Source organism: Rhodococcus sp. NCIMB 12038, assembly GCF_002165735.1.
GTDB lineage: Bacteria > Actinomycetota > Actinomycetes > Mycobacteriales > Mycobacteriaceae > Rhodococcus_F.
The window spans coordinates 226676-282115 of record NZ_NHML01000003.1 but is presented as its reverse complement, the minus strand read 5'-3'; the positions used below and the strand labels follow the sequence as shown (position 1 = coordinate 282115).

General features: G+C 68.7%; 62 protein-coding genes and 1 pseudogene (1 of these 63 running past the window's edge). 21 read left to right on the top strand and 42 right to left on the bottom strand.

Going from position 1 to position 55440, the window contains the following annotated elements:
• Positions 1-984 carry the 5' portion of a phosphoenolpyruvate--protein phosphotransferase gene (gene ptsP / locus CA951_RS05085; RefSeq protein ID WP_087555808.1) on the bottom strand. It extends 687 nt beyond the left edge of the window, so 984 of the gene's 1671 nt are visible here — the first part of the coding sequence; it begins with the start codon at positions 982-984; the stop codon falls past the left edge of the window.
• 197 nt (positions 985-1181) lie between these two features.
• Between ptsP and CA951_RS05080 the strand changes: the two genes are divergently transcribed.
• From CA951_RS05080 to CA951_RS05065, 4 genes are read left to right on the top strand one after another with little or no spacing between them, the layout of a single operon-like run.
• A complete protein-coding gene (locus CA951_RS05080) occupies positions 1182-1949 on the top strand; it encodes a DeoR/GlpR family DNA-binding transcription regulator (RefSeq protein ID WP_087555994.1) in 768 nt (255 codons plus the stop codon).
• Positions 1946-2926, top strand: a complete 981-nt coding sequence (pfkB, locus tag CA951_RS05075; RefSeq protein ID WP_087555807.1) for a 1-phosphofructokinase — start codon at positions 1946-1948, stop codon at positions 2924-2926. The genes CA951_RS05080 and pfkB overlap by 4 nt, the downstream gene beginning before the upstream one ends.
• 16 nt (positions 2927-2942) lie before the next feature.
• Positions 2943-5039: a fructose-specific PTS transporter subunit EIIC gene (locus CA951_RS05070; RefSeq protein ID WP_087555806.1), complete on the top strand. Its 2097-nt coding sequence runs from the start codon at positions 2943-2945 to the stop codon at positions 5037-5039.
• 57 nt (positions 5040-5096) lie between these two features.
• Positions 5097-5354 (top strand): HPr family phosphocarrier protein, encoded by a 258-nt coding sequence (locus tag CA951_RS05065; protein ID WP_005240765.1) that lies wholly within the window; start codon positions 5097-5099, stop codon positions 5352-5354.
• A gap of 14 nt (positions 5355-5368) precedes the next feature.
• Here the strand turns inward: CA951_RS05065 and CA951_RS05060 are convergent, their stop codons facing one another.
• The 7 genes from CA951_RS05060 to CA951_RS05030 all read right to left on the bottom strand — a co-directional run bounded on the left by CA951_RS05060 (position 5369) and on the right by CA951_RS05030 (position 12799).
• Positions 5369-6691, bottom strand: coding sequence for an esterase family protein (locus CA951_RS05060; protein ID WP_087555805.1), 1323 nt, complete (start codon positions 6689-6691; stop codon positions 5369-5371).
• Between the two features lie 69 nt (positions 6692-6760).
• Positions 6761-7876: a hypothetical protein gene (locus CA951_RS05055; RefSeq protein WP_087555804.1), complete on the bottom strand. Its 1116-nt coding sequence runs from the start codon at positions 7874-7876 to the stop codon at positions 6761-6763.
• Positions 7869-9323 carry a GTPase HflX gene (gene hflX / locus CA951_RS05050; RefSeq protein WP_087555803.1) on the bottom strand — a complete coding sequence of 485 codons (1455 nt, stop codon included), beginning with the start codon at positions 9321-9323 and terminating at the stop codon, positions 7869-7871. The genes CA951_RS05055 and hflX overlap by 8 nt, the downstream gene beginning before the upstream one ends.
• Positions 9324-9381: 58 nt before the next feature.
• The gene (gene dapF, locus CA951_RS05045; RefSeq protein WP_087555802.1) at positions 9382-10251 is read right to left on the bottom strand and encodes a diaminopimelate epimerase; all 870 of its coding nucleotides are present in this window, start codon (positions 10249-10251) and stop codon (positions 9382-9384) included.
• 60 nt (positions 10252-10311) lie between these two features.
• A complete protein-coding gene (locus tag CA951_RS05040; protein ID WP_087555801.1) occupies positions 10312-11160 on the bottom strand; it encodes an RNA methyltransferase in 849 nt (282 codons plus the stop codon).
• A complete protein-coding gene (gene miaA, locus CA951_RS05035; protein WP_179220115.1) occupies positions 11157-12086 on the bottom strand; it encodes a tRNA (adenosine(37)-N6)-dimethylallyltransferase MiaA in 930 nt (309 codons plus the stop codon). Before miaA ends, CA951_RS05040 begins: the two co-directional genes overlap by 4 nt.
• Positions 12083-12799: a class III extradiol dioxygenase subunit B-like domain-containing protein gene (locus tag CA951_RS05030; protein WP_087555799.1), complete on the bottom strand. Its 717-nt coding sequence runs from the start codon at positions 12797-12799 to the stop codon at positions 12083-12085. The genes miaA and CA951_RS05030 overlap by 4 nt, the downstream gene beginning before the upstream one ends.
• A gap of 203 nt (positions 12800-13002) precedes the next feature.
• On the opposite strand from CA951_RS05030, the gene CA951_RS05025 reads away from it, so the two are divergent.
• Complete coding sequence (locus CA951_RS05025; RefSeq protein ID WP_087555798.1) at positions 13003-14388, top strand: DUF349 domain-containing protein; 1386 nt, start codon at positions 13003-13005, stop codon at positions 14386-14388.
• Positions 14389-14394: 6 nt separating this feature from the next.
• On the opposite strand, the gene CA951_RS05020 is transcribed toward CA951_RS05025, so the two are convergent.
• Together CA951_RS05020 and miaB are read right to left on the bottom strand one after the other, a co-directional pair.
• Positions 14395-14994, bottom strand: a complete 600-nt coding sequence (locus tag CA951_RS05020; protein WP_087555797.1) for a hypothetical protein — start codon at positions 14992-14994, stop codon at positions 14395-14397.
• A complete protein-coding gene (gene miaB, locus CA951_RS05015; RefSeq protein WP_087555796.1) occupies positions 14991-16508 on the bottom strand; it encodes a tRNA (N6-isopentenyl adenosine(37)-C2)-methylthiotransferase MiaB in 1518 nt (505 codons plus the stop codon). The genes CA951_RS05020 and miaB overlap by 4 nt, the downstream gene beginning before the upstream one ends.
• Before the next feature lie 210 nt (positions 16509-16718).
• Between miaB and gluA the strand changes: the two genes are divergently transcribed.
• The 4 genes from gluA to CA951_RS04995 all read left to right on the top strand — a co-directional run bounded on the left by gluA (position 16719) and on the right by CA951_RS04995 (position 20032).
• Positions 16719-17447 (top strand): glutamate ABC transporter ATP-binding protein GluA, encoded by a 729-nt coding sequence (gene gluA / locus CA951_RS05010; RefSeq protein WP_087555993.1) that lies wholly within the window; start codon positions 16719-16721, stop codon positions 17445-17447.
• An 82-nt stretch (positions 17448-17529) separates the two neighbouring features.
• A complete protein-coding gene (locus tag CA951_RS05005) occupies positions 17530-18363 on the top strand; it encodes a glutamate ABC transporter substrate-binding protein (protein WP_087555795.1) in 834 nt (277 codons plus the stop codon).
• Positions 18364-18455: 92 nt separating this feature from the next.
• A complete protein-coding gene (locus tag CA951_RS05000) occupies positions 18456-19136 on the top strand; it encodes an amino acid ABC transporter permease (RefSeq protein ID WP_072942416.1) in 681 nt (226 codons plus the stop codon).
• Entirely contained in the window at positions 19133-20032 is a 900-nt protein-coding gene (locus CA951_RS04995) for an amino acid ABC transporter permease (protein WP_087555794.1), read from the top strand. The genes CA951_RS05000 and CA951_RS04995 overlap by 4 nt, the downstream gene beginning before the upstream one ends.
• A 141-nt stretch (positions 20033-20173) precedes the next feature.
• On the opposite strand, the gene recX is transcribed toward CA951_RS04995, so the two are convergent.
• The 13 genes from recX to pgsA all read right to left on the bottom strand — a co-directional run bounded on the left by recX (position 20174) and on the right by pgsA (position 30153).
• Positions 20174-20689: a recombination regulator RecX gene (gene recX, locus CA951_RS04990; protein WP_087555793.1), complete on the bottom strand. Its 516-nt coding sequence runs from the start codon at positions 20687-20689 to the stop codon at positions 20174-20176.
• An 8-nt stretch (positions 20690-20697) separates the two neighbouring features.
• Positions 20698-21744: a recombinase RecA gene (gene recA, locus CA951_RS04985; RefSeq protein WP_087555792.1), complete on the bottom strand. Its 1047-nt coding sequence runs from the start codon at positions 21742-21744 to the stop codon at positions 20698-20700.
• A gap of 144 nt (positions 21745-21888) precedes the next feature.
• Positions 21889-22083, bottom strand: coding sequence for a DUF3046 domain-containing protein (locus tag CA951_RS04980; RefSeq protein ID WP_015890433.1), 195 nt, complete (start codon positions 22081-22083; stop codon positions 21889-21891).
• A 33-nt stretch (positions 22084-22116) separates the two neighbouring features.
• The gene (locus CA951_RS04975; RefSeq protein ID WP_087555791.1) at positions 22117-23265 is read right to left on the bottom strand and encodes a glycosyltransferase; all 1149 of its coding nucleotides are present in this window, start codon (positions 23263-23265) and stop codon (positions 22117-22119) included.
• 27 nt (positions 23266-23292) lie between these two features.
• Positions 23293-24837 carry a glycerol-3-phosphate dehydrogenase/oxidase gene (locus CA951_RS04970; protein ID WP_087555790.1) on the bottom strand — a complete coding sequence of 515 codons (1545 nt, stop codon included), beginning with the start codon at positions 24835-24837 and terminating at the stop codon, positions 23293-23295.
• Positions 24834-25466, bottom strand: coding sequence for a TetR/AcrR family transcriptional regulator (locus tag CA951_RS04965; RefSeq protein WP_087555789.1), 633 nt, complete (start codon positions 25464-25466; stop codon positions 24834-24836). The genes CA951_RS04970 and CA951_RS04965 overlap by 4 nt, the downstream gene beginning before the upstream one ends.
• Before the next feature lie 139 nt (positions 25467-25605).
• A complete protein-coding gene (locus tag CA951_RS04960; RefSeq protein WP_087555788.1) occupies positions 25606-26322 on the bottom strand; it encodes a PIG-L deacetylase family protein in 717 nt (238 codons plus the stop codon).
• A gap of 16 nt (positions 26323-26338) precedes the next feature.
• Complete coding sequence (locus CA951_RS43300) at positions 26339-26515, bottom strand: hypothetical protein (protein WP_179220114.1); 177 nt, start codon at positions 26513-26515, stop codon at positions 26339-26341.
• Between the two features lie 187 nt (positions 26516-26702).
• Positions 26703-27533, bottom strand: a complete 831-nt coding sequence (locus CA951_RS04950) for a hypothetical protein (protein ID WP_256973334.1) — start codon at positions 27531-27533, stop codon at positions 26703-26705.
• 17 nt (positions 27534-27550) lie between these two features.
• Entirely contained in the window at positions 27551-28381 is an 831-nt protein-coding gene (locus CA951_RS04945) for a PspA/IM30 family protein (RefSeq protein WP_087555785.1), read from the bottom strand.
• A gap of 154 nt (positions 28382-28535) precedes the next feature.
• Entirely contained in the window at positions 28536-28922 is a 387-nt protein-coding gene (locus CA951_RS04940) for a helix-turn-helix domain-containing protein (RefSeq protein WP_087555784.1), read from the bottom strand.
• A 71-nt stretch (positions 28923-28993) separates the two neighbouring features.
• Positions 28994-29494: a CinA family protein gene (locus CA951_RS04935; RefSeq protein ID WP_087555783.1), complete on the bottom strand. Its 501-nt coding sequence runs from the start codon at positions 29492-29494 to the stop codon at positions 28994-28996.
• Positions 29491-30153: a CDP-diacylglycerol--glycerol-3-phosphate 3-phosphatidyltransferase gene (pgsA, locus tag CA951_RS04930; protein WP_087555782.1), complete on the bottom strand. Its 663-nt coding sequence runs from the start codon at positions 30151-30153 to the stop codon at positions 29491-29493. The genes CA951_RS04935 and pgsA overlap by 4 nt, the downstream gene beginning before the upstream one ends.
• 117 nt (positions 30154-30270) lie before the next feature.
• On the opposite strand from pgsA, the gene CA951_RS04925 reads away from it, so the two are divergent.
• A complete protein-coding gene (locus CA951_RS04925) occupies positions 30271-30795 on the top strand; it encodes an amino-acid N-acetyltransferase (protein WP_087555781.1) in 525 nt (174 codons plus the stop codon).
• A gap of 74 nt (positions 30796-30869) precedes the next feature.
• A complete protein-coding gene (locus CA951_RS04920; protein WP_087555780.1) occupies positions 30870-31154 on the top strand; it encodes a YciI family protein in 285 nt (94 codons plus the stop codon).
• Between the two features lie 43 nt (positions 31155-31197).
• Here CA951_RS04920 and CA951_RS04915 read toward each other — a convergent pair whose 3' ends face one another.
• The 6 genes from CA951_RS04915 to thyX all read right to left on the bottom strand — a co-directional run bounded on the left by CA951_RS04915 (position 31198) and on the right by thyX (position 39428).
• The gene (locus tag CA951_RS04915; RefSeq protein ID WP_072942466.1) at positions 31198-32181 is read right to left on the bottom strand and encodes a TerC family protein; all 984 of its coding nucleotides are present in this window, start codon (positions 32179-32181) and stop codon (positions 31198-31200) included.
• Positions 32182-32390: 209 nt separating this feature from the next.
• Positions 32391-35021, bottom strand: coding sequence for a DNA translocase FtsK (locus CA951_RS04910; protein ID WP_087555779.1), 2631 nt, complete (start codon positions 35019-35021; stop codon positions 32391-32393).
• Between the two features lie 80 nt (positions 35022-35101).
• Positions 35102-35725, bottom strand: a complete 624-nt coding sequence (locus CA951_RS04905) for a TIGR03085 family metal-binding protein (RefSeq protein WP_087555778.1) — start codon at positions 35723-35725, stop codon at positions 35102-35104.
• Positions 35726-35750: 25 nt separating this feature from the next.
• Positions 35751-37727: a ribonuclease J gene (locus tag CA951_RS04900; RefSeq protein WP_087555777.1), complete on the bottom strand. Its 1977-nt coding sequence runs from the start codon at positions 37725-37727 to the stop codon at positions 35751-35753.
• On the bottom strand, positions 37724-38632 hold the full coding sequence (gene dapA, locus CA951_RS04895; RefSeq protein WP_087555776.1) for a 4-hydroxy-tetrahydrodipicolinate synthase: 909 nt from the start codon (positions 38630-38632) through the stop codon (positions 37724-37726). The genes CA951_RS04900 and dapA overlap by 4 nt, the downstream gene beginning before the upstream one ends.
• A 43-nt stretch (positions 38633-38675) precedes the next feature.
• On the bottom strand, positions 38676-39428 hold the full coding sequence (thyX, locus tag CA951_RS04890) for an FAD-dependent thymidylate synthase (RefSeq protein WP_087555775.1): 753 nt from the start codon (positions 39426-39428) through the stop codon (positions 38676-38678).
• A 150-nt stretch (positions 39429-39578) separates the two neighbouring features.
• On the opposite strand from thyX, the gene CA951_RS04885 reads away from it, so the two are divergent.
• The 3 genes from CA951_RS04885 (at position 39579) to CA951_RS04875 (ending at position 40991) form a co-directional block, all read left to right on the top strand.
• Positions 39579-39950: a tyrosine-protein phosphatase gene (locus tag CA951_RS04885; protein ID WP_256973332.1), complete on the top strand. Its 372-nt coding sequence runs from the start codon at positions 39579-39581 to the stop codon at positions 39948-39950.
• Between the two features lie 27 nt (positions 39951-39977).
• Positions 39978-40454, top strand: coding sequence for a toxin-antitoxin system HicB family antitoxin (locus CA951_RS04880; RefSeq protein ID WP_087555774.1), 477 nt, complete (start codon positions 39978-39980; stop codon positions 40452-40454).
• A 102-nt stretch (positions 40455-40556) separates the two neighbouring features.
• Entirely contained in the window at positions 40557-40991 is a 435-nt protein-coding gene (locus CA951_RS04875) for an SRPBCC family protein (RefSeq protein WP_015890414.1), read from the top strand.
• 5 nt (positions 40992-40996) lie between these two features.
• On the opposite strand, the gene CA951_RS04870 is transcribed toward CA951_RS04875, so the two are convergent.
• From CA951_RS04870 to CA951_RS04850, 5 genes are all read right to left on the bottom strand, one after another.
• Positions 40997-42229 carry a winged helix-turn-helix domain-containing protein gene (locus tag CA951_RS04870; RefSeq protein WP_087555773.1) on the bottom strand — a complete coding sequence of 411 codons (1233 nt, stop codon included), beginning with the start codon at positions 42227-42229 and terminating at the stop codon, positions 40997-40999.
• 46 nt (positions 42230-42275) lie between these two features.
• Positions 42276-42734, bottom strand: coding sequence for a flavodoxin family protein (locus CA951_RS04865; RefSeq protein WP_087555772.1), 459 nt, complete (start codon positions 42732-42734; stop codon positions 42276-42278).
• A gap of 24 nt (positions 42735-42758) precedes the next feature.
• Positions 42759-43238, bottom strand: coding sequence for a hypothetical protein (locus tag CA951_RS04860; RefSeq protein ID WP_087555771.1), 480 nt, complete (start codon positions 43236-43238; stop codon positions 42759-42761).
• Positions 43235-43993, bottom strand: a complete 759-nt coding sequence (dapB, locus tag CA951_RS04855; RefSeq protein WP_087555770.1) for a 4-hydroxy-tetrahydrodipicolinate reductase — start codon at positions 43991-43993, stop codon at positions 43235-43237. Before dapB ends, CA951_RS04860 begins: the two co-directional genes overlap by 4 nt.
• Before the next feature lie 103 nt (positions 43994-44096).
• A complete protein-coding gene (locus CA951_RS04850; protein ID WP_087555769.1) occupies positions 44097-44714 on the bottom strand; it encodes a TIGR03086 family metal-binding protein in 618 nt (205 codons plus the stop codon).
• A gap of 92 nt (positions 44715-44806) precedes the next feature.
• Between CA951_RS04850 and CA951_RS04845 the strand changes: the two genes are divergently transcribed.
• Positions 44807-45292, top strand: a complete 486-nt coding sequence (locus CA951_RS04845) for a MarR family winged helix-turn-helix transcriptional regulator (protein ID WP_087555768.1) — start codon at positions 44807-44809, stop codon at positions 45290-45292.
• A 21-nt stretch (positions 45293-45313) separates the two neighbouring features.
• Here CA951_RS04845 and CA951_RS04840 read toward each other — a convergent pair whose 3' ends face one another.
• The 4 genes from CA951_RS04840 to CA951_RS04825 form a co-directional block, all read right to left on the bottom strand.
• Positions 45314-45754, bottom strand: a complete 441-nt coding sequence (locus CA951_RS04840; protein WP_087555767.1) for a YdeI/OmpD-associated family protein — start codon at positions 45752-45754, stop codon at positions 45314-45316.
• 32 nt (positions 45755-45786) lie between these two features.
• Positions 45787-46893, bottom strand: coding sequence for an alcohol dehydrogenase catalytic domain-containing protein (locus CA951_RS04835; RefSeq protein ID WP_087555766.1), 1107 nt, complete (start codon positions 46891-46893; stop codon positions 45787-45789).
• A gap of 36 nt (positions 46894-46929) precedes the next feature.
• Positions 46930-48276, bottom strand: coding sequence for a pitrilysin family protein (locus CA951_RS04830; RefSeq protein WP_087555765.1), 1347 nt, complete (start codon positions 48274-48276; stop codon positions 46930-46932).
• A 133-nt stretch (positions 48277-48409) separates the two neighbouring features.
• A complete protein-coding gene (locus CA951_RS04825; protein ID WP_087555764.1) occupies positions 48410-49096 on the bottom strand; it encodes a HemK2/MTQ2 family protein methyltransferase in 687 nt (228 codons plus the stop codon).
• A 144-nt stretch (positions 49097-49240) separates the two neighbouring features.
• Between CA951_RS04825 and CA951_RS04820 the strand changes: the two genes are divergently transcribed.
• Positions 49241-49636 carry an SRPBCC family protein gene (locus CA951_RS04820; RefSeq protein WP_087555763.1) on the top strand — a complete coding sequence of 132 codons (396 nt, stop codon included), beginning with the start codon at positions 49241-49243 and terminating at the stop codon, positions 49634-49636.
• On the opposite strand, the gene CA951_RS04815 is transcribed toward CA951_RS04820, so the two are convergent.
• Positions 49633-50187, bottom strand: a complete 555-nt coding sequence (locus tag CA951_RS04815) for a DinB family protein (RefSeq protein WP_087555762.1) — start codon at positions 50185-50187, stop codon at positions 49633-49635. The genes CA951_RS04820 and CA951_RS04815 overlap by 4 nt on opposite strands.
• A 145-nt stretch (positions 50188-50332) precedes the next feature.
• On the opposite strand from CA951_RS04815, the pseudogene CA951_RS42705 reads away from it, so the two are divergent.
• Positions 50333-50488, top strand: a pseudogene (locus tag CA951_RS42705) (WYL domain-containing protein); the annotation flags it as partial.
• Here CA951_RS42705 and CA951_RS04810 read toward each other — a convergent pair.
• The 3 genes from CA951_RS04810 to CA951_RS04800 form a co-directional block, all read right to left on the bottom strand.
• On the bottom strand, positions 50473-50769 hold the full coding sequence (locus CA951_RS04810; RefSeq protein WP_087555761.1) for an MTH1187 family thiamine-binding protein: 297 nt from the start codon (positions 50767-50769) through the stop codon (positions 50473-50475). The pseudogene CA951_RS42705 and the gene CA951_RS04810 sit on opposite strands and share 16 nt — an antisense overlap.
• A 407-nt stretch (positions 50770-51176) precedes the next feature.
• Positions 51177-52367, bottom strand: coding sequence for a hemerythrin domain-containing protein (locus CA951_RS04805; protein WP_087555760.1), 1191 nt, complete (start codon positions 52365-52367; stop codon positions 51177-51179).
• Positions 52368-52396: 29 nt separating this feature from the next.
• The gene (locus CA951_RS04800) at positions 52397-53056 is read right to left on the bottom strand and encodes a TetR/AcrR family transcriptional regulator (protein ID WP_087555759.1); all 660 of its coding nucleotides are present in this window, start codon (positions 53054-53056) and stop codon (positions 52397-52399) included.
• A gap of 109 nt (positions 53057-53165) precedes the next feature.
• Between CA951_RS04800 and CA951_RS44035 the strand changes: the two genes are divergently transcribed.
• The 4 genes from CA951_RS44035 to CA951_RS44030 all read left to right on the top strand — a co-directional run bounded on the left by CA951_RS44035 (position 53166) and on the right by CA951_RS44030 (position 55406).
• Positions 53166-53288, top strand: coding sequence for a hypothetical protein (locus CA951_RS44035; RefSeq protein WP_256973330.1), 123 nt, complete (start codon positions 53166-53168; stop codon positions 53286-53288).
• A gap of 61 nt (positions 53289-53349) precedes the next feature.
• A complete protein-coding gene (locus CA951_RS04795; RefSeq protein ID WP_179220112.1) occupies positions 53350-53487 on the top strand; it encodes a hypothetical protein in 138 nt (45 codons plus the stop codon).
• A gap of 327 nt (positions 53488-53814) precedes the next feature.
• Positions 53815-55236: a wax ester/triacylglycerol synthase family O-acyltransferase gene (locus CA951_RS04790; protein WP_087555757.1), complete on the top strand. Its 1422-nt coding sequence runs from the start codon at positions 53815-53817 to the stop codon at positions 55234-55236.
• 47 nt (positions 55237-55283) lie between these two features.
• Complete coding sequence (locus CA951_RS44030; RefSeq protein WP_256973329.1) at positions 55284-55406, top strand: hypothetical protein; 123 nt, start codon at positions 55284-55286, stop codon at positions 55404-55406.
• Positions 55407-55440: the final 34 nt, after the last annotated feature.

Here is a 55440-nt window from a genome sequence, read left to right as displayed (position 1 = left end):
CCGGATCACCACTTTCCGGCCCGCGAACGCGTCGAGCACCTCGCCGTAGATCTCGGCCTGCTCGTCGACTCCGGGCTCGGAATCGCGGTCCAGGAAGCACAACTCGGTGCGGAACAGTCCGACGCCCTCGGCGGCGGTCCCGGACGCCGACCGCGCGCCGGCCCCGTCCTGCACGTTGGCGAGGATCGACACGGCGTGTCCGTCGCTGGTGCGGCCGGGCCCCTCCCACGACTGGATGCGGAGCCGTTCGGCGCGGCCGTGTTCGACGGCGGCGCGGGCCTCGACCGGGTCCGGTTCCATCACGAGTTCACCCGCCGAGCCGTCGAGGAGGACCGGGGTGCCCGAGACGACGGATTCGAGATCGCGCACCGCGACGACGCACGGGATGCCCAACTGCCGCGAGATGATCGCGGTGTGGCTCGTGGGGCCGCCGAGAACGGTTACGAGGCCGACGATCAGTTCGGGATCGAGACCGGCGGTGTCGGCAGGCGCAAGATCCTGGGCGCAGAGGATCGACGGGGTCGTGGGCACAGGGATGCCGGGCTCGGGCAGACCGAGGAGTTCGGAGACGACGCGGTCGCGGATGTCGCGCAGGTCGGTCACGCGTTCGGCCATCAGCCCACCCATCTTGGTGAACAGGGTGGCGAACTGCTCGGTGGCCTCCGCTGCCGCCTCCCCGGCCGGGGTTCCGCCGGCGATCAGCTTCTGCGCGGCACCGAGCCAGCCGCGGTCGGCGGCCATCGCCGCGTTCGCCTGCAGCACCTCTGCCGCGGCGCCGGAGACGCTCGCCGCGCGGTCGCGGAGTCGCTGCGACACCACGGCGGCCGCTTCCTCGAAGCGGACCTTCTCCGCGTCGCGCGACGCCTCGTCGATCCGGGCGGATCCGGGTGCGACCTCCGGTCGCGGGGCCGGCCAGATCACCGGCGCGTAGGCAATGCCCGGTACCACCGGCGTACCTCGCACGATTTCACGGTCTTCGGTCATCGGGTCCTCCTGGCCGGCTCGTTCTGTCGTCACGCAGTCGGAAATGCGAATCGACTATGTGACGGAGATTACTCTCAACTCTTGACATGTCAACACAGTCGGGCGTAAAACAACATGACACAACATTTCGTGTGATGCAGACCATAACGGATCACGTCACCGAACACTTCATCGACGAGAACAGGAACGGGGTCACGGTGTATCCGGAAGAACGCCAGCAAGCGGTCACCACGCTGATCTCGCAGCGGGGGCGCATGTCCGTCGCCGACCTCTCCGACACCTTCGGCGTCACCACCGAGACCGTGCGCCGCGACCTCGCGCTGCTCGAACGCCTCGGCCACGTCCGCCGCGTGCACGGCGGCGCGGTGCCCGCGGGTTCCCTCACCGTCACCGAGCCCGGCATGACGGAGCGCGATCACACCCGCGCCGAGCAGAAGGACCGGATCGCCAAGCGCGCCGCCGCCTACCTGCCGCCGTCCGGTGGCAGCGTGCTGTTCGACGCGGGAACCACCACCGGGCGCATCATCCCGGAACTCCCGTCCGATCTGGACCTCACCGTGATCACCAACTCGGTGCCGATCGCAGCCCGGCTCGCGGGACTCAACTCGGTGACCCTGCACATGCTCGGCGGCCGGGTGCGCGGAATCACGCAGGCCGCCGTCGGCGAAGAGGCGCTGCGCATCCTCGACGTGCTTCGCGTCGACGTCGCGTTCATCGGCACCAATGCGCTCAGCGTCGGCCACGGCCTGTCCACACCGGACACCGAGGAGGCCGCGGTCAAGCGCGCGATGGTCCGGTGCGCCAACCACGTCGTCGTGGTCGCCGACTCGTCGAAGGTCGGCCGGGAGCACCTCGTCAGCTTCGCCCCCATCCACAGCGTCGACATCCTCGTCACCGACGCCGAAATCAGTTCCGCAGACCGAGCCCATTTCCACGACCAGGGAATCGAGGTGGTGATCGCATGATCGTCACGCTGACCGCCAATCCGAGCATCGACCGCACCGTCAACCTGCTCGGGCGCCTCGAACGGGGCACCGTCCTGCGCGCAGCCGCGACCCACAGCGACCCCGGAGGCAAGGGCGTCAACGTCGCCCGCGCGCTCACGTCCGCCGGTGTCGACGCTGTGGCGGTGCTGCCCGGCAACGCCGGCGACCCCCTGCTCACCGCGTTGTCCGAGCACGGGATCGAGCACGTGACCGTGGCGACGTCCGGGTCGGCACGCACCAACATCACCATCACCGAACCCGACGGCACCACCACCAAGATCAACGAACCCGGTGTCACGATGTCGGCCGGGTCCCTCGCCGACCTGCAGTCGGAGATCATCGAACGCGGGTCCCGGGCCGAATGGGTGGTGCTGTCCGGTTCCCTTCCCCCGGGCATTCCCACCGACTGGTACGCCACACTCGTCGAGGCACTGCGTTCGGCGTCGTGCCGGGTCGCCGTCGACACGTCGGACGCACCACTGCTCGCCCTCGCGGACCGGTTCCCGGCGGGCTGCCCCGACCTCGTGAAACCGAACAGCGAGGAACTCGCGCAACTCACCGGCGCCGACGGGCACCTGCTCGAGGAGTCGGCGCTGCGCGGGGACCCGACGGCCACCGCCCACGCGGGCAGGCAACTCGTGGACCGTGGGGTCGAAGCCGTCCTCGCCACGCTCGGCGCCGCGGGCGCCGTTCTCGTGACGGAGGCCGGCGCCTGGTGGGCCACGCCACCACCGATCGTGGCCCGCAGCACCGTCGGCGCAGGCGACTCGTCGCTGGCCGGCTATCTGGCAGCGCACCTGTCCGGCGCGTCGCCTGCGGACTGCCTCCGATCCGCCGTCGCCTACGGCAGCGCGGCGGCCGCCCTCCCGGGCACCACCCTGCCGACCCCCGAACACGTCGACATCGACGCCGTCACCGTCACCGCCCTCAGCTCCCCCGCCCCCGATCCGGCCTGAACCAGAAGGAAACACCATGTCTCACTCGACACCCGACCGCGATTCGGGGCCGCAGATCATCAGCGAAGATCTGATCTCCCTGGACACCGACCTCGGAGTCACCAAGGAGGACGTGATCTCCGCGCTCTCCCAGCGTCTGGCGGACGCCGGTCGCGCCACGGAGGCGGATGCTCTCCGCGACGCCGCGCTGGCGCGTGAATCACAATCGGCGACAGGACTTCCCGGTGGGATCGCGATCCCGCACTGCCGTTCGGAGGCCGTCGTCGCGGCATCTCTCGGATTCGCCCGGCTCGCCCCGAAGGTCGACTTCGGCGCCCCCGACGGACCCGCCGATCTGGTATTCCTCATCGCCGCACCCGAGGGTGCGGGCGCGGAGCACATGAAGCTGCTCTCCTCGCTCGCCCGGGCGCTGGTCCGCCCGGCGTTCGTCGGCGCGCTGCGTGATGCGAAGACCCCCGCCGAGATCGTCACCCTGGTGAACGACGTCCTGGCACCCGCACCCGCCGCCGCTGCACCCGCTGCTACCGCGACGGCCGCTGCTGCACCCGCCGCTGCGGCCGCGGCTCCGGCAACGAAGCCCGAACCGGTCGCCCCGGAAAAGGAACCGGAGCCCGAGGCGGGGCCGAAGCACATCGTCGCGGTCACGGCCTGCCCGACCGGCATCGCTCACACCTACATGGCCGCCGACTCCCTCGTCGCCGCCGGCGAACGCGCAGGCGTCGTCGTCCACGTGGAGACGCAGGGTTCGAGCGGCAGCACACCGCTCGCAGCCGGGGTGATCGCGGGCGCATCCGCCGTCATCTTCGCCACCGACGTCGGGGTGAAGGGCAAGGAGCGTTTCGCAGGCAAGCCGGTGGTCGCGTCGGGAGTCAAGCGCGCGATCAACGAGCCCGACACCATGATCACCGAGGCGCTGCGTGCGGGCATGAACCCGTCCGCGGCGACCGTCGACGCGGGTAGCGCGGGCAGCGCCGCGGACGAGCCGGCCGGATCGATCGGCTGGGGCACCCACCTGCGTCAGGTGCTGCTCACCGGTGTCAGTTACATGATCCCGTTCGTCGCCGCGGGTGGTCTGCTGATCGCCCTCGGGTTCCTGCTCGGCGGCTACGAGATCTCCGGTCCCGCGGAGGACATCGTCCTCAATAATTCCCTCGGCCAACTCCCCGACGGTGGCCTGACGACATACCTGGGCGCGGTGCTGTTCCAGCTGGGTTCGCTCGCGTTCAGCTTCCTCGTCCCCGCGCTGGCCGGTTACATCGCCTTCGCGATCGCCGACCGGCCCGGTCTGGCGCCGGGCTTCACCGCCGGTGCGGTGGCGGTCTTCGTCGGCGGCGGATTCATCGGAGGCCTCGTCGGCGGTCTGATCGCCGGTGGCGTCGCGCTGTGGATCAGCCGGATCCCGGTGCCCCAGTGGTTGCGCGGCCTGATGCCTGTGGTGATCATCCCGCTGTTCGCGACGCTGATCGTCGGCGCACTCATGTTCCTGGTCCTGGGCCGACCGCTGGCCGCGATCACGACGGGCATGACGGACTGGCTCAACGGCCTGTCCGGTAGCTCCGTCATCTTCCTCGGCATCATCCTCGGGCTGATGATGTGCTTCGACCTCGGTGGCCCGGTCAACAAGGCCGCATACGCGTTCGCGGTGGCCGGCCTCAACGTCAACGACACCGCGTCGCTGCGGATCATGGCGGCCGTGATGGCTGCGGGCATGGTCCCGCCGCTGGCCATGGCCCTGGCGTCGACCGTCCTCCGTCCCAGCCTGTTCAGCGAGGCGGAACGGGAGAACGGCAAGGCAGCCTGGCTCCTCGGCTCGGCGTTCATCTCCGAAGGCGCCATTCCGTTCGCCGCCGCCGACCCGCTGCGCGTCATCCCCTCGATGATGGCCGGCGGCGCCGTCACCGGCGCCCTGATCATGGCGTTCAACGTCACGCTCAGCGCACCGCACGGCGGAATCTTCGTCTTCTTCGCCATCGGCAACCTGCTGTGGTTCCTCGTCTCACTGGCCGCCGGTGTCGTCGTCTCCGCACTGTGCGTCGTCGGCGCGAAGGAATTCATCAAGCCCGGCGCGTCCGACGCCGAACTCGACCCCGACGTTGCGACAGTCGCAGCGTAAGAGAAACAGATCGACCCGCTCGGCCCGCACCAACCCCACCGACAGAGGAGAGAGTCCATGCCCAGCACCACAGTCGCCGTCGGTTCGTCCATCGGCCTGCACGCCCGTCCCGCCGCCGTCATCGCCGAAGCGGTTGCCGCCGCCGGGGTGCCCGTCACGCTGGCCGTGGCGGACAGCGAACCCGTGGACGCCGGTTCCGCACTGCTCATCATGACGCTCGGCGCCACCAAGGGCACCGACGTCACGGTCACCAGCGACGACGCCGACGCCGTCGAGAAGGTCGCGCAGCTGGTGGCGGCCGACCTCGACGCCTGACCGGTACCCGGCCGTCAGCTGGTGAGCCCCAGCCGACGGCCGGTCCAGTCCATCTCGCGCTCGAGGGCCGCACTCCAGGTGGCGCCCTCGTGGCCACCGGGAAGCTCGTAGTACCGCACGTTCAGACCGGCCGCCCGCGCGGCAGCGAACATTCGCTGCTGCTGCGGGCGGTACTCGTCGTCGGCGGCACCGGCCACGAACACCCCGGTCAACTCCGGGAACTGCCGTGTCTTCAGCACGTCGGCCGGATTGACCGCCGCGAACGCGCGCTCGTCGCCGCCGAACGTCGCCGCGACCGTCCCCGCGTGATCGCCGAGCGAGGGCTCGTCCTGACCGAGGAAATCGAGAAACGTCGGGAAGGTCCGCGGATAGTTCACCGCCAGCTGGATCGAGCAGGTTCCGCCGTAGGAGAATCCGCCGATCGCCCACTGCGCCGCATCGTGCGACACCTGCAGGGACGTCTCGATCCAGGCGGGGACGTCGCGAGCCACGTAGGTGGCGGCGTTGCCGAGCGCCGAGTCGAGGCACAGCGGATTCGCGTCCTGCGACCCCAGCGCGTCGACCACCACGACGACCGGTGCGAGTCCGTCGTGCCGTGCGGCATACGCGTCCACCGTAGACCCCAGTCGTCCGCTGCTGAACCAGTCCTGGGGCCGCCCCGGCTGTCCCGCGATCATCACCAGGACGGGGAGCAGCGCCCGGGGTGACGTCAGGTACGCCGGCGGCAGGTACAGCACGGCCGGCCGGGCCGCGAATCCGGATTCGGTGCCCGGGATCTCCACTTCGGTCACCACACCGGAGCCGGGTGTACGCACCGGACGTGTCCACGCCGAGTCCATCGGGGTCCCCGACTGCACCGAGTCCTCGAACCCGGAGACGTCACCGAACGCCACCGGCTGAACAGTGGCCGGTGGACGGTGCCCCACCAGCGAGCCTGCGGTCGGGAAGACCCCGACCTCCGCGTTGACCTGGCCCACCGCCGCGGCCGCGACCACGGCGGCCGCCACACCGATCACTCCGGCCCGCCGGACGCCGGGTTTCCGGAGCAGCAGCGCCCCGGCGAGGACGAGGACGCCGACGGCGAGCCAGATCCAGGCGTACCCGGTGAGCGGTATCTGATTGGGCAGCGGACGGTACGCCGCCCACACGACGCCTCCGATCACGGCGGTCACGGGCACCGCGACCGCCGCGGCGCCGACGACCCGCAGCCTGACCGAACGAGTCACCGCGAGCAACACGACGAGGCCTCCCAGCACGGCCGCCGTCAACGCGAACCGGGCGCGACCGTGCTCGAGCGACAGGTGGGCGATACGCGACAACAACTCGTGGGCGTGCACAGCGCCCAGTATTCACACCGTGTCACCCACCGAAAGAATCAGGCTCGCAACATTTCTCGCAAATCAGACCTATCGGGCACGACGGCGGACGAGATAGCCGGCGACCACGACGAGCACTACTGCGCCGCCCGCGACCCCGATCCCCCACAGCGTTCCCGGCGACTGCGTCGACGTCTCGTCCGAGACGGCCTGGACACGGGCCTGCTCCTGCACCCTCGACACCGCCCCGGGCAGCACCCGAATCGGTGGAACGGGCCCCTCCCTGGCCTCGGAGGCGATCAGCAGGTCGCCGTTCTCGGTGAACGCGATCGACTCCCCCTGCGGCTGCTCCGGCACGTGTGCGCGCACGACCGGCCCGGCCGCGAACGCCGCCGCCAGGTCGCCGTCCGGCGCGGAGAACAGGAACACGTCGGAATAGCTGCGCACGGCGGCGACGGTCCCGTCTGCGGACACGGCCCCGCCGGTGAACATCGTCGAATGCACGGCCGGGGCCGTGGTGCCGCTGCCGGTGGTCGCGTCGTCGGCGCCGTTCGTCGCCGCGACGTCCAGCGTTCCGACCTTCTCCAGCGGGGTCGGGCCGGGGCTCGCGAGGTCGCCCACGGCGACACCGCCGACGGGCCGGTACACGTTGCCCGCCCCGAACACTTCCTTCGTGACGATCAGCGGGGTGCCGTCTTGCTGGACGAGGACGGTCTCGGCGTCGTGGGGGCCGTCCGGATACGTCAGCCGATGCAGCTCTCCCGCGCCCGTGTCACGGTCCATCGCGATCAACGCCACCGTCTCGCGCCTGCGTCCGTTGTCGCCGGTGTCGGCCAGCCACAGCCGGCCGTCGGGGCCGGACGCCAGGTCCTCGACGTCGTACGGATCGACCGGCAGCGGAAGCCAGCGCTGCACGGCGCAGTTCCCGTCCATCACCGCGACCGCGCGATCGGACCCGCTGTCGCCGACCGCGTAGAGCAGCCCCCCAGCCGACACGAGGCCCGACAGCTCCTCGAGCGAGGCCTCGTCCGGGGCACCGACCGCCGAATCGTCGGGAGTGCACAGCGGACCGAACTCCGACGCGTCGACCGCGGTCTGGTCGCGGAAGAACGGCTCAGCGGACCCCACTCCCGCCGCGGCGAGCGGTGCGCACGCCGCGAGCACGGCGACCGCCACGCGGGCGGACCACCGTGAGCGGTCAGGCACTGCCGCTGTACTCGACCAGTGCCGACGCCAGCGCTTCGGGCACCCGCGCGTGGACGCGTGTGCCGTCCTCCTCGTGGGAGGAGTCGAGGATCTGACCGTCCGAGTGAATCCGGGCCATCAGATCGCCCCGGTTGTACGGGAGGAGAACGCTGACCTCGATCTCCGGGCGGACCAGGACGTCGCTGAGATGGGCCCGCAACTCGGCGATGCCCTCGCCGGTCCGGGCGGAAACGAACGACGCGCCGGGCAGCAGGCTACGCAGCTGGGTCAATGTCACCGGGTCGGCGTCGTCGATCTTGTTCACCACGATGAGCTCGGGCGGTGCCGCGGCGTCGTTCTCCCGGATCACCTCGGTGATCACCTCGTGGACCGCCTTGATCTGATCCGTGGGCAGCGGATCGGAACCGTCGACGACGTGCAGCAGCAGATCCGCGTCCGTCACTTCCTCGAGCGTCGAGCGGAACGCCTCGATCAGCTGTGTCGGCAGGTGCCGCACGAACCCGACGGTGTCGGTGAGGACGTATTCGCGGCCGTCGTCCAGCGCCGCCCGCCGGGTGGTGGGATCGAGGGTGGCGAACAGTGCGTTCTGCACCAGCACCCCGGACCCGGTCAACGCGTTGAGCAGGCTCGACTTGCCGGCGTTCGTGTACCCGACGATCGCGATGGACGGGGTCTCGCTGCGCAGACGCCTGGTGCGTTTGGTGTCGCGGGCGGCCTTCATGCCCTTGATCTCGCGACGCAGTTTCGCCATCCGCTCACGGATACGACGGCGGTCCGTCTCGATCTTGGTCTCACCGGGACCGCGCAGACCCACGCCGCCGTTGCTGCCGGCGCGACCACCCGCCTGCCGGGACATCGATTCACCCCAGCCGCGCAGTCGGGGCAGCATGTATTCCATCTGGGCCAGCGCCACCTGCGCCTTACCCTCCCTGGACGTGGCGTGCTGGGCGAAGATGTCGAGGATGAGGGCGGTCCGGTCGATGACCTTGACCTTGACGACCTTCTCCAGCGCGGTCAGCTGCGCAGGAGTGAGTTCACCGTCGCAGATGACGGTGTCGGCGCCGGTCGAGAGCACGACCTCGCGGAGTTCCTCGGCCTTGCCGGACCCGATGTAGGTAGCCGCGTCAGGTTTGTCCCGCCGCTGGACGAGGCCCTCGAGGACCTCGGATCCGGCGGTCTCGGCCAGCGCCGCGAGTTCGGCCATGCTGGATTCGGCCTGCGCCGCGGTTCCCTGGGTCCAGACACCGACGAGCACCACGCGTTCGAGGCGCAGCTGCCGGTATTCGACCTCGGTGACGTCTGTGAGCTCGGTGGAGAGCCCGGCAACTCGGCGCAGCGCGCTGCGGTCCTCGAGTTGCATCTCGCCGACCGAAGGGCGCCCGTCGTCGTAGGCGAACTCGGTGGAGTCGGAGATCGGCGATTCTTCTGTGCGATGTGATTTCGTCATACACCCTCATGATCCCACGGAATGTCGAGGGCGTGCACGTGCATTTCGCGCAGGGCGATCAGGCGAGGCCGTTCCACCACTTGTCGTCGAGGTTCCCGGACGCCACCAGGACCGATGGTCCGCGCAACGTCGCCCGTCCGCCGGACAGCGCCACCGTGACCTGACCTCCGGGAATGCGGACATTCACCTCACCGGAATCGGCGCCGTCGAAGCGCAGTGCGGCGGTGGCCGCGGCCACCGTGCCGGTGCCGCACGACCGGGTCTCGCCGACCCCACGCTCGTGTACCCGCATGTCCACGGCGCCCGAATCGATGCGGGTGAGGATCTCCACGTTGACGCCGTGCGGGAAGAAACCGGGATCGAAGCCGGGCGCGGCCGTCAGGTCGAGGGCCGACAGGGACGCCGCCGTGAGGTGCGCGTCGACACACGCCAGGTGCGGATTGCCGACGTCGATGCCGATGCCGTTGAACACCTTGCCGTCGATGGTGGCTGCGCTCGTCCCGAGATCGCGCACCACACCCATGTCGACGGTGACCTCGCCGACGGAGCCGTCGGCCGAGTGCACGATCACCGGTTTGCCGCCGGCCCGGCTGCCGACGACGAACTCGTCGCGCGTCTCGAGACCGGTCGAGCGCAGGTAGTGGGCGAAGACGCGGACACCGTTGCCGCACATTTCCGCGATCGACCCGTCGGCGTTGCGGTAGTCCATGAACCAGTCGTCCTCGGACGTGCCGTCCGGGAGTTCGGCGAGCACACCGGCAGCGGCCAGCGCCCCGGCCTTGGCGACGCGCAGGATTCCGTCGGCGCCGAGTCCGCGCCTGCGATCGCACAGCGCCGCCACCCGCGGGGCGGACAGATCGATGCGGACGTCGGGATCGGGGAGGACCACGAAGTCGTTCTCGGTGCCGTGTCCCTTGCTGAAATCCATGCGCACCACTCTAACCAACGGCCGAGAGGGCGCGGTTCATCTACGCTGCCGCGGAGCGGTTCATCTACGCTGCCGGGCGATTTCGTAGAGGGCGACGGCGCCGGCGGAGGGCGCGCCGAGGGAACTGGCCGCGCCCCCGATCGGGATGTTGACGACCGTGTCGCAGGCATTTCGCCACGCGGCGCTCATCCCGCGGGTCTCGTTGCCGATCACGAGCACTGTGCCGCCACCGAAGTCGTGGGCGTCGATGGTGACGGAACCGGTCTCGTCCGTCCCGACGATGTGCAGTTCGGTTCCGGACGCTTTCCGGGCTTCGCGGAAGGCGAGGATCTCGTCGACGGACGACACGGTGACAACCGGCATCGCGAAGAGCGACCCGGTGGACGCGCGGACGCTCCGGGGGTCGAACGGGTCGGCGCCGTGGCCGACCACGACGACCGCGTCGGCGCCGAACGCGTTGGCGGAGCGGACGAGGGTGCCCAGGTTTCCGGGCGAGGTGGGCCGGTCGAACACGACGATGAGGGGGACGGACTGCAGTCGCAGATCCTTCAGTCGCGGGGCACGGGTCTTCGCGACCGCGATCAGTTCCGGCGCGGTGTCGGTCTTCTCGCCGAGTTCGGTCATCAGTTCGGCGCTGACACCGATCTGTTCGACGGATCGGGTCGCGAGCAGTTCCCGCGCCCAGTCGGACAGCGGCGGGCCGTCGATACGGTGCAGCAGCGCTTCGATCGGCCAGTCGTGTTCCAGGGCGAGGTTGAGGGGGCGCACGCCCTGGATCAGGAAGCGTCCCGCCTTCGTCCGCTTGGCACGGTTGGTGAGGTACGACTGCCACTGCTGGAAGCGGGCGTTGCGGGTGGTCACCAGCACGGACGAGGCCGGACGGTGCCGCGCGGACGGTGTTCGGCTCATCGTTCTCCCAGTGTTCGCGTCTCGTCGAGGGTGCGGATCGTGGCGTCCGCGAGGTCGGGGGTGTTTCCGTCGGCCCAGTGGATGCGGGGGTCGCGGCGGAACCAGGACCGTTGTCTGCGCACGTAGCGCCGGGTGCCGATGGAGGTGCGTTCCTCCGCCTCGGCCAGGTCGTATTCGCCGTCGAGCCACGCGAGGACCTGTGCGTAGCCGATGGCCCGGGGTGCGGTGACGCCCTCGCGCAGTCCCACGTCGATCAGCCCGCGCACCTCGTCGACGAGTCCCTGTTCGAACATCAGCCGGGTGCGGAGCCGGATCCGGTCGTCGAGTTCGGCCGTGTCGCGGTCGACGCCGACGATGTGTGCACCCCAGCGTGGTTCGCCGATGCGCGGTGCGGACGCCGCGAACGGCCTGCCGGTGATCTCGACGACTTCGAGGGCCCGGACCAGACGCCTGCCGTCGGTGGGGAGGATCGATGCGGCGGCGTCGGGATCCACCCGGCTCAGTTCGGCGTGGACGGCCGCGACGCCCTGCTCGGCGAGGACGGTTTCCCATCGCGCCCGTACCGACGCATCGGTGGCGGGGAAGCTCCAGTCGTCGAGCAGCGATTGCACGTACATCATCGATCCGCCGACGATGACCGGCACGGCGCCGCGGGCGGCGATCGCCTCCACGTCGCGGACCGCGGCCTGCTGATAGTTCGCGACGGTGGCCGTCTGCGTCACGTCGAGCACGTCGAGTTGGTGATGCGGTATTCCGCGGCGTTCGGCCGGAGCGAGTTTGGCGGTGCCGATGTCCATGCCCCGGTACAGCTGCATGGCGTCGATGTTGACGATTTCGCCGCCGAGGCGCTCGGCCAGGTCCAGCGCGAGATCCGACTTCCCGGTGGCGGTCGGTCCGACGACGGCGATCGGCACGGGTGAGGTCACGGACGCCACTCCCCCACGTGGTAGCCGACTCCGTAGGGCGCGGCGCTGTACAGCGTCCGGCAGGAGGCGGGCGCCGCGTCGAACACTCCGGCGAGCACCTGCCACGGGACGCGCCCGCCGATGCCGAGGGCGGCGCACTCGGCGGGGTCGAGGGCGAGCAGCGCATCCCGGTCGCCGGTGTCGAGGGCCGCGTCGACCCGGGCCTGTACGCCTTCCGCACGGGGGTCGAACGCGCCCGGCGCCTTCGCCGTGAGGGTGTTCGCCCCGTCCGCGACGATCACCAGCCCGCGCGGCTCGGGGTCCCGGTCGAGAAATGCGCGCAGTTCCGCGCCGTACGCGGCGCACTGCTGCGGCGACAGGTCGGCGGCGAGGATCCGCGCGTCGACGACGGCGTCCGGCGCGCACGTTCCCCGGATCCACCCGGCCGTCAGCGCCGCGAGCGGCAGGTCCGGGTTGGGCTCGCCGACTGGACCGGGCCGCAGTGTGACCCGCACGTCGACGCCGTAGCCGCGGTAGGTGCCCTGCGCGTCGGCCCGCACTTCCGCCGCGGTGGGCGCCGCGCCGACCGCCACCCATTCGGTGGCGATCGCGGACAATGCCTTCGCCGCCTCCTGGACCGCGTCCCGCAGCGGCGCCGTCTCCGCAGCGGCCGCCCCGGTCAGTTCGGGTACCAGCAACGGTGGGGACGGCACGAGGATGGCAGCGGTGAACACACAGTCACGCTAGTCGACCGCAGGCACGGACCCGACATCCGATTCGGGCACTGCCGTCAATCGGTACCAACACGGACCGTCCGACCTGATTCAATAGTCCACAGGGCCCGTACCGGGTTGAATGGAGCCAGCACCCGTCCCGGGTCGTATGGAGCCAGTATTGCGTTCAGGCAGCCGTGACGCGCGGCAGAGATGAGGAACCGATGACCGACAGCAGCGACGCGAAGCCCGCCGTGGAGCCTGCCGCTCAGCAGCACGACACACCGAAGCCCAGCGTCCCGAAGCCGGGTGCCGCCGCGAAACCGGGTGCACCCAAGCCCCACCCCACACCGACGCACGCCCTCTCCGCCCCCGCCGTCGCCGCCCCCGCCCACAGTGATCCGAGCGAGTTCGGCCGCGTCGACGACGACGGCACCGCCTGGGTGAAGACCGCGGACGGCGAACGCCAGATCGGGTCGTGGCAGGCCGGAGACGCGGCGGAAGGCCTGGCGCACTTCGGTCGGCGCTTCGACGATCTCGCCACCGAAGTGGCCCTCCTCGAGGCCCGGCTCAATTCCGGTGCGGGCGACGCGAAGAAGACGAAGACGGCCGCGATCGCTCTCGCCGAATCCCTCCCGACCGCCGCGGTGATCGGCGACATCGACTCGCTCGCGGCGCGACTCGACGTCATCATCGCCGGATCCGACGAGGCGGCCGCCCACGCCAAGCACGAGAAGGAACTGTCGCGGCAGGCGCACACCGAACGCAAGGAAGAACTGGCCGCCGAGGCGGAACAGATCGGTGCGGAGTCCACGCAGTGGAAAGCCGCCGGCGACCGGTTGCGCGAGATCCTGGACGAGTGGAAGACGATCCGCGGGATCGACCGGAAGGTCGACGACGCCCTGTGGAAGCGGTATTCCAAGGCGCGGGAGGCGTTCAACCGGCGCCGCGGCGCGCATTTCGCCGAACTCGACCGTGAGCGCGCCGCCGCCAAGACCAAGAAGGAAGAACTCGTCGAGCGGGCGGAGGCACTGTCCGACTCCACCGACTGGGGTCCCACGGCAGGAGCATTCCGCGATCTGCTCGCCGAATGGAAGGCCGCCGGACGCGCACCACGGGAAGCCGACGACAACTTGTGGAAGCGTTTCAAGGGCGCCCAGGACGTTTTCTTCGCCGCCCGCAACGCCGCGTCCTCCGAACGCGACGCCGAGTTCGAGGAGAACGCGGTCGCCAAGGAGGAGTTGCTGAAGAACGCCGGCCACATCGATCCGTCCAAGGACATCGACGGGGCGAGGGCAGCACTCCGCGACCTGCAGGAGAAGTGGGACGCCATCGGCAAGGTGCCCCGCGAGCGGATGCACGACCTCGAGGGCAAGCTGCGGGCCATCGAGAAGCGGGTCCGCGACGCCGCCGACGAGGAATGGCGCCGCACCGACCCTGAGGCGCTCGCCCGGGCCGCGCAGTTCCGTGAGCGGGTCACGCAGTTCGAGGAGCAGGCGGCCAAGGCCACCGCGGCGGGCAAGACGAAGGACGCCGAGAGCGCCCTCGCGCAGGCCCAGCAGTGGCGCGAATGGGCCGAGGCTGCAGAGGGCGCCGTCAGCGGCCAGTAGGCACGATCAGCCGACGTTCCAGTCGCCGCGTCGCTCCGCTTCGGCGGCAGCGGCGCGGCGTTCCTCTTCCGCGGCCAGTTGCAGCGCGGTCCGGCTCCAGACCACCTTCAGCCAGTGGAACGTCAGCACGATGACGGTGAGCCAGCCGATGATCAGCCCGATGCCCGGTCCGGCCGCCTCGACGCCGGGCGCCGGTGTCTGCCGCGACCAGATGGCGAGCATGCCGAACACGATGGACACGGCGGTTCCCGCGAGGGCCACCCACGCGAGCGCCCAACGGCGGGTGACGAGCGCCAGCATCGACACGACGACCCCGAACACCACCTCGAACCACACGAACAGTCGCGACGGCAGCTTGATCGTCTCCGCGAGGGCGTCGTCCCCGTACACCAGCACTTCCCAGCCGTTGGCGATGCCGGAGTGCGGCAACGTCAGCGAGCCGAGGAGCACGACCACCGCGACGGCGACGACGAGCGCACGCGCCCCGGGGTCGATCTCGCCGGCCACCTTCTTCTCGGCGGCGTCGAAATCCTTCAGGTAGCTCTCGATCGGCTCGTTCGCGTCACTCGGGTCGTCGTGGCGCTGGTCGTCGAACTGCGGGGTCATGCGTTGCATCCCATCTGAGCGGGTAGTGGTGCGGGCGCACCGATCTGCGGCAGTCCGAGTCCCACGCCGATCGGCGGGGTCTTCGGGGTGACTCCCTTCTCGAAGGAGTCGCCTGCGCGGGTGCGGCGGTGGGTCAGGACCGGGGTGTCCGCGACGAGGTGGTGCGGGGCGGCGGCGCTGATCACGATGGTGACGACATCGCCGGGCCGGACGTTGCCGTCGAGGTTTCCCTCCGGCCGGAAGTGGACGAGCCGGCCGTCGCGGGCGCGCCCGCTCATCCGCGCGGTCTCCGCGTTCTTGCGGCCCTCCCCGGCGGCGACGAGCAGTTCCACCTCGGCGCCGACGAGCTTCTGGTTCTCCTCGAGCGTGATCTGTTCCTGCAACGCGATGAGACGTTCGTACCGTTCCTGCACGACGGCCTTGGGCAGCTGGTCGTCCATGTCCGCTGCCGGGGTGCCGGGCCGCTTGGAGTACTGGAACGTGTACGCGCTGGTGAAGCGCGCCTGCCGGACGACGTCGAGCGTGTCCTGGAAGTCTTCCTCCGTCTCGCCCGGGAAGCCCACGATGATGTCGGTGGTGATCGCCGCGTGCGGCATCGCGGTGCGGACCTTCTCGATGATCCCCAGGAACCGCGACTTCCGGTAGGAGCGGCGCATCGCCTTCAGGACGCGGTCCGAACCGGATTGCAGCGGCATGTGCAGCTGGGGGCACACGTTGGGGGTCTCGGCCATCGCCTCGATGACGTCGTCGGTGAACTCGGCCGGGTGCGGGGACGTGAAGCGGACGCGCTCGAGCCCGTCGATCTCTCCGCACGCGCGCAGCAGCGCGGCGAACGCGCCGCGGTCGCGGGGCTGGTCGGGGTCGGCGAAGGAGACGCCGTACGCGTTGACGTTCTGCCCGAGCAGCGTGACCTCCACGACGCCCTCGTTCACCAGGGCCTGCACCTCGGCCAGGATGTCGCCGGGACGCCGGTCGACCTCCTTGCCGCGCAGCGCGGGCACGATGCAGAACGTGCACGTGTTGTTGCATCCCACCGAGATGGACACCCAGCCGGCGTACGCCGACTCCCGCTTGGCGGGCAGCGTCGACGGAAACGCCTCGAGTGCGTCGAGGATCTCGACCTCGGCCCGCTGATTGTGGCGGGCCCGGTCCAGCAGTGCCGGGAGCGAACCGATGTTGTGGGTGCCGAACACGACGTCCACCCACGGCGCCTTCTTCACGACGACGTCGCGGTCCTTCTGCGCCAGGCACCCGCCGACCGCGATCTGCATGTCGGGATTCAGTTCCTTCGCCGGCGCCAGATGGCTCAGGTTGCCGTACAACTTGTTGTCGGCGTTCTCCCGCACCGCGCAGGTGTTGAAGACGACGAGGTCCGGCGACTGCCCGGCCGCCGCCTTCGTGTAGCCGGCGTCCTCGAGGAGCCCCGACAACCGCTCGGAGTCGTGCACGTTCATCTGGCAGCCGTACGTGCGCACCTCGTAGCTGCGGTGAGGGGTCTGGTCGATCGTGTCCACGTATGCCAGGGTACGGCCCGCGCCAAATCGCCTCGTCGCGGCCGGTGTGCGCCAGGACACACGACCGAAGCCGGACAGTAAAGTTTCCGTGACATCCCGAGGATTCTCGGAGCAAATGACAGGTGCTCCCGTTCACAACACATAGGGTCATCGACTATGACGCAAGCCGACGACGCGACGCCGACACCCACCACGGGCGCGGCCCCGTCCATGATCTCGATGAAATCGGTGAACAAACACTTCGGCGCCCTCCACGTCCTGCAGGAGATCGACCTCGAAGTTCCTCGGGGACAGGTCGTGATCGTCCTGGGACCGTCCGGGTCCGGGAAGTCGACGCTGTGCCGGACCATCAACCGCCTCGAGCCCATCGACTCCGGTGAGATCGCCGTGGACGGCAAGGTGCTGCCTGCCGAGGGCAAGGCCCTGGCCGCGCTGCGCGCCGACGTGGGGATGGTGTTCCAGTCGTTCAACCTGTTCGCCCACAAGACGATCCTCGAGAACGTGATGCTCGCACCGGTCAAGGTGCGGAAGAAGAGTAGCGCCGACGCGAAGAAGACGGCCTACGAACTTCTCGAGCGGGTCGGCATCGCCAACCAGGCGGACAAGTACCCGGCGCAGTTGTCGGGCGGTCAGCAGCAGCGTGTCGCGATCGCCCGCGCACTCGCCATGAACCCCAAGGTCATGCTGTTCGACGAGCCGACGTCCGCACTCGACCCGGAAATGGTCAACGAGGTCCTCGACGTCATGACCTCACTCGCCAAGGAAGGCATGACCATGCTCGTGGTGACCCACGAGATGGGGTTCGCTCGCAAGGCCGGCGACCGTGTCCTCTTCATGGCCGACGGCCAGATCGTCGAGGACTCCGAGCCCGCCACGTTCTTCACCGCTCCCAAATCCGAGCGCGCGAAGGACTTCCTCGGCAAAATTCTCAGCCACTGATCGGAGGGGGCGCCGCTGCGGTGCCCTCTCGGTCGATCGTGCTCCACAGGCAATACCCGTCATTTTCAATTGGAGGAACTCGATGAGGATCAATCGCTCGATTCGTGTGGGAATCGGCGTCATGGCGCTCGCCGTCGTCGCATCTGCCTGTGGCGGAGGTGAAGAGAAGAGCGCCTCCCAGAGCGCGTCGGAGGGCAAGCTCACGGTCGGCATCAAGTACGACCAGCCCGGCCTCGGACTGCGCAACCCCGATGGTTCCTTCAGCGGTTTCGACGTCGAGGTGGCCGAGTACGTCGCGGGCAAACTGGGTGTCGCACCCGAGAACATCGAGTTCAAGGAGTCCCCGTCGGCTCAGCGCGAGACGCTGATCCAGAACGGTGAGGTCGACTACGTCGTCGCCACCTACTCGATCACCGACGCCCGCAAGGAGAAGGTCGACTTCGCCGGGCCGTACTTCATCGCCGGACAGTCTCTCCTGGTGAAGTCCGACAACACCGACATCACCGGCCCCGAGTCGCTCAACGGCGGCAAGAAGCTGTGCTCCGTCACCGGCTCCACCCCGGCGCAGAAGGTCAAGGACCAGTACGCGCAGGACGTGCAACTGCAGGAGTTCGACACGTACTCCGCCTGCGTCGAGGCGTTGCGGAACGGCGCAGTCGACGCCGTCACCACGGACGACATCATCCTCGCCGGTTACGCGGCGCAGTATCCGGGCGAGCTGAAGGTGGTCGGCGCGCCGTTCACCCAGGAGCGCTACGGGGTCGGCCTGGCCAAGGGTGACGACGAGACCCGGGCCAAGATCAACGACGCCATCGAGGCGATGATCGCGGACGGTTCGTGGGCACGTGCGTTCAACGAGACCGTCGGCGCGTCGGGCTACCCGATCCCCGCACCGCCGACCGTCGATCGGTACTGAGCAACTCACTCATCCGGGTCGGGCGACTCCCCTTTCGTGGAGTCGTCCGGCCCGGTTCGACACCAACCACCGGTGACCTCGGGAGACGGTAAGTGGACCTACTGAGCAAGTACAGCGATCAGCTGATCGACGCGTTCTGGACGACGGTGCAGCTGACCGCGTTCTCGGCTGTCGGTGCTCTGATACTCGGCACCATCCTCGCGGCCATGCGGGTGTCTCCGATCCCGGTCGCGCGCGGTGTCGGCGCGGCGTACGTGACGATCTTCCGGAACACTCCCCTGACGCTGATCATCATCTTCTGCTCGTTCGGGCTCTTCCAGACGATGGGCGTCAAGCTCGCCCCCGAGCAGTCTCCGACCTTTTTCGAGCAGAACAACTTCCGGCTCGCCGTGCTCGGCCTCAGCATCTACACCGCGGCCTTCGTCTGCGAGTCGTTGCGGTCCGGTATCAACACCGTGCACGTCGGCCAGGCGGAGGCGGGCCGGTCGCTGGGCCTCACGTTCTCCCAGAATCTGCGGCTCATCGTGCTGCCGCAGGCGTTCCGCGCGGTCACCGCGCCTCTCGGCAGCGTGCTGATCGCCCTGACGAAGAACACGACCATCGCCTCGGTGATCGGTGTGGCGGAGGCGTCGCTCCTGATGAAGGAAATGATCGAGAACGAGGCCGCCATCTTCGTCGTCGGTGGCATCTTCGCACTCGGATTCGTGATCCTGACCCTGCCGATGGGGCTTCTCTTCGGATACCTGAGCAAGCGATTCGAGGTTGCACGATGAGCAATGCCGCCACCGTCCTCTACGACGCGCCGGGCCCGAAGGCGAAGAACGTCTACCGCCTGATCTCCGTCGCCGTCGCCCTCGCGCTGCTGGGAATCGGCTACCTCGTCTACGCCGCACTCGACGACAAGGGTCAGCTGACCGCGGCGAAATGGGAACCGTTCACCGAATCGACCTCGTGGACCACATATCTCATTCCCGGTATCCGCGGCACCCTCGTCGCGGCCGCCGTGTCGATCGTGTTCGCGTTGATCCTCGGCGCGATCCTCGGCATCGGACGCCTGTCGGACCACCGCCCGGTGCGATGGGTGGCGGGCGGGATCGTCGAACTGTTCCGCGCCATCCCGGTGCTGATCCTGATGATCTTCTCGTACCAGCTGTTCGCCGAGTACGAGGTGTTCAAATCGAAATACCTGGCGCTCGCCGCGGTCATCGTGGGCCTCACGCTGTACAACGGCTCGGTGATCGCCGAAATCGTCAGGGCCGGCATCAACTCGCTCCCCAAGGGACAGAGCGAGGCCGCCATGGCACTGGGCATGCGCAAGAGCCAGGTGATGCGCACCATCCTGCTGCCGCAGGCCGTCACGGCGATGCTGCCCGCGATCATCTCGCAGATGGTGGTCGCCCTGAAGGACTCCGCGCTCGGTTACCTCATCGGCTACGTCGAAGTGGTGCGGTCCGGGCAGCAACTCGGTGCGTTCTACGGCAACTACCTGCCCGCCCTGATCGTGGTGGCGATCATCATGATCGTCCTCAACTACACGCTCACCGTGGTGGCGACCAAGGTGGAGAAGCGGCTCCGCGCCGCCCGGAAGGGCGGAGGCCCCAAGGGCGCCGTTCCCGAACTTCCCGCGGTATCGGTCCCGGGCATGGACATCACCGACAAGCGGCTGTGACCCGGCACTGCTTCTGACACGAACAGCACTGCGCCTGAGACGGCAACTGCGGTCGGATGGGAACTCGGTTCCCGTCCGACCGCAGTGCTGTTGGTCGTTGTGGCGTAGTCAGGTTGTGATCGTGGTCAGGCTGTGTCCGAGTCAGGTCTCGTCGAACAGGCCGTCGGTCTCCGCGCCGGCACGGTCGAGTTGCTCCTTGACCACCTCGAACGCCATGCCCTGGGGGAACCCGCGGCGCGCCAGCATGGACACCAGCCGGCGGACCGCCCGGTCACGGTCGTCCGCCGACACGGTGCGCAGTTTCTTCGCGACCAGTTCGGTGGCTCGCGCTCGTTCGTCTTCGGTAGCGATCTGAGCGAGCGCCTCGGTGGCGTCTTCCTGACCAATGCCCTTACGGCGCAATTCCAGTGCGAGCGCACGTTTTCCCTTGCCGGAGTACGTGTGCCGCGAATGCACCCACTGCTGGGCGAAGTCGGCATCGTTGACCAGCCCGACCTCGGTGAGCCGATCCAGTACGCGCTCGGCGATGTCGGCCGAGTAACCCTTCTTCGCCAGACGGTCGGACAACTCCGCTCGACTCCGGGCACGGTCCGTGAGGAGACGCAGGCACAAATCCTTGGCCTGCGTCTCCGTTCCACCTTCGCCCGTGGGACGCACGGCAGCGCCTAGAATTCGACCGGAGCGGCGTCGTCCGTAGCAGCAGCAGTGACGTCGGCGCCGATTCCGAGCTTTTCCTTGATCTTCTTCTCGATCTCGTCCCGGATGTCGGTGTTCTCCAACAGGAACTTGCGGGCGTTCTCCTTGCCCTGCCCCAGCTGGTCGCCTTCGTAGGTGTACCAGGAACCCGACTTGCGAATGAACCCGTGCTCGACACCCATGTCGATCAGCGAGCCTTCCTTGCTGATTCCCTGGCCGTAGAGAATGTCGAACTCGGCCTGCTTGAACGGCGGGGCGACCTTGTTCTTGACCACCTTGACGCGGGTACGGTTGCCCACCGCGTCGGTGCCGTCCTTCAGGGTCTCGATCCGCCGCACGTCGAGGCGCACGGACGAGTAGAACTTCAACGCCTTACCACCGGTGGTGGTCTCGGGGGAACCGAACATGACGCCGATCTTCTCGCGCAGCTGGTTGATGAAGATCGCGGTGGTGCCGGAGTTGCTGAGCGCGCCGGTCATCTTACGGAGCGCCTGGCTCATCAGACGCGCCTGCAGACCCACGTGGCTGTCGCCCATCTCGCCCTCGATCTCGGCGCGCGGGACGAGAGCGGCCACGGAGTCGACGACGAGGATGTCGAGGGCGCCGGAGCGGATCAGCATGTCTGCGATCTCGAGCGCCTGCTCACCGGTGTCGGGCTGCGACACCAGCAGTGCGTCGGTGTCGACGCCGAGCTTCTGGGCGTAGTCGGGGTCGAGCGCGTGCTCGGCGTCGATGAACGCCGCGATGCCGCCGGCAGCCTGCGCGTTGGCGACTGCGTGCAGAGCAACGGTGGTCTTACCCGAGGATTCCGGGCCGTAGATCTCGACGACACGGCCGCGGGGCAGCCCGCCGATGCCGAGGGCGACGTCCAGCGCGATGGAGCCGGTCGGGATGACGGCGATGGGCTGACGGACACCTTCACCCAGGCGCATCACCGAGCCCTTGCCGAAGTTCTTGTCGATCTGCGCCAGCGCGAGGTCGAGCGCCTTGTCTCGATCGTGTGCCTGTGGTGCCATCGTCGTCCCCATTCTCGAGTCTCATCAGTGATCTGCGGTCAGGTTAGATCCAGGTACCGACAAGAACCGTGACCACCGAACATCTCCAGCATAGGGGAACGTGTGTTCGATTGGCGAGATCGGTCCGTTCGACACGCCGGATTTCTACCGGCGCTGCGGTGGGACGTCGAACTCGGCGCACAGTTCACGCCACACCTCGCGGGGTTCCCGGCCGTCCTCGATGGCCTCGGCGGCGGTCTTGCCCCCGAGGCTGAGCAGCACGTGGTCGACGAGTAGTGCGTCGCCGCGCATCTGCCCGAACTCTTCGCGGACGAGTTCGTGAAATTCAGTCAGTCGCACGCTTCCACGCTAGCCGAACCCCGGGAGGCGCTCTCACCGCAGCGCGTCGCGGCACACCTCCACCGGATCCGCCACGTCCGCGACGCTCTGCGCGGCCCGCTTCGCGGCCTCCGCGTGGGCCCCGTTCGAGAGCACCCGGTCGACCGCCGCACGGAGCGCCTCGGCGCTCGGGGGACGCACCACGACGGCACTCCCCTGTCGCGCGGCGCGATTCGCGAGTTCCCACTGATCGCCGCCGCCGGGGACCACCACCGCCGGGACACCCGCCAGCAGGGCCTTCGCCAGCATTCCGTGCCCCCCGCCGCAGACGACGACGGAAGCCTCGCGGAGCATCGCGTCCTGACGTCCGAGACCCGCTCGCACCCAGGGCGGAACCGCGGCCGAAGATCCGTCCAGTATCGACGCGATCACGCGGACGCCGGCCCCGTCGAGCCCGGCGAGCGTCGTCTCGAGCATGCCCTCGGCACCGGTGAACGCGGTCGACGGAGCCACCATGACCAGCGGATCGGTGCCGCCCGGCGGCTCGAGCACCTCGGTCGTCGGTTCCCACAGCAGCGGCCCGACCACGTGCGCCTCCGCGGGCCAGTCCGGTCTCGGCACCTCGAGCGCGGGGAGCGTCGCGATCAGCCGGCGCACCGGTCCAGGATCCTTCGCCGGCAGCCCGACGCCGACCCGGGCCCCGGAACGCTGCCGCTGACCCTGCCGGATCGACCGCGCCGTCGCCGCCCGCATGAGCGTGTCGCGTGCCCGACCGCGAATTCCCACCCCCGGAGCCAACCCGCTTCCGATGGGCGGCAATCCCCTGGACGCCGCGTACAGCGGGTGCGGGGACAACTCGACCCACGGGATCCCCAGCCGCTCCGCGGCCATGCCGCCGCCTGCGGTGAGGATGTCCGAGACCACGAGGTCGGGTCCCATCGCGCGCAGGTCGGGGAGCAACTCGGTGGAGATGTGCGCGGCGCGGGCGTGGATGCGCGCGCCCGCATCGAGGTCGTCGTCCGTCGGGCGGGGCGCGAGACCTTTCAGCAACTCGGCAGGCACACCGGCCGCCCGCGCGGGCTCGACCCACCGGGTGCCGGTGAACAGGACCGGTTCGTCCCCGGCCCCGATGAACGCGAGGCACAACGCCAAGGCGGGAAAGGCATGTCCGGCATCAGGCCCGGCGACCACGGCGACTCGCACGAAGCACAGGGTGTCACACGGCCGGCGTCACCGTTTCTCGAACACGGCTTCGGCGGCGGCGAGGGACCGCGCACGGTCGGCGGGGACGAGTCCGATCCGGGTGCGCCGGTCGAGGAGGTCGTCGACGTCGAGTGCCCCCTCGTGGGTCACCGCGAAGTCGAACTCGGCGCGGCTCACGTCCACACCCTCGGCGATCGGAGCCAGCAGTTCCGGGTCGGCGGCGGCGATCAGCGCCGCCTCCGTTCCGTAGCGGGCGAGCAGCGCCGGCGGGGCCGAAACCTGGCGCAGCGCTTCGGGAGTCGCGGCGCCGACGAGCGGGAGGGCGCGGGTCCGGCACGGGCGCGCGTCCAGTCCCGCCGCCGCCACCGCCGCGTCGACGGCGTCCTCCGCCATCTTCCGGTACGTGGTCAGCTTGCCGCCCACCACACTGACCAGACCGGTGTCCGAGCGGAGGACGGCGTGGTTGCGCGAAAGGTCGGCCGTCGATCCGTCGCCGGTGTCGAGCAGCGGTCGCAGTCCGGCGAACGTGCCGAGGACGTCCGAACGCTGCAACGGCACCTCGAGTGCGGTGTTGACCGTGTCGAGCAGGAAGTCGATCTCCTGCTCCGACGCTTCCGGGACATCGGGGACGGGTCCCGGCGCCGCCTCGTCGGTCAGGCCGAGGTACACGCGGCCGAGCTGCGCGGGCAGCGCGAAGACGAAGCGATTGGTCTCCCCCGGAATCGGAACCGTGAGCGCCGCGGCCGGGTTCCCGAGCCGCTCGGCCGGGAGGACCAGATGTGTGCCGCGACTGGGCCGCAACGTGATCGACGGATCGATCTCACCCGACCACACGCCTGCCGCGTTGATCACGGCGCGCGCCGTGATCGACAGTTCCGCGCCGGTCAGTTCGTCGCGCAGGGTCGCGGACGTCCCGGTCACGTCGTAGGCGCCCGTCCGGGTGAGCACCTTCGCGCCGTGGAGCGCGGCGGTGCGCGCGAGGGACACCACGAGCCTGGCGTCGTCGACGAGTTGGCCGTCGAATGCCATCAGACCGCCCCGAAGACCGTCCCGGCGCACCGCGGGGGCCAGTTCGACCACCCGGTCGGCCCGGACCGTCCGCGATCGCGGCAGGACCGCCGACGGTGTGCGAGCGCTCGCACGCAGCAGGTCGCCGGCGAGGAATCCCGTGCGGACGAGCGACTTCCCGAACAGCGTCGTGGAATCGAGCAGGGGGACGAGCTGTGGCAGTGCCCGGACGAGGTGGGGCGCGGTGCGGGTCATCAGGATTCCGCGTTCGACCGCGCTCTCGCGGGCGATGCCGACGTTGCCCGACGCCAGGTACCGCAACCCGCCGTGGGCCAGTTTCGAACTCCACCGGCTGGTCCCGAAGGCGAGGTCCCGCTTCTCCACGAGCACGACGTCGAGGCCGCGTGACGCCGCGTCGAGCGCGACGCCGGCGCCGGTCACGCCGCCACCGATCACCAGGACGTCGACGCGTGCGCCGTCCGACAACTGGTCGAGTTCGCGTGTCCGGCGCGCGGCGTTCAGCGCCGACGAGCGGCTCACGGGCGGCGTACTGGAGTGGGTCACCGGTCTCCTCGATCTGTCGGGTGGGTGTCGGCTGCGGCGGGCGCCAGATAGGCGCCGACGGCGTGCCGGAGTTGTTCGGTCAGGGCGTCGCCGGGAAGTTCCTCGGCGACCATCACGGCCGACTGGACCGCGGATTGCGCGATCAGCAGCACCATGGTGGCGATCTGACGGCTGTCCCCCGCGCGGATCGTGCCCTGGTCCTGCCCCGCCGACACCGCGACCGAGACCTGGTCGATGATCGCCCGCTGGCTGGTACCGAGCCGCTCGAGGATGTAGGTGGTGAACAGTTCCTGATCCGATCGCAGGATCTTCACGAACAGCGGATGGTCACGCACCTCGGTGGACACGCGGACCACGGCGTCGACCAGTTGACGGTGAACCGATTCCTCGGCGGAGAATTCGGGCATCACGGCAGCGATCTCGCGGGTCATGAGGTCGGCGACCACCGCCCTGGTGTCCGACCAGCGCCGGTAGACGGTCGGCCTGCTGACCCCGGCCCTCCGCGCGACCTCCGCCAGGGTGGTGCGGCGCAGTCCGAAGTCGAGGATGCACGAGCGTGCGGCGTCGAGAATGGAGTCTTCGACGCTCGCTGAGGTGTCGTCACGCGACGGTGGATTACGAATAGACATTGTATGTAACACCGTAACGCATGAATCCCCCGCCGGCACGTCACCGGCATCTGAATCGCGTCGCCGACGGCCGAGGCCGGACGCCTCGAGCCCTCGCCCATTCGCAAGACCCACGCATCGTTGCGATCGCTTCGCGAACTCAGCCGAAGTAGTAGAGCTCGAATCCCACCGCGCGTTCGGCGTCGAATCCCGGTTCCGGTCCGGTCACCATCTCGACCTGAGCCCGTGCCTGCTGCCCCACCGGCACGTCGCTGAGCGCTTCCAGGTAGTGGACGTGCTCGGCCAGGGAGAGCACCGCCCGATCCACCGTGTGGGTGACGTCCACGGCGTGGGTGGGGGTCATCGTGTGGACCGCTACCCACCGGACTCCGCGCCACGGCGGCAATCCCGACTCCCCCAGTTCGGGGAAGATCCATTCGTTCGCGGCGTCCGCGGTGGCGTCGAGGACGGCTCGCCCGAGAGCGCGGTGGTCCGCACTGTTCAGCTGCCTTGGCCCCCAGGTGTCCCCGAAGTTCGCCGTCACCACGAGATCCGGGCGATGACGACGGATCGCCGTGGCGAGGTCACGTCGGAGCGCGAGACTCTCGACGAGAGTGCCGTCGGGGTAACCGAGGAACTCGACATCGGTCACTCCCACCACGGCCGCGGAGCGTCGTTCCTCCGCCTCCCGCAGCGGGCCCGACACCGTCGGGTGCAGGCCCGCGATCCCAGCCTCTCCGCTGGTGGCGAGCACGTAGCGGATGTCCTTGCCCTGCCCGGTCCAGCGCGCCACCGCGGCCGCTGCGCCGTATTCGATGTCGTCGGGGTGCGCGACCACGACGAGCCCACGATGCCAGTCCTCCGGTACCGGTTCCATGGGTAGAGCATGCCCGTCAGCTACGGGTGATGTCCGATTTCTCGCCGGATCCCGACATCGCCTTGATCAACAGGTACACACCGAATACGACTGCGCTGACGACGAGAATCCAGAACAGGCCCTTGACGAGGGCACCGATCACTGCGAGGGCGATCCAGATCGCCGCGACAGCCAGAACAATCTTCCAGAACATGATTTCCTCCACTCACGTCTCCCCGATCGATTTCTGCGCCCGACGTCCGGTCGACCCCATGTATCGGGTACGCACACCAGCCTGGCACGCCGGCTCGGGTAAATCACCAGGTCAACGTAAAGATCAGGGAAAGATCAGGGTTCTCACCCACACGAGGTCCCCAGGGGCGTTCCGTCGATCGACGACGTCAGCGGTAGCGGCGAACGATGTCGTCGATCTCGCCGAGGGCCGCCGCGAGGCCGGCGAGCTTCTCGGTCGCCGACACGAGTTCCGCGCGTTCGTAGGCGAGTTCGCCGACGGCGCTCGCCGTTCCGGGCACGGCGACCTCGGCGGCAGCGGCCACCAGTTCCTCGAACTGTTCGACGCCGTCGGCGAGTTGCCCGGCGGCCGAGGCGGTCGCCCGGTGAAGCGGCGCCGCCGCGGCCCGGCTCCCCCGGGCGGCGTCCTCCATGGACGTGATGTCGAGGGCCACCGCCTGCAACGCGGCTGCCGCGGAGCGGGCCGTGGCATGGGTGTCCTCGATGTCCTCGGCGCTGATGGTCCCGGACCGGGACAGCACTCCGAGGATGCCGTGCAGTGCTCGTTCGCTGTGCACGAGTCGCTCCATCGGCTCGCGGGCGGCCGAGGACGGCGCCGGAAGCACCCGGCGGGCAGGCAGACCCGGCGGCAGGGTCACGGCGTCGAGCTTGCGGTAGCGGCTGACGGCCAGCACCGCGGGAACCGCGAACACGACTGCGCCCCCACCGGCCATCAGCATCGACCACTCCGGCGCAGCCATCAGGGCGAGACCGGCGGCGCCGGTGGCCGAGGATCCGGACACGATGCCGTAGCGCTTCGCGCGTCGCCGGGCCCGCCGCTTCTTCCGCAGGAGTCGTTCACGAGGGTCGCGCCACCGCTGCGCCGCGTCCGCGACGGACTCACCGGCCTCGCGCAGTGCGCCCTGGATCCCGGCGAGCCCGGACACGACAGTGGCCGACCGGACTGCACGTCCAGGTCGGCCACGTCGGGTGGAACTCATGCTCACAGGCGATTCGGTTACTGCGCCGTGCCGGTCTGGCCCGCGGCAGGCGGCTGCTTGTCGAGGTTCGGGTTGGCGGCGGGGGTCGCCGGTGCGCCTGCGGCACCGCCGGAGGGCAGAGCATCGCCCTTCATGGAGGCCCGGATCTGCTCGAGCCGGCTGTGTCCGGCCATCTGGATGCTCGCCTGCTGCACTTCCATCATGCGGCCCGACACCGAGTTCTGTGCCAGCTCTGCAGAACCGAGGGCATCGGCGTAGCGCCGCTCGATCTTGTCGCGCACGGCATCGAGGCTGGGTGTGTTGCCGGGAGCGGAGAGGGTGCTGTCCATCGAGCGCAGCGACTCACTGACCCGTTCCTGCATCTTGGCCTGCTCGAGCTGGCTGAGCAGCTTGGTGCGCTCCGCGACCTTGGCCTGCAGGGCCATCGCGTTCTGCTCCACGGCCTTCTTCGCCTGGGCAGCTGCCTGCAGCGACTGGTCGTGCAGTGCCTTGAGGTCCTCGACGCCCTGCTCGGCGGTGACGAGCTGAGCGGCGAACGCCTCGGCGGCGTTGGTGTACTGGATCGCCTTCTCGGTGTCGCCCGCGGTCTGCGCCTGGTCGGCCAGGTTGACGGCCTGACGGGCGTTGGCGTTGAGCTTCTCCACCTCGTCGAGCTGTCGGCTGAGCTTCATCTCGAGCTGGCGCTGGTTGCCGATGACAGACGCGGCCTGCTGCGACAGGGCCTGGTGCTGACGCTGCGCATCCTCGATCGCCTGCTGAATCTGAACCTTGGGGTCAGCCTTCTCATCGATCTTGGAATTGAAGAGCGCCATCAGGTACTTCCATCCCTTGACGAAAGGATTAGCCATGGGTTTGATCCTGCCTCCATCTGTTGCGCCGCGCGATGCGCGACCCGACACGCGACCGTCACGCACCGGAACAAGGGCTGCGCCCCGACTACCTGGCTCACCCGCCGACAAGATCGGCGGTTGACTGAAATCTATCGGTTCGGCCCGGGTGTTGCTATGCGGCAGCCAGCGCCTGCGCGGGTGCAGGGATGACCACCCGGGTGTCGCGAGCGATGGTCGTCGAACCCGGTCGTGCGCTCGCGGCGGGGGCCTCTGCGGGCGCGGATTCGACTGCGTGTCCCTCGGTGTCCGGACGCTTGGCCGTCGACCCGTCGGACAGCGATTCGCTGACGTCGACGAGCACGTCGGACAGTGGGACCGCCAGCGCGTCGCAGATCGCCGCCAGGAGCTCACTCGAGGCTTCCTTGCGCCCTCGCTCGACCTCGGACAAGTACCCGAGGCTCACACGAGCACTGTTGGAGACCTCACGCAGGGTCCGGCTCTGCGAAACGCGCGTACGCCGAAGACTGTCACCGATTGCCTCACGCAATAGCAGCGCCATCTCGCTCCTCCTTCATCCGTCACCTGTCTCGCCTATCTCAACGCGCGAACAGGACCGATTGGTTCCCGACCTTAGCCTGCGGATGTTTCCTGCACACGATCGAGGAGTCCCGACACGGCGGCGGAAACCGCAGATTTCCGGATCTGCCACCGGTCGCCGGACAATCCGAGCTCGAGGACCGACGTTCCGGCCGCCCCGGAAATGCTCAGGAACACCGTGCCGACCGGATGTCCGTCCTGCGTGTCGGGGCCCGCGACACCGGTCAGACCGACGCCCCAGTCGGCGCCGCAGCGGGCGCGGGCACCGTTCGCCAGCGCGTGTGCCGTGGACGCCGCCACCGGCCCGTCCTCCGACAGCCGGGTGGGATCCACCCCGGCGAGGGTGGCCTTCAGGTCGGTGGCGTAGACGACGAGTCCGCCGCGGAGCACGTTGCTCGCGCCGGGCACACCGGCGATGGTCGCGGTGAGCAGTCCCGCGGTGAGCGATTCCGCGGTGGCGACGGTCTCGCCGCGGGCCGTGAGCACGGCGACGAGGTCGGCGGCCCGCGTGCCGTCCACCAACGGGTCGGTCACGCCCCGGTGCTCGCGTTCGCCTCGACCTTGTGCACCCCGGCCCGCAGGCGGGCGGCCTGTACGACGTAGTCCAGCCCGGTGACCACCGTCAGCAGCACGGCCGCACCCATCAGCACCCATCCGAGGACGTCGAATCCGTCCGGCAGCGGCAGCAGGTAGAACCCGATCGCGATCGTCTGGACGAGGGTCTTGAGCTTGCCGCCCCGGCCGGCGGGAATGACGGCGTGCCGCAGGACCGCGAACCGGAGCAGGGTGATGCCCAGTTCCCGGACCGCGATCACCGCGGTCACCCACCAGGGCAGGTCGCCGAGAATCGACAGACCCACGAGGGCGGCACCGATCAGCGCCTTGTCCGCGATGGGGTCGGCGAGCTTGCCGAAATCGGTGACGAGGCCGTACTTGCGGGCGAGTTGACCGTCGATCCGGTCGGTGATGGCGGCGACGGCGAACACGCCGGTGGCGATCAGGCGCCACGTCGTCGAGTGTCCGTCGCCGACGAACAGCACGACCAGGAAGACGGGGACCAGCAGGATCCGGAGGATCGTCAGGATGTTCGCGATGTTCAGCAGTGGTACGGCCGTCTCACTCGCGGGCTCGACCGTCGGATCCGGGACCGCCGGGTTGTCGGCGGCCGTCCAATCCTCGCGCTGCGCGCTCATCGGAGCACCGCAGCGTCGAACTGCACCCCGGGACGCGGCGGGGAGTGGGAGGGATTCGTAGGTCGTACCGGCACGTGCCTAAGAATATCGGTACGGCCGTTGGCTAATGTTCACGACATGACTTCTCGGACGCCGGACACCGCCGACAATCAGCTGATCGTGCGGCGAGCACGAACCTCCGACGTTCCCGAGATCAAGCGCCTGATCGACATCTACTCCGGCAAGATCCTGCTCGAGAAGAACCTCGTGACCCTGTACGAATCCGTTCAGGAGTTCTGGGTGGCCGAACGCGACGGCAACGTGATCGGTTGTGGCGCAATGCACGTGCTGTGGGGGGACCTCGGCGAGGTACGCACGATCGCGGTCGATCCGTCGGCCAAGGGCCAGGGAGCCGGCCATCACGTGGTGGCCAAGTTGATCGAGGTCGCGCGGGAACTCGAACTCGAGCGTCTGTTCGTTCTCACGTTCGAGGTCGACTTCTTCGGCAAGCACGGATTCGTCGAGATCGACGGCACACCCGTCACCGCCGAGGTGTACGCGGAGATGTGCCGGTCGTATGACACCGGTGTCGCCGAGTTCCTCGACCTGAGCTACGTCAAGCCGAACACCCTCGGCAACACCCGAATGCTTCTCACCCTCTGAAATCCCAGTAAGTGAGACAGATGGGCCCTGATCCCATTTTTTGTCAGATGTACCCGTCCCGAGAGAGCGAGAACATGTCCCTGTTCGTAGTGGAGTACACGTATTCGGCCGATACCGTCGCCGGACGCGACGAGCATCGCCCCGCCCACCGGGAGTGGCTCGGTGAACTGGCCGAGCAGAAGACCGTCGTGTCGTCCGGCCCGTTCGCCGACGGCAGCGGCGCGTTCATCCTCGTCGACGCCGCCGACGTGGCGGCCGTGGAACAGCTCTTCACCAACGACCCGTTCGCCCGTAACGGCCTGGTGACGGCCACCCGGATCGTCGAATGGGTTCCGGTACTCGGCGCATTCAGCTCCTGAACCGCCGAGCACCGGACACCCTCGAGCACGACGCCCGGCGGAGCTACTTCGCCGGCGTCGCGTTCCGCGTCTTGAGGAGGCTGGCGACGGTCGTCACTGCCAGCACGCCGATGATGACGGCGAGCGAGAACACCGTCGACACCTCCGGCACGGCCACGTGCTCCCCGCCGTTGATGAAGCCCAGCGTGTTCTCGTGCAGTGCGTGCAGAACCAGCTTGACGCCGATGAACGCCAGGATGATCGACAGGCCGTACGACAGGTACACCAGGCGATCCAGCAGGCCGCCGATCAGGAAGTACAGCTGACGCAGACCCATCAGCGCGAACGCATTAGCCGTGAACACCAGGTACGGCTCCTGGGTGAGCCCGTAGATCGCGGGGATCGAGTCGAGCGCGAACAGCACGTCGGTGAATCCGATGGCGACCAGCGCGAGCAGCAGCGGCGTCACGACGCGCTTGCCGTTGATCCGCGTGACGAGCTTGTCGCCGTCGTAGGTGTCCGTGGTGGGGAGGATCTTCTTCGCGATGGCGACGATCTTGCTGTCGCGTTCCTCCTCCACTTCCTTCTCGTGCCCGTGATCTCGCACCAGCGTGTACGCGGTGTAGATGAGGAACGCGCCGAACAGGTAGAACACCCAGCTGTAGGCGTTGATCGCCGCGGCGCCGACGCCGATGAAGATTCCGCGCATCACCAGCGCCATCACGATGCCGATCAGCAGCACCTTCTGCTGGTACTCCCGTGGCACCGCGAACGTGCCCATGATGATGACGAACACGAAGAGGTTGTCGACCGACAACGCCTTCTCGGTGACGTAGCCGGCGAAATACTCGCCGCCGTACTGACTTCCCCACAGCCACATCACGATCAGGCCGAAGAGGATGGCGACGCCGATATAGACCGACGACCAGAACGCCGACTCACGGAACGTGGGGGCGTGCGGGGTGCGCACGTGAGCGAAGAAGTCGAACACGAACAGTCCGAGAATCACCACACAGGTGATGACCCAGACCAGCGGTGACACATGCATTTACACAGACCTCCGGTAGACCTAGTGGGTACCGGAGGTCTCTCCCGCCGCACCGGAATCACTGTCCGAGCGACTGACAGCCCCGGATCGGCAATGGTGCCGATCGTGTTGACGATGCTGTCACAGAGGTGGGGATACTCCCCTCCAATTCGGTCACCATTCAACCACAGTGCGCGCGAACCGCACATTTCGGACACGCGCACCGGGTGTCATTCCTGGTCGGGCGGCGCCTCGTCCGGGTCTCCGCCGCGGATCGACCACAGCAGGCCGTCCAGTTCCTCGGGCTTGATGAGGACCTCGCGGGCCTTCGAGCCCTCGCTGGGGCCCACCACTCCCCTGGTCTCCATCAGGTCCATCAGGCGGCCCGCCTTCGCGAATCCGACCCGCAGCTTGCGCTGCAGCATCGACGTGGATCCGAACTGGCTGGAGACGACGAGTTCCACCGCCTGCAACAGCACGTCCATGTCGTCGCCGATGTCGGGGTCGACGTCCTTCTTCTCCCCGACCTTCGCTGCGGTGACGCCGTCGGTGTACTCCGGCTCCGCCTGGTTCTTGCTGAAATCGACGACGGCAGAAATCTCTTCGTCGGTGATGAACGCACCCTGCAGGCGGGTCGGCTTGCCCGCGCCCATCGGCAGGAACAGCCCGTCACCCATACCGATCAGCTTCTCGGCGCCGGGCTGGTCCAGGATGACCCGGGAGTCGGTCAGGGACGACGTCGCGAAGGCCAGCCGGGACGGCACGTTGGTCTTGATCAGACCCGTCACGACGTCCACCGAGGGCCTCTGGGTGGCCAGCACGAGGTGGATGCCGGCGGCGCGGGCCTTCTGGGTGATGCGGACGATCGCGTCTTCGACGTCGCGCGGTGCGGTCATCATGAGGTCCGCGAGTTCGTCGACGATGGCGAGGATGTACGGGTACGGCCGGTAGACCCGTTCGCTGCCGAGCGGCGCCGTGATCTCACCCGACTTCACCTTGGAGTTGAAGTCGTCGATGTGACGCACCCGGTTGGCCTGCATGTCCTGGTAGCGCTGTTCCATCTCCTCCACCAGCCAGGCCAGCGCGGCGGCGGCCTTCTTCGGCTGGGTGATGATGGGCGTGATGAGGTGCGGAATGCCCTCGTACGGCGTCAACTCCACCATCTTGGGGTCGATGAGGATCATCCGCACCTCGTCGGGTGTGGCGCGGGACAGCAGCGACACCAGCATCGAGTTCACGAAGCTCGACTTACCGGAACCGGTGGAACCGGCCACCAGCAGGTGCGGCATCTTCGCGAGATTGGCGCTGACGAAGTGGCCCTCGATGTCCTTGCCGAGACCGATCACCAGCGGATGGTGGTCCTTGCGGGTGCTCGGGGCGGTGAGCACGTCGGCGAGGCGCACCATCTCGCGGTCGGAGTTGGGGACCTCGATACCGACGGCGGACTTGCCAGGAATCGGCGCGAGCAGGCGCACGTTGTCGGTGGCGACGGCGTACGCGATGTTGCGGGCGAGCGCGGTGATCTTCTCTACCTTCACACCCGGGCCGAGCTCCACCTCGTAGCGGGTGACGGTCGGGCCGCGGGTGAATCCGGTGACGGCGGCGTCGATCTTGAACTGTTCGAGGACCTCGGTGATGGCCTCGATCATCGCGTCATTGGCCGAACTGCGCATCTTCGGCGGATCGCCATCGATGAGCAGGGACGTCGGCGGCAGTGTGTAGTCGCCCTCGACCACCCGGTCGGTGACGAACTTGTCGACGTCGGGCAGCGGTTCCGGTTCGGGTTCCGGCTTCGGGGCGACGACGGGCTTGGCTTTGGCGCGCGCCGGTTTCGGGGCGGGCGCCGGGGCTGGGACGGGTTCCGCGGCGGGCTCGGTCTCCCACAGCCTGAGCACCTCCGTCTTCGCGGTGTCGCCGACGTCGTACTCGTCGGTGGGATAGTTGTCGGCCGGGGCACCCCGGACCCCGCTCTTGTAGTCGTCGACGGGGTAGCCGTCGGCGTCGAACAGAGTGGGGTCGTACTCGCCGTCCTCGTAGTACTCGCTGTCGTAGTCGGCGTAGTGGTCGCGGCCGAACGACGTTCCGAAGTACGACTGCAGTTTGCCGGGCACCTCGCGGATCGTGGTTCCGGTCAGGAGCAGGACGCCGAACAGCGCCGCCATCAGCAGCAGCGGCGCGGCGAGCCACACGGTGATGCCGTCGGTCAGCGGACCGCCCGCCGCATACCCGACGAAACCGGCGCCGCGGGCCCTGCCGTCGGCGTCGGTGGGCGAACCGGTCGCGATGTGCCACAGGCCGAGAACCGGCAGACCGACAAGCAGCGACCCCAGCACCAGCCGCGGCCGGATCTCGGGTTTCGGCTCGGTCCGCATCAGGATCACCGCGACGGCGACACCGATCAGGGGCAGGACGGCGGACGCCCCGCCGAACACGGCGCGGACACCGGTCTCGATCCATTCGCCCACCGGACCTCCCGCGGAGAACCAGATTCCGCCGGCGACGACGACGCTGATCGCGATCAGTCCGAGGGCGATGCCGTCGCGCCGATGGCCCTGCTCGATCTCGGCCGCCTTTCCTACGGTGCGGGTGGTGGCCCCGACGCCCTTCGCCACGAGCGACCAGCCGGCGCCGATCCCCCGGCCTACCGACTTCAGCGGAACGGATGCGGACGCCTTCTCCGCGGCGGGCCTCCGGGCTCCGCCGCGGGAGCCGCCGCCACGCGGCGACTTGGAATCTCGCGGAGCGCTGACCGTGCGGGTCGTGCGGGACTTGGGCTTGGACGACGTGGCCGAGCCGCCTCGCACGCCCGTCCTCGCCGTGGACGTAGTGCTCGAACCGCGGGCGCTCGCCTTACCTGCCATGGCTCTCAGATTAGTCGCTACGGCACCTTCCGGACCATCCGCAACACCCGTAACAGCGATGGAGCTGCGTCGAAATGGCCTCAGAACCCTCGGTCGAGGGAGGTCACGGCCTCGATGTCGGCGGCCTCACCCTCGGTCTCGATCCGCACCTGATTCCGGCCGAACGCATGCAGGGCGAGTTCCGACGGTTCCCCCCGCAGGACCACCCGCCCGGTGCCGGCGGTGCGGACGGTGGCCTGCTCCCCGGACGGCCGCTCGAGCACCACCGTCACCGGGGCGTGCCGGTAGCCGAGTTTGCCGACCTTGCGCGCCAGACCCCACAGCGCGTCCTGACGCTCGCCGGGCAGCACGCGCGGCTCCCATCCGTCGTGGGCGCGGCGCACGTCCTCGTGGTGGACGAACATCTCCCCCAGGTTCACCTGCGCGTCCACCCAGTACATCGGCGACCACCTCGGCGGACCCGACCGGACGTCGTCCAGCAGCCGGCTCCACGGACGCGTCGCCGTCTCGTTCTGGACACGTTCGGTGTACCCGGCGAGCAGGCCCACGACGATGCCCGGGGCAGCGTCGAGGCGTCGTTCGCGCACGATCAGGTGGGCGGCCAGATCCCGGTTGGTCCACGTCCCGCAGAGGGTCGGGGCGTCGGGACCGAATTCGGACATCGAGTCGACGAGGGCGAGGCGTTCATCTCGGGCGAAGGTCACCCGACCGAATGTACCTGTCGGAGAACTACTTGCCCTCCGCCGACGGCACCGCGATGACGGTCGGGACGATCATCGGCCGGCGACGGTACTTGTCGGCGACCCATCGGCCGACGACGCGCCGGATCGCCTGGGCGATGCGGTGAGCGTCGTTGATGCCTTCGGTGGCCAGGCGCAGCAGCTCCGCCTCGACCAGCTGCGCCGCGTCCTTGAGGGCAGTCGGGTCGTCGGAGAATCCGCGACCGGACACCTCGGGAGTGCTGACCGCACGGCCCGTGTGGTCGTCGATGACGACGTTGATCGCGATGAACCCGCCCTCACCGAGAACCAGCCGGTCCGACAGCGTGGAGTCGCCGACGTCACCGACGGACAGACCGTCGACGTAGACGTGCCCGACGGGAACCTGCCCGACGATCTCGGCGAGACCGTCGACCATGTCGACCACCACACCGTCCTCGGCGAGCACGATCCGCTCCTCCGGCACACCGGTGGCCTTCGCGAGGGCGGCGTTGGCGCGCAGGTGACGCCATTCGCCGTGGACCGGCATCGCGTTGGTGGGCCGGACCGCGTTGTACAGGTACAGAAGCTCGCCCGCCGAGGCGTGACCGGAGACGTGCACCTTTGCGCTCTGCTGGGTGACGACGGTGGCGCCGCGCTTGGCGAGGCCGTTGACGACGGCGAACACGGAGTTCTCGTTGCCGGGGATCAACGACGAGGCCAGCACGACGAGGTCGTTGGCCCGGATGTTGATCTGCCGGTGTTCACCGCGGGCCATCCGCGACAGCGCCGACAACGGTTCACCCTGCGAACCGGTGGAGATGAGGACGAGCCGGTCGTCGGGCAGGTTGGCCGCGGTGTCGATGTCGACGACCAGACCGTCCGGGACGCTCAGGTATCCGAGGTCCTGCGCGATCTGCATGTTGCGGACCATCGACCGGCCCACGAACGCGACCCGCCGGTTGTACCGGTGTGCGACGTCGACGACCTGCTGGATGCGGTGCACGTGGCTGGCGAAGGACGCCACGATCACGCGCTGTCTGGCCTTGCCGATGACGTTGTCGAGCACTCCCCCGATCTCACGTTCGGGGGTGACGAATCCCGGCACCTCGGCGTTGGTGGAGTCGACGAGGAACAGGTCGACACCCTCGTCGCCTAGGCGGGAGAAGCCGGCGAGGTCGGTGAGCCTGCCGTCGAGCGGCAGCTGGTCGAGTTTGATGTCGCCGGTGTGCAGCACGACGCCGGCGTCGGTCCGGATCGCGACGGCGATGGCGTCGGGGATCGAGTGGTTGACCGCGAAGTACTCGCACTCGAACGGGCCGTGTTCGGTGCGCTGCCCCTCGACGACCTCGACGAGATTGGGACGCTGGCGGTGCTCACGGCACTTGGCCGCGACGAGCGCGAGCGTGAACCGCGAACCCACGACCGGCAGATCCGGACGCAGGCGCAGCAGGAATGGGATGGCGCCGATGTGGTCCTCGTGGCCGTGCGTGAGGACGACGGCCTCGACGTCGTCCATGCGGTCCTCGATGTGCCGGAAGTCCGGGAGGATCAGGTCGACACCCGGCTGCTGGTCTTCCGGGAACAGCACACCGCAGTCGACGATGAGCAGCTTGCCCTGGTGCTCGAAGACGGTCATGTTGCGGCCGATCTCGCCGATGCCGCCGAGAGCGACCACCCGCAGACCCTTGAACGGGGCCTTCGGCGGCGGGCCGAGCCGGGCCGTCGGATCGACCGCGGCCGGCCGCGAATCCTGACGCTTGTTGCCGCCGCCGCGACGGCCGGAGCGCGACGTCGACTTGTTGGCGGCGCCCCCCTTCGTGGACGAGGCCTTCACGGGCGCCGACTTGGCCTGCTCCGACTTCGGGGCACTCGGCTCGTCGGCCACGACGGGTGCCGATTTCGGTTGTTCCGCAGCGACGGGCGCCGACGGCGTCGGCTCGTTCGCTGTGGGGGAAGGGGGACCTGCCTGGCGGCTGGCACTGCGACGACGAGGCGGCCGGGTCACGCGAGCACCCCCGCAGCGTGCAGATCGGCGGCCAGGAGATCGATCTGATCGTGTGTGGGCGCCACCTGCGGCAACCGGGGTTCACCGACATCGAGGCCGATCAGGCGCAGACCCGCCTTCGACGCGCTGACGCCGCCGAGACGCGCCACCGAGCGGATGACCGGGATGAGGCTGAGGTTGATGGCGCGGGCGCGGGCGATGTCCCCGGCCGCGAAAGCGGTGTGCAGTTCACGCAGCCGGCCGGGCACGAGGTGCCCGATGACGCTGACGAATCCCGTAGCGCCCACCGACAGCCACGGCAGGTTGAGCGGATCGTCACCCGAGTAGAACTGGAGGTCGGTGGTGCCGATCAGTTCGGCGCCCGCGTTGAGGTCGCCCTTGGCGTCCTTGACCGCGACGATGCGCGGGTTCTCGGCGAGACGCCGGATGGTCTCCGTCTCGATGGGGACCACGGAGCGGGGTGGAATGTCGTAGAGCATGACCGGAAGGTCGGTGGCGTTGGCGACGGCGGTGAAGTGCGCGAACAGCCCGGCCTGGGGCGGACGTGAGTAGTAGGGGGTGACGACGAGGAGGCCCTGCGCGCCCGCGCGGGCGGCGTCACGGGCGAGTTCGACGCTGTGCGCGGTGTCGTTGCTGCCCGCGCCGGCGATGATCTTCGCGCGGTGGCCCACCGCGTCGATGACCGCCCGGAGCAGCTCGAGCTTCTCGTTTTCGGTGGTCGTCGGCGACTCACCGGTCGTGCCGGCGAGCACGAGGGAGTCGCACCCGTTGTCGACGAGGTACGCCGCGAGGCGGACACCGGCGTCGACGTCCAGCTTTCCGTCCGAGGTGAACGGCGTCACCATCGCTGTGGACACGGTGCCGAACGGACGCTCGACTGGAGAAGCGGAATCACCGTAGGTCATGGTCAGAAGGCTACCCGGTGACCCAGGTACTTTTGCACACCAGTCACGCGTCGGCGGAAAACGTGCTCCGTGCCACCTCCGTGCCGTCGCCCCAGTCCAACACCTCGAAGTCGCCGAAGACATTCGGTGCAGCCGCCTGTAGCTGCCTCAGGCACTCGACCGCGACGCGGCGAATCTCCACGTCGGCGTGCTCGGTGGCCCGCATCGAGACGAAGTGCCGCCAGGCCCGGTAATTGCCGGTGACCACCACGCGGGTCTCCGTCGCGTTGGGCAGGACAGCCCTCGCGGCCTGCCTCGCCTGCTTGTTGCGCAGCGGCACGTTGGAGGTGTCGGCCAGTTTCGATTCGAGGGCCTCGAGGAGTTCGCCGTATGCCGTCCGGCTGGCGTCGGTGGCCTTCGCGAACAGCTCCTCGAGTTCGGGGTCGCCTGCGATCGCGGGCGGGACGACGACGTTCCCCTCGTTCTCCCGAACGAAGCGCTGCGACAGCTGCGAGTACGAGAAGTGGCGGTGCCGGATCAGCTCGTGGGTGCAGGAGCGGGAGATGCCGGTGATGTAGAAGCTGACGGTGCCGTGTTCGAGGACCGACTCGTGCCCTACCTCCAGCAGATGGCGCAGATAGCCGGCGTTGGTCGCGGTGCGGGGGTTCGGTTTGGACCAGCTCTGGTAGCACGCCCGGCCCGCGAATTCCGCCAGCGCTTCGCCGCCGTCGGCGTCGGTCTCCCACGGGATGTCCGCCGGTGGAAAGAACTCCGTCTTCGCGACGAGTTGCACCCTGAGCGGCACGGTCTGCGGCACTGCGCTGATCCTCCTACCGAACTCCCTGGTCGGGAGTCCCTCCTGAATGCATCGACCCTAGTCGCAGCGTCGGCGGGGGGCGCGGCGTGCCCCGGCCCGGTTCCCGTGCGTTCTCGGGTCACTCCCCCGGCTCTCGCAGGCCCGGCCGCGATGGGACCCTCCGTTGCCGAGGGCCCGGCGCAGCCCGCGACTGCGGGGCGCTCACTCGGACTCGACGGCGCCCGCAACGCCCGCGACATCGGTGGATACTCGACGGCCGACGGCGGCGTGGTCCGTTTCCTCGAACGTGACCGCGGTCGAGGAACTCCGCGCGAGACGGTGAACGCCGACTATCTGCTCAGCAACACCTACCGTGGCGCCGACCCGGAACATCCGGGGTTGGACGGTGCCGACCAGGCCTGGCTCGACACCGCCTTCGACACGGCCGTCGCCACGTACGGCAGCTTCGACGCGTATGTGTCGGATGGACTGAAACTGTCCGAGGCTGACGTCACCAAGCTGCAGTCGCGACTGCTTGACTGACGTCACAGTTGACGTCATGCTGGCGTCATGGACCTCGGCATCTACGTCTCCCGGCTGCGAGACGACCTGAACGCAGCAGCCGCACTCGGCGACGAGCAGACGCGGGCGACCGCGGCGGCGCTCGCCGCCGCGGTCGAACCCGCCGCACGCCTCCTTCTCCTCTCGGCGCTCACCGACTTCGCCGGAGAGGTGTCTTCCGAACTCGGCAATCGCACCGTCGGCGTGCGCCTGGACGGCAGCGAGGTGGCCGTCGACGTGCACCGCACCCCCGCCCAGCCCGGGCCGGGTGGGGAACGCACCGCCACCGCCGAGGACCTCGGTGCCGCGTTCGATGACGTCACCGGTGACATCAGCCGCGTCACTCTGCGCCTCATGGATCAGATCAAGTCGAAGGCCGAGGAGGCCGCCTCCCAGAACGGGGTGTCGCTCAATTCCTGGGTGTCGCAAGCGGTCCAGGGCGCGCTCAAGGACCAGATGCGGCGGAACGGGAGAGGCGATTTCTGAGCGCCGGTGCACTCACTCCACACGCCCGTCGGCGGCGGTGATGTAATTACGTCGCATCAGCCACACGGTGAGAGTCGCCACGGGCTCGAAGGAGCGAAGAACATGGCCGTTTCCGGCGTCAAGGAATTCGAGATCAAGGCCGATCCGGCCACGGTGATGGCCGCGATCGCTGCGGTGGATCGCCTGCCCGAGTGGTCCTCGGCCCACAAGTCGGTCACCATCGAGAGCACACACGACGACGGCCGCCCCCACCGAGTCCGGATGAGCGTCTCCATCCTCGGGATCAGCGACGAGCAGGTCGTCGACTACACGTTCGAGGGAGACAACACGGTGTCGTGGCACCTCGTCGAGAGCGGCCAGCAGAACGCCCAGGACGGGTCGTACGTCCTCACCGAGTCCGGCGCCGGCACCAAGGTGACGTTCGAGTTGACGGTCGACCCGAAGATTCCGCTGCCGGGGTTCCTCGTGAAGAAGGCACAGAAGACGGCGCTCGAGACCGCGAGCAAGGGCCTGACGAAGTTCGTCGAGAGCCTCTAGAGGCTCTACTCTCCTCGCGGTCGCGACGCCTCGGCCGCGAGGAGGGCACCGAGGTTGCCGCGGTCGTCCACCCGGACGTCGTCCAGACCCAACCACGTTGCCATTCTTCGCAGTTCCGGAACCAGCGCCTCCACCACGTGCCCGGGACTCCGGTCGGGTTCGACGAACGCGGATCGCACTTCGAGCGTTCCCGACGCGCGGTCGGCCTTGAGATCGACCCTCGCGACCAGTTCACCGTTCAACAGGAACGGGAAAACGTAGTAGCCGTGGACACGTTTGTGCGCGGGGGTGTAGATCTCGAGGCGGTACCGGAAGTCGAATACCCGCTCGGTGCGGGGACGGCAGAAGACCAGCGGATCGAACGGGCACAGCAGCGTCGCCCCCTCCACCTTTCTGGGAACCCGGACGTCGCGGTGGACGAATGCCGGTGCCTCCCAGCCCCGGACCCCGACCCGTTCGAGCACACCGTCCTCGACGAGGTCCTCGACGGCCGCGGCGCTCTGCGCCGGCGACAGCCGGTAGTAGTCGCGAAGATCGGGTTCGGTGGCCACACCGAGGGCCCGCGCGGACCGCTGCACCAGGCCACGGAGGGCGTCCTCCTCCGAAACATCCTCGGCGAGGACTGCTTTGGGCAGGACCCGTTCGGTGAGGTCGTAGTGACGGGTGAAGGCGACGCGCTTGTCGACCGCCAGCGCGCCGGACGCGAACAACTGCTCGCACACCACCTTGGTGTCGCTGCGATCCCACCACGGACCCTTGCGGTCGGGCCGGTCGACCTCGAGATGTTTCTCCACGTCGCCCGCGCTGCATGCACCGACGGCGCCGATCACGTCGAGGACGTCGGCGGCGAGCGTGGGATTGCGGTCGAGTACCCGGGATTCGCCGGACCAGCGTCCGTGCCGGTACCGGTGCATCCGCCAGCGCAGCAGGGGCCAGTCCTCGACCGGGATGAACGCCGCCTCGTGCGCCCAGTACTCCGCCAGCATGCGGGGCGCGCGGGCGGAATGCGACCACGCCGCCGAATCGACCAGCCCGCGGTCGTACACCCCGAGGCGACTGAACAGCGGGACGTAGTGGGCGCGCACAGCCACCGACACCGAGTCGATCTGGAACAGCCGCACGCGGTCGAGAACCGATCGGACGTGCCTGCGCGTCGGTGCACCGGCCGGCTTCCGGTCGGCGAACCCCTGCGCCCAGAGCGCCGATCTCCGGGCAGCGGCGGCGGTCATCTCACGCATGCCCGAAGCTTGCCATCGGCCACCGACACAGTCGACGGCGACGTGGTCAGGTGCCCTCCGCCAGCGTGACCGCGACCGTCGCACCGAGTTCGTACAACCGCTCCCGCGCACTCGCGTCGAGGGATCCGGTCAGTTCCAGGATCTCGGCGACCTGGGTGAGCGCCAGCCCGGTCACGATCTTCTGCACCGACTTCACGGCCCCGGCGGTGTCGTTGTTGCCGTGCACCCAGAGCCCGTAGGGACGCCCGGCGACCGCGTCGAGGCACGGGTAGTAGACGGTGTCGAAGAAGTGCTTCAGCGCACCCGACATGTAGCCGAAGTTGGCGGAGGTCCCGAACAGGAATCCGTCGGCTTCGAGGACGTCGGGGACGGTCGCGCCGAGTGCGGGGATCGACTTCACCTCGACCCCGTCGATGTCGGGGTCCCGGGCGCCTTTCAGCACGGCTTCGAGGCACTCACGGGTCACCGGCGACGGCGTGTGGTGGACGACGAGTAGCGACTTCACAGTCGTCAGCGTACGACCGGTGCCCTACCGGCCGGACCCGGCTTCCCGCTCGACGCGTTCGAGTTCCACGGCTCGTTTCATCGTTTCCCTGGCCCGGCCGCGGTCGCCGGCGTAGTCGTAGGCGCGCGCGAGCCGGTACGAGTTCCGCCAGTTGTCCGGGTCTGCTTCCCATTCGGACTTGACCTGCTGGAACAGTGCGTCGGCCGCATCCCGGTCGATGCGGCCCGAGGGACGCTTCGGGAGATCGGTGACGTCCAGTTCGAGTCGCTCGTCGGCGATGCGGCGGGACAGATGCTGGTGCTGGAATCCGGCGCGCAGCGTGGCGTAGACGATCCAGGCACCCAGGAACGGCAGGATCAGGACGCCGATGCCCAGCCCGATCGCCGCCACCCCGCCGTCCTGGATCAGCTCGATGCCGCGCCTGCCGAGCAGGACGAAGTAGAACGCCAGGGCCGCGACCAGAAGTCCGATCGTGACGACCGTCTTGGTCGAGCCGTCCTTCACAGGTCGAGAAGGGGGTCGATACCGACGGTGAGCCCCGGGCGGTTGCCGATCTCCCGGACACCGAGGAGGACGCCGGGCGCGAACGAGTTGCGGTCGATCGAATCGTGGCGAATGGTCAGCGTCTCGCCCTGCGTGCCGAGGATGACCTCCTGATGGGCGACCAGACCTGCCAGCCGCACGGAATGCACCCGCACGCCGTCCACGTCGGCGCCGCGCGCCCCGTCCAGTTCGGTGGTGGTGGCGTCGGGGCTCGGTCCGACGCCGGCCTTGCGACGTGCCTCCGAGATGAGGGCGGCGGTCCGGTAGGCGGTGCCGGACGGCGCATCCGCCTTGTTGGGGTGGTGCAACTCGATGACCTCGACGGAATCGAAGAATCGTGCTGCCGCCTCGGCGAAGCGCATGGAGAGGACGGCGCCGATCGCGAAGTTGGGGGCGATCAGAACACCGACCTCGGGGCGCTCCGCCACCCACGACCGCACGGTGTCGAGCCTGGTGTCGTCGAACCCGGTGGTGCCCACCACTGCATGAATGCCGTTGGAGACGAGGAACTTCAGGTTGTCCATCACCACGTCGGGGTGGGTGAAGTCGACGACGACCTGCGTGCCGGCCTCGACGAACGACTCGAGCCGGTCGCCGTGGTCGACCTCCGCGACGAGTTCGAGGTCCGGTGCCTGCTCCACCGCCTCGCAGATCGCCCGGCCGACCTTGCCCTTGGCCCCGAGAACCCCGACCCTGATGGGTGCTGCTGCGCTCACTTCTCCACGCTCCGTCCAGTCACAACGATTCGCCCGAAAGCCTACGCAATCGCCGGGTGCCGACCGCTGCGCAGGGGCGGGGCGGGAGACCTGCGTCTCCTCCTCACGCGCGGCGGGTCTCGTATTCGGCGTGCCACCGCGGTGATCGGCCGAGCAGCGACAGGACGGAGTCGAAATCGGCGGAGTCGGCGCCGACGGGCAGTCCGGGCGCGAACGCGGCGCCTTCGCGCAGTCGGTCCGCGCCGTCCGGCACCAGGCGGGCGATGGGGAGAACCGCGGCCACCATGCCGGACTCGGGCGCGAAGTCGTGCCCGAGTGACCGTGCGACGTCCCACGAATGGACGACGTAGTCGAGGAAGTGGAACCCGACGGCGGTAGCCGCGGGGAACGGGAACTCCGTGCTGATCTCCGGCAGCCAGAACTGCCGCTCCCCGACGCCGTCGCGGGCGAAGGCCCCGATGACGGCGTCCGCCGCCGCGCGGTAGTCGGCAACGGGGTGGGCCGACACGTGCGGCCGCCAGTGCGACAGGTCGGGCCCGTTGCCCGCGGCCGCTGCGGCGAACCCCCGGTGCTGCACCGTCATGTGGGCCAGCAGTTCGCCGAGGGTCCACTGCGCGCACGGTGTCGCGCGCTGCAGGTCGCGGCTCGTCACGTGCGACACGATCTCCACACTCGTCTCCACGGCGCGGGCGTCCCAGCGCCGGACCTCGTCCACATTCATCGTCGGCCCCTTCCGTCCCTCGAACCGAATTAATACGCTTCTGCTTATCATCTACTCAAGCAGATGATCGGTCAAGGTGTATTTTCTGCGATATGCCGAGCCTCGACCCGACGAACGGACAGCACGAGCGCACCCGCCCCGACCTCGCTGCGATGACGACCGCCCTGAACCGGTCGCTGGTGGCGGCGGAACTCCCCGTGCTCGCGGAGCACGGGCTGACCATGTGGGGCTACGTCGTGCTCCTGGCCCTCGACGAGCACCCGCTACGAACCCAGGCCGCGCTCGCGGAGGCGATCGGTGCCGACAAGACCCGGATCATCGGCGTGCTCGACGAACTGCAGGATCGTGGTCTGATCAACCGGCAGCGGGATCCCGCGGACCGCCGGGCCCGGCTGCTGTCGCTGACCCCGGACGGCCATCGGGTGCGCGATTCGGCGCAGGCAGCGATCCGGCGGGGCGAGGAGCGACTGCTCGCCAGGTTGCCGGAGCGGCAGCGCGCGGGCTTTCTGGCCGGCCTGATCGCGCTGTCGGCACTGTCTGTCGAGGACGTCACGGGACGCCCGGGCGACGCCCGCTGACGGAGTTCGCGTGGACCCGCCTCAGCCCTCGCGCAGCTTGTCCACGGCCTTGCCGATCCGGCGCTGCCGGGTCTCGTCCGTCTTCGCGCCCTCGATCGAGAGCACATGCCTGCGCTGATTGCTGTACGACAGTGCGTCGAACGCCTTCCGCGCGTCCGGCTGCCGGTCGAGCGCCTCAGCGAAGTCGGGTGGCACCGTGACGACCCGGGGTTCGGTGTCGAGTTCGACGTCCACGTCCACCTCGTCGCCTGCCGCGACCCCCGCACCGGACCGGTTCTCGGCGCTGAGCGGAATCATGAACACGCTGCCCATCGGTGCGACCGTGGTGCGGTAGGTGTAGCCGCCGATCGTGATCCGGACCGCAGGGCGTTTGCCCGATCCCAGGTCCGCGACGACGCTCTCCGGGATCCGGAACCCGGTCGCGGTCTTGCCGCCCAACTCGATGGTGGTGCGAAACCTCATGGGCAGAATTCTGCCCGCGACCGGCCGCCGGGTCAGTCGAACACGATGATCTGCCGGATCGCCTTTCCGTCGGCGAGTTCGTCCATGCCGCGGTTGATGTCGTCGAGCGTGATGCGGGAGGAGATGAGTTTCTCCACGGGAAGCTTCCCGGACCGCCAGAGGTCCTCGTAGATCGGGATGTCCCGGGACGGCACCGCCGAGCCGAGGTAGCTGCCGATGATCGTGCGGGCCTCGGCCACCAGGGTGAGCGGGGAGATCGACGACCGCGCGTCCGGGGACGGCAGTCCGACGGTGATCGTCTTGCCGCCGGGAGCGGTTGCGCGAACGGCCGATTCGAAGGCTCGGGCGTTTCCGGCGGCCTCGATGACGATGGGCGCCCGGACACCGGCCTCTTCGAGTTCCGCCGGGGTGTAGACCGCCGTCGCTCCGAGTTCACGTGCGGTCTGCAGTTTCTCGGGAACGGCGTCGACGCCGATGACGTCGCCGGCGCCCCGGGAGACTGCGGTCAGGATCGCGGCCATTCCCACGCCGCCGAGCCCCACGACCATCACCGCCTCGCCGGGACGCGGATCGCCCGCGTTGAGGACGGCGCCGCCGCCGGTGAGGACGGCGCATCCGAGCACGGCCGCCACGTCGGCGGGGACGTCGTCGCCGACGGGAACGACGGACCGCCGGTTGACGACGGCGTGCGTCGCGAATCCGGACACCCCGAGGTGGTGGTGCACGGGGTCGTCGCCGCGGTGCAGTCGCGCTCCGCCGTCGAGCAGGGTTCCGTCGTTGTTGGCACTGGTTCCGGGCACGCACGGCATGCGGCCGTCCGTGGCGCAGCCCTCACACTCCCCGCAGCGCGGAAGGAACGTCATGACCACGCGCTGCCCCACGGCGACGTCGTCGACTCCGGCGCCGAGTTGCATGATCCGTCCCGCTGCCTCGTGCCCGAGGAGCATCGGGACCGGGCGCACCCGGTTGCCGTCGACGACGGACAAATCCGAGTGGCACAGACCCGCGGCCTCGATCCGGACGAGGATCTCGCCTGCACCGGGTTCGTCGAGGTCGAGATCGGAGATCGAAATCGGCGCCGACTCGGCGAACGGACGCGTTCTCCCGATCTCCTCGAGTACCGCTCCACGGATCTTCATCTCGGGCTGCTCCTGTCGGTGTTCGGCGAATCCTCGTTACCGGACGATGCCGCGCACCGAGGCCGGAAGGTCACGCTTGCGACGATACGGTCCGACGACGGCGGCGCCGAACGGGCGCTGCAGCAGGACCCTCGCAACGTCGCGCACCTCGTCGGTGGTGACCGCGTCGATCTTGCTCAGGGTTTCGGTGATGCTGCGGTGATTGCCGTAGTTGAGCTCGCTGCGACCGATGCGGTGCATCCGGGAACCCGAATCCTCCAGCCCCAGAACCAGTCCGCCCCGCAGCGAGCCCTTCGCGCGGGCGCACTCGGCGTCGGTGATGCCCTCGGCTGCCACGTTCGACAGCACCTCGCGGATCACCGTGGTGACCTCGCCGAGGTTCTCCGGCTGGCACCCGGCGTAGATCGAGAACGCACCCGTGTCCGAAAACGTGTCGATGCCCGAGTACACGGAATACGCCAGGCCGCGAATCTCTCGCACTTCCTGGAACAGCCGGGAACTGAGCCCGCCGCCGACAGCGGCGTTGAGTACCGACAGCGCCCAGCGGTGGGACTCGTGCCGCCCGAACGCGCGCACCCCGAGCGAGAGGTGGACCTGTTCGCTGTCCCGGTTGGTCAGGCTGAGTGCCGGCTCCGTGCGCAGGCGCAGGGTGCCGGCGCGGCGGGGAGCCGGTTCGGACGCCGATTCGAGGTGCCCGGCGAACGCGCGCCGCACCAGTTCGACCGTGTGTTCGTGCTCCACGTTGCCGGCGACGGCGACCACCATGCGCGGCGGCGTGTAACGACGCACGTGGAACGAGTGGAGTTGGGTGCGGGTCATCGACTCGATGGATTCGACGCTGCCGATTACCGGTCTGCCGACCGGATGGTCGCCGTACAGGGCGGTCAGGAACGCATCGCCGAGGAGGTCTTCCGGGTCGTCGTCGCGCATCGAGATCTCTTCGAGGACCACTTGACGTTCCACGTCCACGTCGGAGGACCGGCAGCGGCCGCGCAGGACGACGTCACTGACGAGGTCGATGGCGAGCGGTAGGTCGTCGTCGAGCACGTGCGCGTAGAAGCAGGTGTGCTCCTTGGACGTGAAGGCGTTGAGTTCGCCGCCGACACCGTCCATCACCTGCGCGATGTCGAGAGCACTGCGCGACGGCGTGGCCTTGAACAGCAGATGTTCGAGGAAGTGGGCGGCCCCGGCGACGGTGGGTTGCTCGTCGCGTGATCCGACACCCACCCAGACGCCCACGGACGCGGATCGGACACCGGGAACGTATTCGGTGACCACCCGGAGCCCGCCGGGGAGCACGGTGCGCCGGACGCCGACATCCGGCTCGTGCAGTGTCGGCGCTTGGGTGAGTGCGGCAGTGCGGCTGCGATCGATCTTGGCCATGTAGTGGTTCAGCGGTCCTCGAAAGCTGGGCGTCGTCGAACGGCAAACTTTACACGCGGCGCCCGACAGCGGTTCACCAGCCTCGCCGAACTCGCGGACCACCACCGCGCAACATACAGCCGGGCCGCGGCTTTCAGCGTCGGGTGTGTCGGTGCCGGGTGGTGCCGGACCGCAGGTCGGTCGCCGCCAGCACGGCGATGCGCTCGGTGCGCTGGCCGGGCCGGATCAGCTCCCGCGCCTCCAGCATCCTCGTGCGGGACGCGAGCGCGGGACCGAACGGCACGTCCTCCGACGCGACGACATCCACCCGCAGTCCCCGCTCTTCCAGCATCGCCCGCGTCTTGTCCACCCCGTTGAGCGTCGACTGGACGAGGAGCAGGGTGCCGCCGGGAGCGAGGAGGTCCGGGGTTTCGCTGCAGATCCGGTCGAGCACGGCGCGCCCGTCGACGCCGCCGTCCCAGGCCTGCGCGAGGACCCGGCCCGGCCTTCCGTCGTCGGTCGCGGGCGCGTAGGGCGGGTTCGCCACCACCACGTCGAATCGAAGGGTCCGGACGGCGTCCACCAGGTCGCCCCGCACCACACGGATGGTCCGGCGGCGAAGTTTGGCGTTGAGCCACGTACTGATCGCGGCGCGGCGCGACACGTCGACCGCGGTCACCCAGCCGGCCCCCGCCGCGCACGCCTCGATACTCAACGCCCCTGTGCCACAGCAGAGATCGAGCACACGGGTGCCCGGTCCGAGATCTCGGGCGGCCAGCGCCTCGGCGAGCAGCCACGTGTCGCGCTGGGGGCGATACACCCCGGGTAGACGAACGAACATGATCGGCTCCCTCCCTCGCCGTTCCCTACAAGCGTGGCCAGTACCGCGAGTTACACGCAACTCGACACGGCCCAATTCACCCGTTGTTCACGTCCACCCCCTCTGCGCCATCGGGCCGGGGCCGAAACCGGGTACTCCTCCCCCGTGCCGCATTCCTACTCAGCTGATTCCGACGCCCCGGCGGACACCGCGTGGGCGCTCGTCGCCCGACCCGCGCGCTGGCCCGAGTGGGCGCCGCACGTACGCGGCGCGTGGGGTCTCGGATTCCCCGAAATCGAGGCCGGCAGATGCGGCGCGGCACGACTGCTCTGGATCGTGCCTGTTCCCGCATCCATCTCGGCCAAGACACCCGGCCGCTCCTGGACCTGGCGGGTGGGACCGATGACGCTCGATCACACCGTCGAGCCCCGCGGCACCGGTTCGCGGATCACGATGACGATGTCCGCACCGGGGCCACTCGATGCGGTGCTCGGCGTCACCTACGGCCCGGTCGTGCGGACTCTCGTCCGCCGACTCGCCCGCGTCGCCGGCGAACGCTAGGCCGGTCGTCGCAGGTACAGATCTCGCAGCAGCGCCACTTCGGCACCGTGGTGGATGACCTCGCGGTTGATATGCAACACCAGCGCCGCCATCGGATAGTCCGCGAACGGTCCCTCGCTGGGCCCGCACGGCTTGGCGAGACCGCTGGTTCCCAGGCCCCGTACGCCTTCACACCAGGCGTCGTACTGATCGTCGAGCTGAGTGAGCGCCTGCGCAGCGGTGCCGGCGTAGTCGAACGTCTCGTAGTCCATGGGCGGCCCGCCGAAGTGATTGCCGATCCGCATGCCGAAGACGCCGACGATGATGTGCCCGAGCCGCCAGGCGATGGTCGTGATCGGGGGCGGGTCCGGCGTGGGGAAGGCGAAGTCGATGGTGAACTCCCCGCTGCCGGCCTGCACGGGAGCCTGCGAGCGGCCTCTCGGCCGCACACTCCAGCAGTCCGGAGCCGGCTCCCAGAAATACTCGTCGTCGGTCAGACCCGCCAGCCGGGGGCGCAACTGGTGCTCCCAGTGCCAGCCGAGCTGATCGGCGAGTTCGTGCGGCCAGTCCATTCGATTCTTTCCTCTCCCGGTCGCCGACCGGACGTCGAATTTCTCGTGATTTGCTACTGCGCACCGTTCCGGATCCGAACACCCGGATGATCGGCCCGCAGATTCATCGCAGCCAGCGTGACCGTCCGTTCGATCCGCCGCTTCCTCGTGTCCGGCCCCGTTGGACATCGCCCGAAACCTCGCCGGCTGGGGCGCGATGGTCGAGGTGCTCGAACCGCGTGCGGTCCGCGCCGAACTCGCCCGAATCGGCGCGGAACTCACCCACCGGTACGCCGGCGAGGACGATCAGTCGCTCAGGTAGCGCTCCACGGTCGCGACCTTCGCCCGCAGTTGACCGCTCCGCGCCGGACGGATATCCGCCTTCAGCACCAGACTGACCCGCGGAAACTGTTCCAGCAGAACGTCCGTCGCACGCTTCACGACAGCCATCACTTCGTCCCACTCACCCTCCACGGTGGTGAACATCGACGTGGTCTCGTTGGGCAGCCCGGATTCGCGGACCACCCGCACCGCCGCGGCGACGGCAGCACCGACACTGTCGGAGTCCCCGCCCATCGGGCTGACGCTGAATGCCACCAGCATGCGCTCTCCTTGTCGTGGGAATAGATGACCACCATCGAATCACCTCGTCCCGGTCTTCGCTGCTACGCCGACGTTCCACAGACATACGTCGGGCGGCGACCCTGATCAAGGGGACGCCGCCCGCGAGCACGAACATCTGGTTACCAAGCTGCATGGTTGCGCGGGGTCAATGTGGCCTCGGCGTCGGGCATCCCCCCACCTGACGCAAGCCCACCGCGCTGAGCCCAGTTAGTGGGCCGTGCTTTTGCGTGGGTGCCTACAACTCGTGCTGGGCGCCACGACCGAGAGGTGGAATCTTCTCTTCCGGTCCGACCTTGGTCTGTCGTGGATCCGTACCTCAGGTCTACCCCGCATATCCAGATAAGGCAACGGACGCGAGTGGGAGCGCGCCGGCCGATGCCTCCGAACTAGGCCGTTCGGGGCAGGGACCCTGCATGCGTGCCGGCGTGTGCCTGCCGCCGCAGCGCCTCGAGATTCTGCCGCATCTGCGGCCGCATGTCCCGGTGCTGCGGCTGGAGGCGTGCGTAGAGCGAGAGCAGCGGGCGGTACGGCAGTACGTCGATCCGATACGAATGCGTCACCCGGGTCCCGTCGCCATCCGCACTGAAGGTGTATGACCAGGTGGTCGAGTCGTGGTACAGCGGGTTGCGCCGATCCGACACGGTGTGGAATTCGAATTTCCTGCCCGGATCGGCGGCGGCCACTTCGCAGACCCGGGACCATCGCATGTGATGCGCGCGGTTGCGTCCCCGGAATCGGGCGCCCACGGTCCCCGGCGACAGTCCCCGTAGCCACGCGCAACTGCGGCACTCGGGGCTGCGTTCGTTGATGCGGGTGACGTCGGCGACCATGTCGTACAGCTGCCGTGCCGGGACGTCGATCCACAGCTCCACCGAGCCCTCGGTGCGGGGTGGCTGGTGGATCCGGGGGCTCACGTCGAGGTCGGCGCCCCATCGGGCGGCGCACGCCCGCCGATACGGTCGCTTGAATACATGGAGCAGCATGAACCGGGTGGCGGGACCGACTTTGTGAACGGTGACGTCGTAATCTTCCCGATCGGCTCCGTCGACAATCCAGTGAGCTTCGATCCCCAGCTCCCGCTTGGTCTTCGAGGCGATGAACACCTGCTCTTCCACGTCGTCCCACCGACGACGGGTCAGGGTTCGGGCGACGACCGGCATCATCTCGTCCTCCTCACGCTGCAGATGAGGCAGCAGAACCTGTTCGAGAGCGGCGAGAGCATGCGAAAGTCCTTCTCGGGCAGTCGGATGCAGACGGTATTCGGTTGCCGCAGCGGTGACCCGCTCCATCTCGGGGCGGATCCGCGCATGGTCGGCGTCCATCGCGTCGAGCAGTGCCCCGGCGTCCGGGTTCAACTCACGGACCAGCGGCCACAGCCCACGGTCCTCACCGCTGTGGTGCAGGTGCAGGAAATGCATCATCCACACGAGATGATCTGCGAGGGCGACCCGTTGGGTCTGCGCGGGCGGAGGTGCTGTGCGCAATACCTGCGCAGCGCGAGCGATATCACGGCGCAGTGCGTTGTGGACGATGCGCATGATGCGAGTGTCGACAGATTGCAGAGTGTCGGTTGTCATGACCTACTCCAGACAATGACGCCGGTGTGTCACACCGGGCGGCCGAGGATTTCTTCGATGCGGTCGGTCAACCACGACTCGTAACGGACGGGACTCCAACCGCATTCGCCCACGAGCAGGGCGTAGACCTGGTCGTGGGTCTGGACCCACAGTTCGTCGACCTGACCCGGATCGGCGTGATGACCCAGGAACAGCTCTGCAACGTCGGCGACCGCGCGCCGGCGCTGCCCCTCCAGGTCGGCGGCCACCGCTGCGAGCGTGGCATCCGCTGTCGCACCCTGGCGAATTGCCACGGCCAGGCGGTAGGTGCGCTCGTTGATCGTGGCGATCAGGCGCGCGCCCGACTCGATGCGGTCACCGGTCGTGCGCCCCGCACCGATCGCCATGTAGACGGGCCGGTCGGCCAACGGCACCTGAGCGTCATCGCCGACGATGGCAACCTCCAGCGCCGCCTTCAACAAGTCGGCCTTGGATCCGAATGTCGCGTAGACGGTTTCGACGGAAACCGCCGCAGCCCGCGCGACATCCCGCACTCCGGTGCCGACCCAGCCGCGCTCGGCGAACAACCGGGTGGCGGCCTCGAGCACGACTGCCCGCGTCTGCGCTGCCTGCATGCGACGCAGCGGAGAGCGGTACCGGCGGGTCCCGGATCCGCCCGGCACCGCCGAGTCGGGCTCGACCGTTGCCATACCCAATTCTAGAACGCACGAGTTTTCAATACAACCCTGTTCAGGTGATTTCAGCGACGCGCCCGTCCGTGCCCGAACGCGGTCGAGGAACACCCTCTTCCAGCACACTGTGGCCGGTTGGAGAACCGCGATCGGCGCGGTGGTGCCGGCGACCGTGTACGCCGGGGCGGGGCAGCTCGCCGAAGACACCGCTGTCGGCGTCCGCGAGGACGCAATCGCCACCGCACCCTGATCCCACAGTGCAAGGAGAAGGCCGTGAGCACCGTCGATTCCGAACGCCCCACCTGACGTGGATGGCATGGCGGCGCCATTCGTGGCCCACCATCGCCGAAATGGGGCTGACGACGTATCTCGCGTTCGTCGTTCTGTTCCCACTGCCGTGGCTCGGCCTGCTCACGGGCGACGGCCTGGTGCTCGCCGGCCAGGGCTGATGCTCCCCGCAAGTTCCACACTCACAGCGGTATTAGACGTTTCGCCGACAGGAGTAGGCACGGGCGGACAGCACCGAGAAGGCATCGACGGTGACGCGTCGCCCGCCTGGCCGACTGTTCACTTGCCCGACTTGTCCTATCCGGGACTTTCGGCCTCGCGCGGTTGTCCGCGCGTCCTGTACAACTGAATAAGGGATGCCAGATTGTGACATGAACCACACCTGACCGTTACCTTACAACTCGATTACCTAGAGCTGAACACAAGGTTCCCGGGAACCCCGCAGTGGCAGTGCGGGTGTGCGAGCGGGGCCGGAAGGGACACCTCACATGCTGCTGCCGATGTCGCCGACCGATTCGCTGTTCCTCCTCGGCGAGTCGCGGGAACATCCGATGCACGTCGGCGGCCTGGCGGTATTCACTCCGCCGGACGGCGCCGACGCGGCCGACATTGGGGCGATGTTCGAGACGGCTGCAACCTCCGACGAGGTGGCACCGCTCTTCCGCAAGCAGGCCCGACGATCGGTAACCACCCTGGGACAGTGGGGTTGGGACACCGCGACCGACGTCGACGTCGATTACCACGTGCACCGCAACGCCCTCCCCCAACCGGGCGGCATGCCCGAACTGATAACCCTGGTGGCCCGACTACACGGAATTGCACTCGACCGGACCCGCCCACTGTGGGAGATGCACCTGATCGAAGGCCTCGCCGATGGCCGCTACGCGGTATACACCAAGATCCACCACGCCCTCGCCGACGGCGCATCGGCGATGAATTTGTTGCGCCGCAGCATGAGCGAGGACCCCACCCGCACGGGCATGCCCGCCCCCTGGCAACCCGCCACACCCGTGACCCCGACCGACACTGCCCCGCCAGAACCTGGATCATCGACGCCGACAAGCCTGCGTGGCCTACCGGGTCAGGTCCTGCGCGGCGCCCGCGACGCGTCGAGCGAGGTCGTCGGCCTGGCACCGGCACTGGCCGGCACCGTGGAACGCGCCCTTCGCGCCAAGGGCGGCCCGCTGTCCACGCAGGCACCGCACACGATTTTCAACGTCGCGATCGGGGGCGCCCGCCACTTCGCCGCCCGCACCTGGCCACTCGAACGGATACGACTGCTCGCCAAGCACGCCGACGCCACCGTCAACGACATCATCCTGGCGATGTCCGCAGGAGCACTGCGCGGCTACCTGCACGACCTCGGTGCGCTGCCGACCGATCCACTGATCGCGATGGTCCCGGTGTCCCTGCGCCCCAACACCTCCGGCACCGATGCGGAATCCGCGAACGGGAACCGGATCGGGGTCCTGATGTGCAACCTCGCCACCCACCTACCCGACCCCGCCCACCGCCTCGACACCGTGCGCACCTGCATGCGCGAAGGCAAACACGCCCTCCGCGCGATGAGCCCCACCCAAGTGCTGGCGATGAGCGCCGTCGGCGCCGCCCCCCTCGGTATCGAAATGCTCCTCGGCCGGCGAGGACCACAGCGGCCGCCGTTCAACCTGGTGATCTCCAACGTCGCCGGACCCGACACCCCTCTGTACTGGAACGGCGCCCGCCTCGACTCCCTCTACCCCTTGTCGATCCCGGTCACCGGACAAGCCCTGAACATCACCTGCACCAGCAGCGACGACCAGCTCGTATTCGGGTTGACCGGCTGCCGGCGCACCATCCCGGACCTGCACCACATGCTCGACCACCTCGACACCGAACTCGACGCCCTCGAACACGTCGTCGGCCTGTAACACCACCGACGCCACAACACCGGCGTCCGCCCAGGAGAAGGAATTCCATGAACATCCACAAGGCACTGCTTTTACTGCTACTCGGCGGCACCGCCGCCCTCCACACGATCCTCCACCGCCCCACCCCGCGCCACCGCGGACACGGCGTCCCCTTCCACGCCAACGGCTGACACAATCGATCACGCCACGCAGGTGGGTGGTCGC

Excerpts from the sequence above, each read along its gene's own strand:
- pfkB (WP_087555807.1), top strand. The coding sequence starts at position 1,946 with ATGATCGTCACGCTGACCGCCAATCCGAGCATCGACCGCACCGTCAAC.
- CA951_RS05070 (WP_087555806.1), top strand. The coding sequence starts at position 2,943 with ATGTCTCACTCGACACCCGACCGCGATTCGGGGCCGCAGATCATCAGC.
- CA951_RS05065 (WP_005240765.1), top strand. The coding sequence starts at position 5,097 with ATGCCCAGCACCACAGTCGCCGTCGGTTCGTCCATCGGCCTGCACGCC.
- hflX (WP_087555803.1), bottom strand. The coding sequence starts at position 9,323 with ATGACGAAATCACATCGCACAGAAGAATCGCCGATCTCCGACTCCACC.
- dapF (WP_087555802.1), bottom strand. The coding sequence starts at position 10,251 with ATGGATTTCAGCAAGGGACACGGCACCGAGAACGACTTCGTGGTCCTC.
- CA951_RS05040 (WP_087555801.1), bottom strand. The coding sequence starts at position 11,160 with ATGAGCCGAACACCGTCCGCGCGGCACCGTCCGGCCTCGTCCGTGCTG.
- CA951_RS05025 (WP_087555798.1), top strand. The coding sequence starts at position 13,003 with ATGACCGACAGCAGCGACGCGAAGCCCGCCGTGGAGCCTGCCGCTCAG.
- CA951_RS05020 (WP_087555797.1), bottom strand. The coding sequence starts at position 14,994 with ATGACCCCGCAGTTCGACGACCAGCGCCACGACGACCCGAGTGACGCG.
- gluA (WP_087555993.1), top strand. The coding sequence starts at position 16,719 with ATGATCTCGATGAAATCGGTGAACAAACACTTCGGCGCCCTCCACGTC.
- CA951_RS05005 (WP_087555795.1), top strand. The coding sequence starts at position 17,530 with ATGAGGATCAATCGCTCGATTCGTGTGGGAATCGGCGTCATGGCGCTC.
- CA951_RS04995 (WP_087555794.1), top strand. The coding sequence starts at position 19,133 with ATGAGCAATGCCGCCACCGTCCTCTACGACGCGCCGGGCCCGAAGGCG.
- recA (WP_087555792.1), bottom strand. The coding sequence starts at position 21,744 with ATGGCACCACAGGCACACGATCGAGACAAGGCGCTCGACCTCGCGCTG.
- CA951_RS04965 (WP_087555789.1), bottom strand. The coding sequence starts at position 25,466 with ATGTCTATTCGTAATCCACCGTCGCGTGACGACACCTCAGCGAGCGTC.
- CA951_RS04960 (WP_087555788.1), bottom strand. The coding sequence starts at position 26,322 with ATGGAACCGGTACCGGAGGACTGGCATCGTGGGCTCGTCGTGGTCGCG.
- CA951_RS43300 (WP_179220114.1), bottom strand. The coding sequence starts at position 26,515 with ATGTTCTGGAAGATTGTTCTGGCTGTCGCGGCGATCTGGATCGCCCTC.
- CA951_RS04950 (WP_256973334.1), bottom strand. The coding sequence starts at position 27,533 with ATGAGTTCCACCCGACGTGGCCGACCTGGACGTGCAGTCCGGTCGGCC.
- CA951_RS04945 (WP_087555785.1), bottom strand. The coding sequence starts at position 28,381 with ATGGCTAATCCTTTCGTCAAGGGATGGAAGTACCTGATGGCGCTCTTC.
- CA951_RS04940 (WP_087555784.1), bottom strand. The coding sequence starts at position 28,922 with ATGGCGCTGCTATTGCGTGAGGCAATCGGTGACAGTCTTCGGCGTACG.
- pgsA (WP_087555782.1), bottom strand. The coding sequence starts at position 30,153 with ATGAGCGCGCAGCGCGAGGATTGGACGGCCGCCGACAACCCGGCGGTC.
- CA951_RS04925 (WP_087555781.1), top strand. The coding sequence starts at position 30,271 with ATGACTTCTCGGACGCCGGACACCGCCGACAATCAGCTGATCGTGCGG.
- CA951_RS04920 (WP_087555780.1), top strand. The coding sequence starts at position 30,870 with ATGTCCCTGTTCGTAGTGGAGTACACGTATTCGGCCGATACCGTCGCC.
- CA951_RS04915 (WP_072942466.1), bottom strand. The coding sequence starts at position 32,181 with ATGCATGTGTCACCGCTGGTCTGGGTCATCACCTGTGTGGTGATTCTC.
- CA951_RS04910 (WP_087555779.1), bottom strand. The coding sequence starts at position 35,021 with ATGGCAGGTAAGGCGAGCGCCCGCGGTTCGAGCACTACGTCCACGGCG.
- dapA (WP_087555776.1), bottom strand. The coding sequence starts at position 38,632 with ATGACCTACGGTGATTCCGCTTCTCCAGTCGAGCGTCCGTTCGGCACC.
- CA951_RS04885 (WP_256973332.1), top strand. The coding sequence starts at position 39,579 with ATGGGACCCTCCGTTGCCGAGGGCCCGGCGCAGCCCGCGACTGCGGGG.
- CA951_RS04880 (WP_087555774.1), top strand. The coding sequence starts at position 39,978 with ATGGACCTCGGCATCTACGTCTCCCGGCTGCGAGACGACCTGAACGCA.
- CA951_RS04875 (WP_015890414.1), top strand. The coding sequence starts at position 40,557 with ATGGCCGTTTCCGGCGTCAAGGAATTCGAGATCAAGGCCGATCCGGCC.
- CA951_RS04870 (WP_087555773.1), bottom strand. The coding sequence starts at position 42,229 with ATGCGTGAGATGACCGCCGCCGCTGCCCGGAGATCGGCGCTCTGGGCG.
- CA951_RS04850 (WP_087555769.1), bottom strand. The coding sequence starts at position 44,714 with ATGAATGTGGACGAGGTCCGGCGCTGGGACGCCCGCGCCGTGGAGACG.
- CA951_RS04845 (WP_087555768.1), top strand. The coding sequence starts at position 44,807 with ATGCCGAGCCTCGACCCGACGAACGGACAGCACGAGCGCACCCGCCCC.
- CA951_RS04840 (WP_087555767.1), bottom strand. The coding sequence starts at position 45,754 with ATGAGGTTTCGCACCACCATCGAGTTGGGCGGCAAGACCGCGACCGGG.
- CA951_RS04835 (WP_087555766.1), bottom strand. The coding sequence starts at position 46,893 with ATGAAGATCCGTGGAGCGGTACTCGAGGAGATCGGGAGAACGCGTCCG.
- CA951_RS04830 (WP_087555765.1), bottom strand. The coding sequence starts at position 48,276 with ATGGCCAAGATCGATCGCAGCCGCACTGCCGCACTCACCCAAGCGCCG.
- CA951_RS04825 (WP_087555764.1), bottom strand. The coding sequence starts at position 49,096 with ATGTTCGTTCGTCTACCCGGGGTGTATCGCCCCCAGCGCGACACGTGG.
- CA951_RS04815 (WP_087555762.1), bottom strand. The coding sequence starts at position 50,187 with ATGGACTGGCCGCACGAACTCGCCGATCAGCTCGGCTGGCACTGGGAG.
- CA951_RS04810 (WP_087555761.1), bottom strand. The coding sequence starts at position 50,769 with ATGCTGGTGGCATTCAGCGTCAGCCCGATGGGCGGGGACTCCGACAGT.
- CA951_RS04805 (WP_087555760.1), bottom strand. The coding sequence starts at position 52,367 with ATGACAACCGACACTCTGCAATCTGTCGACACTCGCATCATGCGCATC.
- CA951_RS04800 (WP_087555759.1), bottom strand. The coding sequence starts at position 53,056 with ATGGCAACGGTCGAGCCCGACTCGGCGGTGCCGGGCGGATCCGGGACC.
- CA951_RS04795 (WP_179220112.1), top strand. The coding sequence starts at position 53,350 with ATGGCATGGCGGCGCCATTCGTGGCCCACCATCGCCGAAATGGGGCTG.
- CA951_RS04790 (WP_087555757.1), top strand. The coding sequence starts at position 53,815 with ATGCTGCTGCCGATGTCGCCGACCGATTCGCTGTTCCTCCTCGGCGAG.
- CA951_RS44030 (WP_256973329.1), top strand. The coding sequence starts at position 55,284 with ATGAACATCCACAAGGCACTGCTTTTACTGCTACTCGGCGGCACCGCC.